The organism is Streptomyces herbicida (assembly GCF_032656585.1).
Classification (GTDB): Bacteria; Actinomycetota; Actinomycetes; order Streptomycetales; family Streptomycetaceae; genus Streptomyces; species Streptomyces herbicida.
In genome coordinates, this window is sequence record NZ_JAUYWJ010000037.1 from 1 (window position 1) to 57671 (window position 57671).

Annotated in this window: 53 protein-coding genes (1 of these 53 running past the window's edge); 31 read left to right on the top strand and 22 right to left on the bottom strand. The window is 70.8% G+C overall.

The genetic code is table 11. The features are described from left to right. Positions 1-120: 120 nt before the first annotated feature. The 6 genes from Q8A52_RS44850 to Q8A52_RS44870 form a co-directional block, all read right to left on the bottom strand. Positions 121-807, bottom strand: coding sequence for a FadR/GntR family transcriptional regulator (locus tag Q8A52_RS44850; protein ID WP_316763526.1), 687 nt, complete (start codon positions 805-807; stop codon positions 121-123). 136 nt (positions 808-943) lie between these two features. Continuing rightward, positions 944-1885 carry an SGNH/GDSL hydrolase family protein gene (locus Q8A52_RS44855; protein WP_316763528.1) on the bottom strand — a complete coding sequence of 314 codons (942 nt, stop codon included), beginning with the start codon at positions 1883-1885 and terminating at the stop codon, positions 944-946. Positions 1886-1947: 62 nt separating this feature from the next. Then, on the bottom strand, positions 1948-2199 hold the full coding sequence (locus tag Q8A52_RS44860; protein ID WP_316763530.1) for a hypothetical protein: 252 nt from the start codon (positions 2197-2199) through the stop codon (positions 1948-1950). A 294-nt stretch (positions 2200-2493) separates the two neighbouring features. Further along, a complete protein-coding gene (locus Q8A52_RS49365; RefSeq protein ID WP_408649365.1) occupies positions 2494-2799 on the bottom strand; it encodes a hypothetical protein in 306 nt (101 codons plus the stop codon). Further along, on the bottom strand, positions 2796-3026 hold the full coding sequence (locus Q8A52_RS49370; protein WP_408649366.1) for a hypothetical protein: 231 nt from the start codon (positions 3024-3026) through the stop codon (positions 2796-2798). The genes Q8A52_RS49365 and Q8A52_RS49370 overlap by 4 nt, the downstream gene beginning before the upstream one ends. Before the next feature lie 19 nt (positions 3027-3045). Continuing rightward, positions 3046-3513: a winged helix-turn-helix transcriptional regulator gene (locus Q8A52_RS44870; RefSeq protein ID WP_316763532.1), complete on the bottom strand. Its 468-nt coding sequence runs from the start codon at positions 3511-3513 to the stop codon at positions 3046-3048. Positions 3514-3606: 93 nt separating this feature from the next. Here Q8A52_RS44870 and Q8A52_RS44875 point away from each other — a divergent pair, with 93 nt between their 5' ends. Further along, positions 3607-4122 carry a PaaI family thioesterase gene (locus Q8A52_RS44875; RefSeq protein WP_316763534.1) on the top strand — a complete coding sequence of 172 codons (516 nt, stop codon included), beginning with the start codon at positions 3607-3609 and terminating at the stop codon, positions 4120-4122. A gap of 1 nt (position 4123) precedes the next feature. On the opposite strand, the gene Q8A52_RS44880 is transcribed toward Q8A52_RS44875, so the two are convergent. The 6 genes from Q8A52_RS44880 to Q8A52_RS44905 form a co-directional block, all read right to left on the bottom strand. Next, positions 4124-5041 (bottom strand): expansin EXLX1 family cellulose-binding protein, encoded by a 918-nt coding sequence (locus tag Q8A52_RS44880; protein ID WP_316763536.1) that lies wholly within the window; start codon positions 5039-5041, stop codon positions 4124-4126. A 117-nt stretch (positions 5042-5158) separates the two neighbouring features. Beyond that, positions 5159-5458 carry a hypothetical protein gene (locus Q8A52_RS44885; RefSeq protein ID WP_316763539.1) on the bottom strand — a complete coding sequence of 100 codons (300 nt, stop codon included), beginning with the start codon at positions 5456-5458 and terminating at the stop codon, positions 5159-5161. Then, positions 5455-6090: a ParA family protein gene (locus Q8A52_RS44890; RefSeq protein ID WP_316763542.1), complete on the bottom strand. Its 636-nt coding sequence runs from the start codon at positions 6088-6090 to the stop codon at positions 5455-5457. The genes Q8A52_RS44885 and Q8A52_RS44890 overlap by 4 nt, the downstream gene beginning before the upstream one ends. Positions 6091-6378: 288 nt before the next feature. Next, entirely contained in the window at positions 6379-6645 is a 267-nt protein-coding gene (locus Q8A52_RS44895) for an SHOCT domain-containing protein (RefSeq protein ID WP_316763545.1), read from the bottom strand. 122 nt (positions 6646-6767) lie between these two features. Next, entirely contained in the window at positions 6768-8048 is a 1281-nt protein-coding gene (locus tag Q8A52_RS44900; RefSeq protein WP_316763548.1) for an MFS transporter, read from the bottom strand. Beyond that, entirely contained in the window at positions 8045-9424 is a 1380-nt protein-coding gene (locus tag Q8A52_RS44905) for an MBL fold metallo-hydrolase (protein WP_316763551.1), read from the bottom strand. Before Q8A52_RS44905 ends, Q8A52_RS44900 begins: the two co-directional genes overlap by 4 nt. Before the next feature lie 88 nt (positions 9425-9512). On the opposite strand from Q8A52_RS44905, the gene Q8A52_RS44910 reads away from it, so the two are divergent. The 4 genes from Q8A52_RS44910 (at position 9513) to Q8A52_RS44925 (ending at position 12085) form a co-directional block, all read left to right on the top strand. Beyond that, positions 9513-10190 (top strand): ArsR/SmtB family transcription factor, encoded by a 678-nt coding sequence (locus Q8A52_RS44910; RefSeq protein ID WP_316763553.1) that lies wholly within the window; start codon positions 9513-9515, stop codon positions 10188-10190. After that, positions 10187-10426 (top strand): PLP-dependent transferase, encoded by a 240-nt coding sequence (locus Q8A52_RS44915; RefSeq protein ID WP_316763555.1) that lies wholly within the window; start codon positions 10187-10189, stop codon positions 10424-10426. Before Q8A52_RS44910 ends, Q8A52_RS44915 begins: the two co-directional genes overlap by 4 nt. 112 nt (positions 10427-10538) lie before the next feature. Continuing rightward, a complete protein-coding gene (locus Q8A52_RS44920; RefSeq protein ID WP_316763557.1) occupies positions 10539-11795 on the top strand; it encodes an MFS transporter in 1257 nt (418 codons plus the stop codon). After that, on the top strand, positions 11792-12085 hold the full coding sequence (locus tag Q8A52_RS44925; protein ID WP_316763559.1) for a sulfurtransferase TusA family protein: 294 nt from the start codon (positions 11792-11794) through the stop codon (positions 12083-12085). Before Q8A52_RS44920 ends, Q8A52_RS44925 begins: the two co-directional genes overlap by 4 nt. Positions 12086-12148: 63 nt before the next feature. Here Q8A52_RS44925 and Q8A52_RS44930 read toward each other — a convergent pair whose 3' ends face one another. Further along, positions 12149-13315 carry a permease gene (locus Q8A52_RS44930; protein WP_316763561.1) on the bottom strand — a complete coding sequence of 389 codons (1167 nt, stop codon included), beginning with the start codon at positions 13313-13315 and terminating at the stop codon, positions 12149-12151. A 160-nt stretch (positions 13316-13475) separates the two neighbouring features. On the opposite strand from Q8A52_RS44930, the gene Q8A52_RS44935 reads away from it, so the two are divergent. After that, on the top strand, positions 13476-14651 hold the full coding sequence (locus Q8A52_RS44935) for a PP2C family protein-serine/threonine phosphatase (protein ID WP_316763647.1): 1176 nt from the start codon (positions 13476-13478) through the stop codon (positions 14649-14651). 26 nt (positions 14652-14677) lie between these two features. Beyond that, positions 14678-16285: a D-alanyl-D-alanine carboxypeptidase/D-alanyl-D-alanine endopeptidase gene (dacB, locus tag Q8A52_RS44940; RefSeq protein ID WP_316763564.1), complete on the top strand. Its 1608-nt coding sequence runs from the start codon at positions 14678-14680 to the stop codon at positions 16283-16285. 48 nt (positions 16286-16333) lie between these two features. On the opposite strand, the gene gap is transcribed toward dacB, so the two are convergent. Together gap and Q8A52_RS44950 are read right to left on the bottom strand one after the other, a co-directional pair. Beyond that, complete coding sequence (gap, locus tag Q8A52_RS44945; protein WP_316763567.1) at positions 16334-17332, bottom strand: type I glyceraldehyde-3-phosphate dehydrogenase; 999 nt, start codon at positions 17330-17332, stop codon at positions 16334-16336. Between the two features lie 127 nt (positions 17333-17459). Beyond that, a complete protein-coding gene (locus tag Q8A52_RS44950) occupies positions 17460-18416 on the bottom strand; it encodes a GlxA family transcriptional regulator (RefSeq protein WP_316763569.1) in 957 nt (318 codons plus the stop codon). A gap of 84 nt (positions 18417-18500) precedes the next feature. On the opposite strand from Q8A52_RS44950, the gene Q8A52_RS44955 reads away from it, so the two are divergent. Next, complete coding sequence (locus Q8A52_RS44955; protein WP_316763571.1) at positions 18501-19358, top strand: DMT family transporter; 858 nt, start codon at positions 18501-18503, stop codon at positions 19356-19358. An 87-nt stretch (positions 19359-19445) separates the two neighbouring features. Here the strand turns inward: Q8A52_RS44955 and Q8A52_RS44960 are convergent, their stop codons facing one another. Next, positions 19446-20012: a hypothetical protein gene (locus tag Q8A52_RS44960; protein ID WP_316763574.1), complete on the bottom strand. Its 567-nt coding sequence runs from the start codon at positions 20010-20012 to the stop codon at positions 19446-19448. A 105-nt stretch (positions 20013-20117) separates the two neighbouring features. After that, positions 20118-21455: a lanthionine synthetase LanC family protein gene (locus tag Q8A52_RS44965; RefSeq protein ID WP_316763577.1), complete on the bottom strand. Its 1338-nt coding sequence runs from the start codon at positions 21453-21455 to the stop codon at positions 20118-20120. A gap of 234 nt (positions 21456-21689) precedes the next feature. Between Q8A52_RS44965 and Q8A52_RS44970 the strand changes: the two genes are divergently transcribed. The 8 genes from Q8A52_RS44970 (at position 21690) to Q8A52_RS45005 (ending at position 32218) form a co-directional block, all read left to right on the top strand. Continuing rightward, positions 21690-22382 carry a DJ-1/PfpI family protein gene (locus Q8A52_RS44970; RefSeq protein ID WP_316763580.1) on the top strand — a complete coding sequence of 231 codons (693 nt, stop codon included), beginning with the start codon at positions 21690-21692 and terminating at the stop codon, positions 22380-22382. Between the two features lie 41 nt (positions 22383-22423). Then, positions 22424-22747 (top strand): hypothetical protein, encoded by a 324-nt coding sequence (locus Q8A52_RS44975; RefSeq protein ID WP_316763583.1) that lies wholly within the window; start codon positions 22424-22426, stop codon positions 22745-22747. Positions 22748-22848: 101 nt separating this feature from the next. Next, a complete protein-coding gene (locus Q8A52_RS44980) occupies positions 22849-24054 on the top strand; it encodes an MFS transporter (RefSeq protein WP_332845905.1) in 1206 nt (401 codons plus the stop codon). A gap of 68 nt (positions 24055-24122) precedes the next feature. Continuing rightward, complete coding sequence (locus tag Q8A52_RS44985) at positions 24123-25091, top strand: cyclase family protein (RefSeq protein WP_316763584.1); 969 nt, start codon at positions 24123-24125, stop codon at positions 25089-25091. Between the two features lie 182 nt (positions 25092-25273). Beyond that, complete coding sequence (locus Q8A52_RS44990; protein WP_316763586.1) at positions 25274-28207, top strand: SpoIIE family protein phosphatase; 2934 nt, start codon at positions 25274-25276, stop codon at positions 28205-28207. Between the two features lie 153 nt (positions 28208-28360). Next, positions 28361-29938 carry a sugar ABC transporter ATP-binding protein gene (locus Q8A52_RS44995; protein WP_316763588.1) on the top strand — a complete coding sequence of 526 codons (1578 nt, stop codon included), beginning with the start codon at positions 28361-28363 and terminating at the stop codon, positions 29936-29938. Further along, positions 29935-31011, top strand: a complete 1077-nt coding sequence (locus Q8A52_RS45000) for an ABC transporter permease (RefSeq protein ID WP_316763590.1) — start codon at positions 29935-29937, stop codon at positions 31009-31011. The genes Q8A52_RS44995 and Q8A52_RS45000 overlap by 4 nt, the downstream gene beginning before the upstream one ends. A gap of 43 nt (positions 31012-31054) precedes the next feature. After that, complete coding sequence (locus Q8A52_RS45005; RefSeq protein ID WP_316763592.1) at positions 31055-32218, top strand: substrate-binding domain-containing protein; 1164 nt, start codon at positions 31055-31057, stop codon at positions 32216-32218. Positions 32219-32275: 57 nt separating this feature from the next. Here Q8A52_RS45005 and Q8A52_RS45010 read toward each other — a convergent pair whose 3' ends face one another. Continuing rightward, the gene (locus Q8A52_RS45010) at positions 32276-32626 is read right to left on the bottom strand and encodes a thioesterase family protein (RefSeq protein ID WP_316763597.1); all 351 of its coding nucleotides are present in this window, start codon (positions 32624-32626) and stop codon (positions 32276-32278) included. A 60-nt stretch (positions 32627-32686) separates the two neighbouring features. Between Q8A52_RS45010 and Q8A52_RS45015 the strand changes: the two genes are divergently transcribed. After that, positions 32687-33319, top strand: coding sequence for a DUF1345 domain-containing protein (locus Q8A52_RS45015; protein WP_316763598.1), 633 nt, complete (start codon positions 32687-32689; stop codon positions 33317-33319). Between the two features lie 119 nt (positions 33320-33438). Then, positions 33439-34440, top strand: a complete 1002-nt coding sequence (locus Q8A52_RS45020) for a Dyp-type peroxidase (protein WP_316763601.1) — start codon at positions 33439-33441, stop codon at positions 34438-34440. On the opposite strand, the gene Q8A52_RS45025 is transcribed toward Q8A52_RS45020, so the two are convergent. Together Q8A52_RS45025 and Q8A52_RS45030 are read right to left on the bottom strand one after the other, a co-directional pair. Then, entirely contained in the window at positions 34437-35069 is a 633-nt protein-coding gene (locus Q8A52_RS45025; RefSeq protein WP_316763603.1) for a GreA/GreB family elongation factor, read from the bottom strand. The genes Q8A52_RS45020 and Q8A52_RS45025 overlap by 4 nt on opposite strands. Positions 35070-35095: 26 nt before the next feature. After that, positions 35096-36700, bottom strand: a complete 1605-nt coding sequence (locus Q8A52_RS45030) for an adenosine deaminase family protein (protein WP_316763604.1) — start codon at positions 36698-36700, stop codon at positions 35096-35098. A gap of 880 nt (positions 36701-37580) precedes the next feature. Between Q8A52_RS45030 and aroF the strand changes: the two genes are divergently transcribed. Next, positions 37581-38627 (top strand): 3-deoxy-7-phosphoheptulonate synthase, encoded by a 1047-nt coding sequence (gene aroF / locus Q8A52_RS45035; RefSeq protein ID WP_316763607.1) that lies wholly within the window; start codon positions 37581-37583, stop codon positions 38625-38627. A gap of 565 nt (positions 38628-39192) precedes the next feature. Then, on the top strand, positions 39193-40188 hold the full coding sequence (locus Q8A52_RS45040) for a ParB/RepB/Spo0J family partition protein (protein ID WP_316763609.1): 996 nt from the start codon (positions 39193-39195) through the stop codon (positions 40186-40188). A gap of 157 nt (positions 40189-40345) precedes the next feature. Here Q8A52_RS45040 and Q8A52_RS45045 read toward each other — a convergent pair whose 3' ends face one another. Both Q8A52_RS45045 and hppD read right to left on the bottom strand, forming a co-directional pair. Beyond that, a complete protein-coding gene (locus Q8A52_RS45045; protein WP_316763612.1) occupies positions 40346-41455 on the bottom strand; it encodes an alpha-hydroxy acid oxidase in 1110 nt (369 codons plus the stop codon). Continuing rightward, the gene (gene hppD, locus Q8A52_RS45050) at positions 41439-42539 is read right to left on the bottom strand and encodes a 4-hydroxyphenylpyruvate dioxygenase (protein WP_316763615.1); all 1101 of its coding nucleotides are present in this window, start codon (positions 42537-42539) and stop codon (positions 41439-41441) included. The genes Q8A52_RS45045 and hppD overlap by 17 nt, the downstream gene beginning before the upstream one ends. Positions 42540-42681: 142 nt before the next feature. Here hppD and Q8A52_RS45055 point away from each other — a divergent pair, with 142 nt between their 5' ends. The 11 genes from Q8A52_RS45055 to Q8A52_RS45105 all read left to right on the top strand — a co-directional run. Continuing rightward, positions 42682-43803 carry a prephenate dehydrogenase gene (locus tag Q8A52_RS45055; protein WP_316763618.1) on the top strand — a complete coding sequence of 374 codons (1122 nt, stop codon included), beginning with the start codon at positions 42682-42684 and terminating at the stop codon, positions 43801-43803. A 172-nt stretch (positions 43804-43975) separates the two neighbouring features. Next, positions 43976-46669 carry a helix-turn-helix transcriptional regulator gene (locus tag Q8A52_RS45060; RefSeq protein WP_316763621.1) on the top strand — a complete coding sequence of 898 codons (2694 nt, stop codon included), beginning with the start codon at positions 43976-43978 and terminating at the stop codon, positions 46667-46669. A gap of 136 nt (positions 46670-46805) precedes the next feature. Then, positions 46806-48158: an aminotransferase-like domain-containing protein gene (locus Q8A52_RS45065; protein ID WP_408649367.1), complete on the top strand. Its 1353-nt coding sequence runs from the start codon at positions 46806-46808 to the stop codon at positions 48156-48158. A gap of 84 nt (positions 48159-48242) precedes the next feature. Next, positions 48243-49382, top strand: a complete 1140-nt coding sequence (gene dpgA / locus Q8A52_RS45070) for a 3,5-dihydroxyphenylacetyl-CoA synthase DpgA (protein ID WP_316763623.1) — start codon at positions 48243-48245, stop codon at positions 49380-49382. Between the two features lie 23 nt (positions 49383-49405). Beyond that, entirely contained in the window at positions 49406-50059 is a 654-nt protein-coding gene (dpgB, locus tag Q8A52_RS45075) for an enoyl-CoA-hydratase DpgB (RefSeq protein WP_316763626.1), read from the top strand. Beyond that, entirely contained in the window at positions 50056-51363 is a 1308-nt protein-coding gene (dpgC, locus tag Q8A52_RS45080; protein WP_408649368.1) for a (3,5-dihydroxyphenyl)acetyl-CoA 1,2-dioxygenase DpgC, read from the top strand. The genes dpgB and dpgC overlap by 4 nt, the downstream gene beginning before the upstream one ends. Next, the gene (gene dpgD, locus Q8A52_RS45085; RefSeq protein ID WP_316763627.1) at positions 51360-52169 is read left to right on the top strand and encodes an enoyl-CoA-hydratase DpgD; all 810 of its coding nucleotides are present in this window, start codon (positions 51360-51362) and stop codon (positions 52167-52169) included. The genes dpgC and dpgD overlap by 4 nt, the downstream gene beginning before the upstream one ends. Positions 52170-52350: 181 nt before the next feature. Continuing rightward, positions 52351-53844 (top strand): tryptophan 7-halogenase, encoded by a 1494-nt coding sequence (locus Q8A52_RS45090; RefSeq protein ID WP_316763628.1) that lies wholly within the window; start codon positions 52351-52353, stop codon positions 53842-53844. A gap of 318 nt (positions 53845-54162) precedes the next feature. After that, positions 54163-54372, top strand: a complete 210-nt coding sequence (locus tag Q8A52_RS45095; RefSeq protein ID WP_316763629.1) for an MbtH family protein — start codon at positions 54163-54165, stop codon at positions 54370-54372. Between the two features lie 69 nt (positions 54373-54441). Beyond that, the gene (locus Q8A52_RS45100; RefSeq protein ID WP_408649369.1) at positions 54442-56562 is read left to right on the top strand and encodes an ABC transporter ATP-binding protein; all 2121 of its coding nucleotides are present in this window, start codon (positions 54442-54444) and stop codon (positions 56560-56562) included. A gap of 222 nt (positions 56563-56784) precedes the next feature. After that, positions 56785-57671, top strand: partial view of an HAD-IIIC family phosphatase gene (locus tag Q8A52_RS45105; protein WP_316763637.1) — the beginning only. It continues 1039 nt past the right edge of the window; 887 of the gene's 1926 nt are visible here — the first part of the coding sequence; the start codon lies at positions 56785-56787; the stop codon falls past the right edge of the window.

The following is a 57671-nucleotide window of genomic DNA, read 5'->3' on the forward strand; positions in this document are numbered from 1 at the left end:
CGTGATGTGGGCCTGCTGGCGCAACGGCGCCTGTTACGACCCCGTCATCCATCAAGCCAACAGCAAGATCAACACGCCCGCCGACACGCCTCTGGCGGCATAGAGGTTGACTCAGGAAACTCATGCGAGGCCCTCCAGCATGATGCGCTCGGTCGTGGTCAGGTACTCCTCGGCCGCCCGACGTGCGCCGGCCTCGTCACCGGCATCGATCGCGTCGACCACCGGCTGTAGACGCGCGTGGGCGACTGCGGCGTCCTTGAACGGGCCTATGAGCGCGGCGCGTACCGGCAGATAGGCGTTGAAGAGGGTGTTCGTCAGCAGGACGTAGACCCGGTTGCCGGTGGCGCGGGCCAGGGCCCGGTGCACCTCGATGTCCGCGAGCTGTACGGCGTCGGCGTCCTTCGCCTCCCGTACGGCTGCCAACCGCGTTTGCAGTTCGGCGCGTTGCCGGCCGGTCGCGCGGGCGGCGGCCCGCTCGGCGATCAACGCACCGATGCTGCGCCGTACTTCGAAGATCTCACCGATCCAGTCCGGGCTGTGTCGCACGAGCATCGGCAGCAGATCCGCTCCGCCAAGACGCAGATAGTCCCGCACGCGGGTGCCGACACCGTGCCGGGTCTCCAGCAGCCCTGCCTGCACGAGGCGGCCGAAGGCGTGCTTGAGGGTGGTACGGGTGACGCCGTAGCCGTCCGCGAGTGTCCGTTCCGGCGGCAGGTAACTTCCGGCTGGATGCTGCCCGTTGAGGATCTCCTCGCGCAGACGGTTCTCCAGGACATCGACGATGGTTTCGCGGGGCAGTGCCTCCACGCCGTCCTCCCAAGTGGCTCAGTGGATGAGCCACTCAACCAATCCTGTGCGGTGAAGTCAATGGCGATACCGCGGTGTTGCCGTATCTGCGACGGCGGCTGAAGTGGCCCGCCTCGAGGATCCGGCGCGGACCCGGTCAGGGGCCGACCGCACGGAGCACGGCGGTCGCCATGCCGCGCTCCCCGCGTTCGTTGGGGTGGACGGCGGCTGCCGGGCTGCTCGGTCTGAGGGGTTCGATCCAGCGGGTGGCCGCCGCGGAGCAGGCGTCGTGGCCGATGGACGGGGTGAACGTGTCGACATAGGTCGCACCGGCGGCTTCGGCGCGATCCCGGAGCATGGTGTTGAGCTGTCGTTCCGTCTCGCGAAGGAATGTCACGTCTCCGGGCGCGAGGGGCATGTCCGAGCCGCAGCCGGCGCCCTCGGCGGGCAGGATGGCCGGGTAACCGACGATGTAGATACGGGCCTCGGGCGCCCGGTGCTTGACGTCGTTCAGGGCGCGGGCGAGATGGTCACCCGCGGTGCGGATCTTCCGGGCGACTGCGTCGGCGTCGCCGGAGGCGTAGCGCTCCTTGCAGGGTGCCTGGCCGGAGATGTTCGTGACGCCGGCGGCCGCTTTGAAGAGTGCCCCGGAGGTGACGCACTTGGCGACCATGGTGCTGAAGCCGATGTCGTTTCCGCCGATGCCGATGGTGACCAGAGCGGTGGCGGCGGTCAGTGCGGAGAGCTGCGGGGGGTTGGTGCCGTCGTCGGTGGACTGGGGTGTGGTGAGGTTGGTGATCGTGGCGGCGCTGCAGCTGGCATCGCGGAAGTCGGCGGCATTGATACCGAGTTGCTTGGCCACGAGCGCCGGGTAGTTGCGGGAGGAGCGGTCGCAGCCTGCGGGCTCTCCCGTCTGGTCGGGAATCCTGGGGCCGGAGGTGAAGGAGTCGCCGAGTGCGGCGTAGGGCCCTTGGGGCGGGTGCCCGCCGCCGTCGCTGCCGCCGGTCAGGTACCGTCCGATGCCGACGGCCGTGACCAGTACGCCGCATGCGAGGGCCCCGGCCAGGCCGGTTCGCGCCAACGGTCCCAACGGTCCCATGGTTGTGTCCTGTCTTCGTCGACCGGCCCCTCGTGCGGTTCGTATGCGGCGGCGGGGGTGCCTCATGCGGGTCGCACGAGTCCGGCGTCGTAGGCGAAGATCACGGCCTGGACGCGGTCACGGGCGTCTGTCCTGGTGAGGATCCGGGCACCCCGCCGCCGGACCCGGGGGTGGGCTCGGTCGGCCCGCCGACATGACGCCGGCCGGGTGATGACCGACATGATCACGCCCTGCTCGGGATCGCCGGTCAGGGTCTCAAGGAACCGGCGTTCATCCTGTCGGGGGGCGGAAGCGAGCGCGCTCGGTGCGGTCATGGGGGTGAACCCTCCACGGTGTCGAGGCCGTCCGCCGGCCCGGGGGGAACGGACCGGCGGACGGGCTGGGGCTACCGGCCGCGGGGTGACCCGCTGGATCGGCGGTCGTGCGGCAGCCGATGCCGCGGCTGGTCGGCGTCGGTTCTTCAGCTCTTCGGTTCTTCCGGGTGGGCTCCCTCCGCCGCCTCCTCGCGGTCGGTGCCTCGGGCTCGGTCGGGGCGGCGGGCGCGGTGGCCTCGCCGTCGCGTCCGAGACGCTGCTCGAGCTTGGACAGTGCTTGTATCTTGCCTCGGGCTAGGGGATGACGCGTCGGCTGCCGCACCGGGACGGGAGCCGTGCCCGTGTCGCCGGAGCCGGAGCCGGAGCCGGGGATGATGCCGGTGAAGTCGGACGGCACGCCGTGACCGCCCGGGGCCGTCCGGATGGCGGCTCGTCCACGCCGGCCAGGACGGTCGGCGTGGTTCGCGCCCGCTCGGTGGCCAAGGTCCGGCGCAGCGTCTCGCCCTCGACGTCCACGTGCGGCAGGGTGCGGTCCAGCCGCTTCGGCAGGGCCCGGGCGCGATGGCCGAGGAGGGGCATGACCGGCCGGACGATGGTCATCCGCACCACGAAGGCGTCGAGGACACCGCGGAGGCGAGACCGAGGCCGATGGACTTGATCAGCGCCGCGTCGTCCAGCAGGCGCCCGGAGAACACGGCGATCATGATGATCGCGGCGGCGCTGACCGCCCGGGCGCTTTGCCGCCTCCCTCGACGATCGCCTCCCTCGACGATCGCCTCCTTCAGGCGTCCGTCTGCCGTGAATGCGGCGCCGGGGACCCAGCGCACCTCCGGTGGTTGTACGTCGTCAGACCAAGCGCCGGGCGCCGGGCCCCGGTCGTGCGCTCACGTCCTTCGGGGTCAGGGCGGCGTGGTCGTCGGCGCACTCGACGACGACCCGCACCGGTGCCCCGCACTCGGTGTGCCGTAGGTCCAGCACGGGGCCTTGAGGATCGGGGGCGTATGTCTCGCCCCACTGGCGCAGGGCGACGAGGACCGGCCAGAGGTCCCACCCCTTGCGGGTCAGCCGGTACTCGTTGCGGGAGCGGCTGCCCGGCTCCTGGTAGGGAACGGTGCTGAGGATGCCGGCCGCAGTCAGCTTCCTGAGCCGGTCGCTGAGGACCGCTTCCGACAGGCCGATGTGGCGCCGGAAGTCGTCGAAGCGTCGTACGCCGTTGGCGGCGTCACGCACGATCAGCAGGGTCCACTTCTCCCCGACCACGTCGAGCGTCCGCTGGACGGTGCAGTTCTCGGTACTGACCTCAAGCCACTCCATTCAGCCATGGTAGAGGTCTGACTTCGCCATTGACAGTCAGGTGACCGGGCAGCTAACTTCGATCGACGAAGTCAGCTGGGAGGCACCGAAGACATGGGACGGACACGGACGTACGAGTGGGAAGACCCCGCGGTCACGGCGGCTGCCGTCGGGCGCAGCTCCGGCCTGGACTTCCTGTGTGAGATGCAGACGGGCCGTCTTCCCGGGCCGCCCATCCTGGCCACCATGGACTTCACGCTGGACGAGGTGGCCGAGGGCCGGGTGGTCTTCTCCCTGCTGCCGGGCGAGGAGCACTACAACCCGATCGGCAGCGTGCACGGCGGTGTCTATGCCACCCTCCTCGACTCGGCGGCGGGCTGCGCCGTCCACTCCACGCTGCCACCGGGCATGGGCTACACCTCGCTCGACCTGACGGTGAAGTTCCTGAGGCGGATCACGGTGGACACGGGCCGGGTGCGGGCCATCGGCACAGTGGTGAACCGGGGCCGTCAGACCGCGCTGGCCGAGGCCAGGCTGGTCGACGCGAAGGACCGGCTGCTGGCCCACGCCACCAGCAGCTGCATGCTGCTCCCGGTGCCTGCCGCGGACGCCGGCGACGACAGGACCTAGGTCAGCGCTCGGCGAATTGGACTCGGGTCGGCTGCACTACGTTCGGCCGCACCGCGATTGCCTGAACGGTCAGTCGCTCACCGTAGATGTCGGTGACTCTGATCGTGCCGCCGCAGCCAGCGCCGTCGTCGGAGATGAAGTAGTTGTAGTCGGTGCGGGACAGCGGGCGCCAGCCGCCGCTCGCGCGCACCTCCAGCCGCGCCACCGGGTTCCGGTGCCCTATCACCTGGATACCGCACCACCACTGGGAGGACCCGGTCTTGTACCGGATCGAGATCGTGCCGATGGTGCTCGGGCTCAACAGATTCCAGGTGATCGGGATCCGCCCGGCCGAGGGGTTGGCGAGTTCGGCGAAGGCCTGTGCGCTGAGGTCGATCTGGCCGGGTGCGCAGTCCCCCGGGCATTCATTGGTGATGCGGACCGTGACGGAGGCTCCATTGGCCGCATGGACGAGGACGTACGCCCCGCATGCCTTGCCCGACTCGTAGTCGGTGTGGTTCATCGCCCCGGTCATGACATCACCGCTCGGGTCGTACAGACAGGCACCCCCACCGTCCGCGTCGTAGAAGGTGGCGAGCCCCCGGTAGGTGACGCCGGGTCGTATGCGTCCCGCCAACGGCGCCGCGGCGGAGGCTGTTCGCCGGGCGCCCGCCACCGACGGCTTCACCGATGCGCCGGGCGTCGCACGACCCGACGTGTTCCGAGGGGTGCCCTCGACCGAGGGCCGTGCTGAGGGGGTGGTCGCGGGGGCGGACCCGGTGCGTGACGACGTCGCAGGCGGGTCGATCGCGTGGGTGCCGGTGACGGGTGGTGCCGCGGTGTGGCCGCCATCGGCCTTGTGGTCGGGAAGGAGTACCACGATCAAGGAGGCGACGATGAGTGCCGCGGCCGCCGATATGTACAGCCACCGACTGTGCACCGGACCTCCCTCACCGCCGCCACCCGTCGGTGTGAGTGACGGGCGCGGCGATCGTCCCAGACCCGAGAGGACGGCGGCAAGCCCGAGTTCGGGGGCGGGCGGTGCCGGATCGTCGTCTCAGCGGGATCGCCAGAGCCGCGCGATGCCGGCCACCAGCGACGAGGCTTCCACGGTCGCGGTCGCACCGGCTGCCACGCACCAAGTCGTCAGGGGCCGCAGTACGGATTCGCCGGCGTGTGCGAGCGCCGACACCGGTGTCCCCACCCAACGGGTCAAGTCGTCCGGCAAAGTGGGGTCGAGTTCGATGGTCACCCTGACGTAACGGGTGTGCAGCTGGGTGACTTTGGCGGGACGGGATGCGGCTGCGTACGGTCCGCGCTGCAGCGCGGCTCGGTAGGTGTCCTTGCGCTGATTCACGCTTTGTCCTGACGCTTGATGAGCTCGTCCGCGAGGTCCATGTAGGCCGAGCCCTTGACGCCGATCGGGCTGCCGAACGACTGGGCGTACAAGTCGAGCCGCGGAATGTGGGTGGACAACACGTCGAAGCCACGCTCGGTGAGTGCCTCGCGGGCGTCGGCATCGGGACCGGTGCGGGTGGCGTCCGGACGGTTCGTGCGGTTCAGCAGGACGGCGGCGCGGGCCGGTTGGGCGCGCAAGGACTGCATGTCGCCCATCTCGCCGCCGATGGGCGCCATGCGGTCCAGTTCGATGGGGGCGGGGGTGACCGGCACGACCCACTCGCTCGCGTACCTCATGATGCTGCGGGTGATGTGGGCGTGGTCCTCCATCTGCGGGGCGTCGAACACGACCGCCTGCCGGTTGCCGAGGAAGTCGTTCACGCGCCGGTGCACGTCACCCACCGGAAGGGCGATCACCGGAAACGGAAATCCGCCCGCCAATTCGCTCCAGCGCAGCGCGGAGGAGGCGGGGTCACTGTCCACCAGCAGTGGTGGGATGCCCGACTCGTGAAGCGCGTGGGCCAGCCAGACCGCGCTGGTCGTCTTTCCCACACCCGGTTTCAGGTTCACAAAGGCATAGCTGAACAACACAAGAGTGGACGTTAACGGTCATGAACGGCGGGCCGCCGTCGGCGCGGGGCACCGAGTCGCCTCGTTCACTCTGGGGCGCTGGTGACTGAGTCGAATGGGCTACTGATCACGGTACGGGAATTGACCGAGCGAACCCTGAAGGCGTCATCGCCGTGCAGAGCAGGGCGGTGTCCGGGCAGCCATCTCCCCGGCGCGCAGGACCTACCAGCCGCCGAAGCGGTCGATGGGACCTGGACGCCGGGGAGGCCGGCACGGTCAGCGGGAGCCGACGGTCACGCAGCCACCCGGTCACCTGGACCTCGGCCGGTGAGCGGACAGTTGCTTGCGCATCTCCGCGTAGGTTTCGGGGCCGATCTCGCCGGAGGCAAAGCGGTGGTCGAGGACCTCCTCCGGTGTTTCCGTCGGTGCCGGCCCTCCGTCCGTGTCGTCCCGGCGAGACGCCGGGTGCTGGGCGAGGCGGACAACCGCCCACACCACCAGACCGATCAGCGCGATCCACAGCAGCGGCATGAAGGCCATCCAGGCCCAGCCACTACCGCCGTCCCAGTACATCACCGCAGGTCACCTCCTTCGGGAGGTCTCTTCAGTTCCTACTCTCCGTCCACCCCGGGGACACTGCCATGGGTCCTTCGGCCCCGCCGCCGGACCACTCGGCACCTCCGCCGCCGGGGGCCGGATCAGCGCGTTCCGGGCCGGTGTCCGCTGATCCAGCGGGCGGCGAGCAGCCCGGAGCCTGCCGTGAGGACAGCGGCCGCGATGACGGTCGCGTCGAGTCCGAAGGCGTCCGCGAGGAGTCCGGCCACCAGGGCGCCGACGGCATAGCCGATGTCGCGCCAGAAGCGGTAGGTCCCGAGTGCGTTGGCGCGCCAGGCGGGGTGGGCATGGTCGGAGACCGAGGCGATCAGGGCCGGGTAGACCATGGCGGTGCCCAGCCCCAGGGCGGCGGCGGACAGGACACCGGCCAGCAGCGGACGGCCGAGCAGCGCGAGGGCGAGGACGAATCCGCCGGCCTGGACGAGCATGCCCGTGACGATGAGGGGCTTGCGGCCGATGCGGTCGGCGAGGTGCCCGGTGGGGATCTGGCCGATGCCCCACAGGATGGGGTAGAGGCCCTTGATCAGGCCGATGGCGGCGAAGCCGAGGCCGTGTTCGGTGAAGAGCAGGGGGAAGACGCCCCAGGTCAGACCGTCGTTCAGGTTGTTGACCAGTCCGGCCTGGCTGGCGCCGCGCAGGGAGCGGTTGCGCCAGGACGTGCGGGCGAAGACGGCAGCCAGTGTGGTGTCCTCACCGGTCGGCAGGGGCTTGGCGTGCTGGGCGAGCTCGAGGGCCACGTGGCCGGCGGTGTCACGGACGATCACGGACAGGCCGAGCCCGGCGGCGACGAAGACGACGCCGATGAGTTCGGGGGCGGGGCGCAGGCCATAGGCGGTGGCGAGGTAGCCGGTGAGCAGGGCGGTGACCCCGACCGCGGTGTAGCCGGCGGCCTCGTTGACGCCGGTGGCCAGTCCGCGACGTGCGGGGCCGACGAGGTCGATCTTCATGTTGACGGTCATCGACCAGGTCAGACCCTGGTTGATGCCGAGCAGGACATTCGCGGCGACGATCCAGCCCCAGGACGGCGCCCAGGCAAGGGCGAAGGGCACGGGGACACCGATCAGCCAGCCGGTCACCAGGAGCTGTCTGCGGCGGAAGCGGGCAGTCAGCGCCCCGGCGGCGAGGTTGGTCAGCGCCTTGGTGACACCGAAGGCGATGATGAAGGAGAAGACCGCCAGGTCGCTGGTCAGATGGAAGACGTCGGCGCCGATCAGCGGGACCGTGGTGCGTTCCAGGCCGACCAGGCCACCGACGCAGACATTGACGACGACGAGCAGGGTGAACTGCGGCCAGTTCTCCCGCAGGCCCAGCCGTATCGGCGGGTCGGCAGCGGTCGTGCCGGCCGGGTGGTGGGAGGTGCTCACGGCCGCACGCCCGCCGTGCCCTCGACGAGCCGCTGACCATGGACGGCGGCGTAGTCGGCGGGCCCGCCGTCGAGGACCGCCACATCGGTGTGGCCCGCGCGTTCCAGCAGACTGGCGGCGGTCATGGCCCGCTCGCCGTGGCCGCAGGCCACGACCGCGCCCTCGGGGGCGTCGACGGCGCGGGCGCCGAGGCTCGCGAGCTCGATGTGCACGGCTCCCGGGACATGCCCGGTCACGAACTCGGAGCTCTGCCGGACGTCGACATAAGGCCGGTCCGCGGCGCGGTCGGCCGTGATGAACGCGGTGGTGGCCTGTGCGTTGCCCGCCGCGACCCAGGCTCGCATGCCTCCGGCCAGGCGTCCGGACAGCCGCTCGTAGCCGATCTTGTACGCCGGCCAGACGATCTCGGCCGGCTCCTGGTCCTCGGCGGTGACGAACGCGATCGGCGCGGTCTCGGGCAACAGCCAGCCGAGCCAGGTGGCGAACTGGTCGCGCAGCGGGATCGAGACCGCACCGGGAATGTGTCCGGCGGCGAAGTCCGCGGCCGGGCGGACGTCGACCACATGACCGCCCCGCGCGAGCAGAGCGGCCACCTGTCCGGCGGTGAGGTCGGGCAGCGCCGGGGTGCCGGTCAGGATGCCCGGGCCCCGGCGGTTGGCCTCGGCGAGCCGGTCGAAGTACGCCGGGTAGCTGCCCAGGCCGCTCAGCAACTGTCGTACGAAGGTGTCCTCGTCCGGGGCGGCCAGAAGCGGGTTGCTCTGTTTCTGCGCGCCGATGGTGGAGGTGCGCTCGCTGCCCGGCGGCGCCGAGCAGAAGGAGCCGGCTCCGTGGGTGGGCCACACCGAGGTCGCGTCGGGCAGTGCGGCCAGCCGCCGCAGCGAGCGGTACTGGGCCCGGGCGAGCTCCTCGGTGCGGTCGGCTCCGAGGAGGTCGGTGCGGGCGGCGGAGTTCACGATCATCGAGCCGCCGGTGAACACCCCCAACTCGTGGTCGCCGTCCAGCAGCAGGAACGACAGGTGCTCGTCGGTGTGGCCGGGCGTGGCCAGTGCTCGCAGGGTCAGTCCGCCGAGGTCCGTCTCGTCGCCGTCGGCCAGTGGCGTGTGGAGGAAGACCCGCCGGCCGGCGGCGGAGGCCAGCACACGCGCGCCGTCGTCGTGCGCCAGCTGGACGGAGCCGGAGAGGAAGTCCGCATGCAGATGCGTGTCGGCCGCGAACGCGACGGTCAGCCCGCGCCGGTCCGCGGCCTCCCGCAGGGCGCGCAGGTCACGGGCGGCGTCCACGGCCAGGGCGCGCCCGTCGCCGAGGTCGACGAGGTAGGCGCTGTTGCCGAGTCCGGCGTCGACCAGGGGTATCAGGTGGTCGTCGGCAAACCCCATCAGGTCCTCCAAGGTTCGGATGCGAGGCGGCGTGTGGTCACAGCACCCTCCTTCATTTACACTATTCCATGGATTTATGGAGGATGGCATGGCGGGAAGCAACTCGACCGGTACGAAGGCTCAGCTGTACGACGCGTTCGCAACCAGCGGCAAGGCGCTGGCCAGCGGAAAGCGCCTGGAACTGCTCGACCTGCTCGCCCAGGGCGAGCGGACGGTCGACGCCCTCGCCAAGGCGGCGGGACTGAACCTGACGACGGCCTCGGCACATCTGCAGACGCTCAAACAGGCCGGCTTCGTCGCCACCCGCCGCGAGGGCGTACGCATCCACTACCGGCTCGCGGGCGACGACGTCGCCCAGCTGTTCGCGCTGCTGCGCAAGGTCGCCGAACGCCACCAGGCCATCGTGCCCGGCGCCCGGGACGCCTACCTCGGCGAGGACGGCGCGGCGGAGGTCACCCACGAAGAGCTGCGCGCCCGCGCGGCGTCCGGGGACGTACTCGTGCTGGACGTGCGGCCGATGGACGAGTACCGGGCGGGGCACATCCCCGGCGCACGCTCCATCCCGGTCGACGAACTCGCCGACCGGATCAACGAGTTGCCCGAGGACACCGACATCGTCGTGTACTGCCGGGGCGAGTACTGCGTACTCGCCTACGACGCGGTACGACTGCTGACCGACCACGGACGGCGGGCGATCCGCCTGAACGACGGCATGCTGGAGTGGCGCCTGGCCGAACTGCCCGTCGAGGCCGGGGACCTGGCATGACGGGGCGCCCAGTGCCCGTACCTCCGGGGCTTGTCGGCGGGCCGCGCGCCACCGCGGGCGCCGCGGGCTACCTGGACCGCCCGGTGACCCAGCCGATCACCACGACTCACCATGGCCTCGAGCCGGCCGAGCGCGCGCAGCGCCGCATCGCCGACAGCCTGATCCGCCCGTCCGTCGGTCCGGAGGACGCCGACGGCCTCATCGACGACCTGCCCCAAGCCGTTGCCGTCACCTGACGGCCCGCCGCAGCACGCCGGCCGGTGCCCCACTTCCCCACCGGGCCCGGGACCGACGACGTCACCGCCCCCACGCCTTCGCCCGCAGCCGTCACCGCCACCCGGAAGAGACATGACGAGTACGCAATCAGGCACCTCCTCCTCCATATCGGACGTCGTTCCGGCCCAACGCCGCATCCTGCGCGTGCTGGTCGCCTCTCAGGTCCTCAGCGGGGCCGGGCTCGCCGCCGGAGTCACCGTCGGGGCCCTGCTCGCGCAGGACATGCTCGGGACCACCAGCCTCGCCGGGCTGCCGAGCGCTCTGTTCACCGCCGGGTCCGCGCTCGCCGCCGTCGCCGTCGGCCGCATTTCCCAGGCCCGCGGCCGCCGCCCCGGCCTGACCACGGGATACCTCGCCGGAGCCATCGGCAGCGCCGGCGTCATCACCGCCGCTGTCCTCGACAATTCCGTTCTGCTGTTCCTCGCGCTGTTCATCTACGGCGCCGGCACCGCCACCAACCTCCAGGCCCGCTACGCCGGAGCCGACCTCGCCGACCCCGCCCACCGAGCCCGCGCAGTCTCCACCGTCCTGGTCGCGACCACGCTCGGCGGCGTCGTCGGCCCCAACCTCGCCTCACCCACCGGCGACCTCGCGCACGTCCTCGGCGTTCCCCGCCTGGCCGGACCCTTCCTGCTGGCCGGAGCCGCCTATGCGCTGGCAGCCCTCGTGCTGGCCGTGTGGCTGCGCCCCGACCCCCTCCTGCTCGCCCGCACCCTCGACCAGCGGCGGACGACGGCCACCGACGCGACACAGCGATCCGTGTCAACCGCCGAACGGCGCCGACCCGGAGTCGTCCTCGGCGCACTGATCATGATCCTCACCCAGTTGGTCATGGTTGCGATCATGACGATGACGCCCGTCCACATGCACGACCACGGTCACGGCACGGCCGCCTCCGGACTCGTCATCGCCATCCACGTCGGCGCGATGTACCTGCCCTCACCGCTGACCGGCTGGCTCGTCGACCGCTACGGCCGTATCCCGGTCGCCGCCGCATCCGGTGTCACGCTCCTCGCCGCGGGCGTCCTCGCCGCCGCCGCGCCCGGCGACTCCGTCGCGCTGCTGGCCCTCGCGCTGGCCCTGCTCGGACTCGGCTGGAACCTCGGCCTGGTCTCCGGCACCGCGGTCATCACCGACGCCGTGCCCCTCGCCGCCCGCGCCAGGACGCAGGGCCTGGTCGATGTCTCGATCGCCATCGCCGGCACCACCGGCGGCCTCGCCTCCGGCATCATCGTCACCGCCGCGAGCTACCCCGTCCTCGCCCTCACCGGCGGCATCCTCGCCCTGGCCATCCTGCCTGCCATCGCCGCCACCGCGAGCAGCCGATGACCCTCCGTCCAGTCCCGGCACCCGATCTCACCGTCGACGGCACCGGCCTGCTCTGCGTCACCCTTCTGCTCAAGCTCCGGGCCGCCATCGACGGCGCACGGTCCGGCACCGTCGTGCACGTGGTCGCCACCGACCCGGCCGCGCCCCTCGACCTGCCCGCCTGGTGCCATATGACCGGCCACTGCTACCTCGGCCCCGTCCCCGGCGACCGCACGGTGTACGCCCTCCGGCTGGCGGCCGACGCGCGCCTCACCCGCCCCGACGCCCCCTGGCACACAGCCGGCCCCTGACCGCTGCCACTGACCCGCGCCCCTGACCTGCGCCGAGCCGCGCCCGCGGTCAGGCCTGCCCGTTCATCCCGACGCATGTGCGTGCGCGTCTTCACCGTGATCCGGTGAGCCGCCCATCATCCGCAGCATCGCGGGACCCCCGGTGCGCAGGAACCGTACGAGCAGGGCCGCGGCCAGGAGCAGGAAGGCGATGTTGAGCCAGGTGGTGTAGTTCCAGGTGATGCCTTCCTCGGGGAGCCTCGCATCGGCCTGGTCGGGGATGAGGCCCAGGCCGCCGAAGAGGAACTCCACCGCGTACCCGGCCACCACCATCGCGACGTAGAAGGTGGCCAGCAGAAACCCGGCCATGCGCGCCCCGTAGTACTTCCGGTAGATGTTCAGGATCGGCAGGATCAGCAGGTCCGCGTAGATGAAGGCGATCACGCCGCCGAAGCTGATGCCTCCCTTCCACAGCACCACCGCGAGCGGCACATTGCCGATGGAGCAGACGAAGGTGGCGATGGCCACGAGCGGGCCGACGAGCGGGCCGATCAGCTTGGCCGCGAGCGGATGGCCTTCGAGGAAGAACGAGCGCCAGAACTCGGCCGGCACCCACGCGGCGATCGCGCCCGCGATGAGCAGGCCGGCCACCAGGTCGCGCAGGATGGCCGCCCACTCCATCACGAAGATGTGCGACACGGAGGTGAAACCGCGACCGGAGAACAGCCGCCGTGCGAAGCCGCCCTCGCCCTGCACGGACATGTCCATCGCCGCATGTCCCTCCATCGAGCCCGCCACCCCGCGCTCGGCCTGTTCACGGGCCCGGCGCAACAGCCGCTCGCGCAGGAAGACCCGGAAGAGCACGGCCAGCACGACGATCATGATCGGCCCGCCGACGAACTCGGCGGCGGTGAACTCCCAGCCCATCAACAGCGCGAGGATCACGCCCAGCTCCACCACGAGGTTGGTCGAGGCGATCTCGAACCCCATGGCAGCCGTGAAGTTCGCGCCCTTGCGGAACAGCGACCTGGCCAGGGCGACGGCCGCGTACGAACACGAGGACGAGGCAGCGCCCAGCCCCGTCGCCAGGGCGAGGCTGCGCGGCCGGTCGTCCCCGAGGTGCCGTACGACCGCTTCCCTGCGGACGACCGCCTGCACGACCGCGGAGAGCGTGAAGCCCAGGATCAGCGCCCAGGTGATCTCCCAGGTCATCGATCCGGCAATGGAGAGGGCATGTCCGATCGCGTGCACGGTGCCTGCCTGCCTCTGGGCCGTCGCGTCTCTTGCGTACCGTAACGACTGTCCCCCAGGGGCGTATGCGACACACGGGCAACGATGCCGCCCGACAACACCCCGCGGGCGACCGTGCCCGGGACGGTGCAATCTGGAAGATGTGGACGTCCGGCAAGGCATGGCCGGCCTGCGGCAGCCGTGGCAGCAGAGCCATGCACTGCTGGTGATCCCGATCGCGCTCATCGTGGTGATCACGGTCGTGGACCAGCTGGTCCCGGCAGACGTCCATCTCGGTCCGCTCCTGGTCATCGCCCCCGCGATCACCGTTTCGTTCGCAGGACCCCGGCTGACCGGGTTGATCGGGTTCCTGGCTGTGGCGGCGCAGGCATACATCGGCTGGCACTTCGGCGTGCTGTTCTCGCGCAACGTGCTGGTGCAGATCCTTGCCCTGGCAGTGCTGTCGGCGCTGACGGTGTTCTACTGCGTCGTACGTGAGCGACGACTGCGCCAGCTGGCACAGGTGCGCGCGGTCGCCGAAGCCGCACAACACGTCCTGCTGTGGCCGCTGCCCGAGCGGATCGGTCCGCTGACGATCGCCTGCCTGTACCTGGCCGCCGAGGACGAGGCCCAGATCGGCGGTGATCTGTACGCCGCGACCTCGACCGACACCGGCGTGCGGGTCGTGATCGGCGACGTACGGGGCAAAGGCCTGTCCGCCATCGGCGAGGCCGCCCTCATCATCGGGGCCTTCCGCGAGGCCGCCCACCAGCACACCGCTCTGCCCGAGCTGGCCGCCGCCCTCGAACGCAGCGTGGTCCGGAATCTGCCCGACCTCGTGCCGGAGGAGGAAACGGGGGAGCGGTTCGCCACCGTGCTGCTGGTGGAGATGTCGGACGAGGGCCATCTCACGCGGATCCTCAGCTGCGGTCACCCTCCGCCATTGCTGCTGAGCCCCGCCGGGACCGTCACGGTTCCGGTGCACCCGGCGCCCCCGCTGGGAATCGGAGCGCAGACACCCACCGAGTACACCCTCGACGTGTTCTCCTTCGAGCCCGAGGACACCCTCCTGCTCTACACCGACGGCGTCATCGAGGCCCGCGATCCCGGCGGCGTCTTCTACCCGCTCGCGGAACGGGCCGCCCAGTGGGCCGGCAGCGCTCCCGAAGAGCTCCTGCACCACGTCCGCCGCGACCTCCTCGCCCACGTCGGCGGACGCCTCGAGGACGACGCCGCGATCATCGCGCTCTGCCGCACGCCCGAAACACACCGGCACCGAAAGGGCATCCACATGGGCAGGTCCGCTCCCGGCGCCGGAAATGCCGTGCACCTTCAGACGCATACCCTGCCGGACTGAGGCAGCCGCGACGGACGGAGCGCGCTGTGAGAACGACCCACCCCAGATCCCCGCGGCGTCGCCTGGCCTCCGTCTGCGCCATGCTGCTGCTCGCGGCACTGCCCTCGTGCACACCGGCCGGAGCTGCCCCGTCGCCGTCCGGCGACAGCGACTCGAGCCGACTCGACCCCCGGATCACGAAGATCATGGGGAAGCCCGAGTACCGCAACGCCCAGTGGGGCCTGCTGGAGACGGAACCCGGCAGCGGGCGCGTGGTGCACAGCCTGTTCCCGGGACAGTTCTTCATCCCCGGATCGACGGCCAAACTGTTCAGCGTCTCCGGCACCTGGCAGACCCTCGGCGCCGACCACCGCTTCGTCACCCCGGTCCATGCCGTCGGCGAGCGGCACGGTGCCACGCTGACCGGCAACCTCGACCTCGTCGCCCAGGGCGACCTCACCATGGGCGGCAGGACCCGTCCCGACGGCACGGTCGCGTACACCGATCTCGACCACACGTACGCGAACGACTTCCCCGGCGCCACCCTCACCCCGGAGAACCCCCTCGCCGGGATCGACCGGATCGCCCGTCAGGTGCGCGCCTCAGGCATCACCCGGGTCGACGGCGACGTGATCGTCGACAACCGGCTCTTCCTGCCCGATCCGGAACTCGACCCCGTCCCGACGCCTCTGATCATCAACGACAACCTCATCGACCTGCTGACCACCCCCGGAGACCGCCCCGGCACGACCGCCCGGCTGGACTGGCGGCCCAGGGTCGCCCCGTACGACGTCACCTCGACGGTGAGGACGGTGGAGGCCGGCAAGCCGACTGCCATCACCGTGACGGCCACCGACGGCGGCACCCGGATCCGGCTGTCCGGCACGATCGCGGTGGACGCCGAACCACTGCTTCGCACCTCCCCGATCACCGACCCGGCCGCTTTCGGTCGCACGGCGCTCATCGAGGCACTCGAGCGGGCCGGGGTGCACGTCACCGCCGACCCGACCGGCCCCAACCCGGCTGCACGGATGCTGCCGCGTGACTACCAGGGCCGGCCACGCGTGGCCGAGTACGTCTCACCTCCCTACGCCCAGTACGCCAAGCTGATCCTCAAAGTCAGCCACAACCTGGGCGCGAACCTCGGGATCTGCCTGATGGCCGTCGAAGCGGGCAGCCGCCAGTGCATGGACGGCTTCCCCGTACTCGCCGACTTCCTGGACCGGGCACGCGTCGACCGCAAGCAGGTTCAGCTCGCGGACGGCCGGGGCGGCAACCCGGCCGACCGTGCCACACCTCGGGCGGTGGTGCAGATGCTGACGTACTGGCAGCGCACCCGTGACGCGCAGCGCTTCCGGGAAGCCCTTCCCATCCTCGGTGTCGACGGCCTGCTGGCCGAGAACTGCCGCACCTGCCCGGCGCGCGGCAAGGTGTACGCCAAGACGGGAGCAGCCGTCGGACCGGACGCCGTCAACGCCCGCCTCGCCGTCGGCGCCATCACCATCGCCGGCTATCTGGACAAGGGCAACGGCCGCTTCGACACCTACTACGCAGGCGTCAACGGTGCCTCCACCCCGACGACCGACCCGGCCGGCGTCGTGAGCATCGCCAACGACCTCGCCCTGATCTCCGCGTACCTGCAGGAGTCACACTGACTCGGCGGCGGCCGCTTCCACGGAGACGTCGTATGCGCGCCTCAGGGGTCAGCGAGCGGCGAGCAATTCCAGCGTGTCGATCACGCGGTTCGAGAAACCCCACTCGTTGTCGTACCAGGCGACCACCTTGACATGGCGGCCGTCCACGCGGGTGAGGGCCGAGTCGAAGATCGACGAGGCCGGGTTGCCGGTGATGTCGGACGAGACGAGGGCGTCGTCGGAGTACTCGAGGACGCCGGCGAGCGGCCCCTCCGCCGCGGCGAGGTACGCCGCCAGCACATCGTCGCGCGTCACGTCGCGGGAGACGGTCGTGTTGAGCTCGACGATCGAGCCCACCGGAACCGGCACGCGGATCGAGTCGCCCGACAGCTTGCCGTCGAGGTTCGGCAGGACGAGGCCGATCGCCTTGGCGGCGCCCGTCGTGGTCGGCACGATGTTCACGGCGGCGGCGCGGGCGCGACGGGCGTCGCGATGCGGACCGTCCTGCAGGTTCTGCTCCTGCGTGTAGGCGTGCACCGTCGTCATGAAGCCGTGCTCGATGCCCGCGAGTTCGTCGAGCACGGCGGCCAGCGGCGCGAGCGCGTTCGTCGTGCACGAGGCGTTCGAGACGATCGTGTGCAGGTCCGGGTCGTACGCATCGGTGTTGACCCCGAACGCGAGGGTGACATCGGCACCGTCCGACGGCGCACTGACGAGCACCTTCTTCGCGCCGGCGTCGAGGTGGGCGCGGGCGGCCTTGGCCGACGTGAAGCGGCCGGTCGCCTCCAGGACGATGTCCACTCCGAGTTCGGCCCACGGCAGTTGCGCCGGTTCGCGCTCGGCGAGCACCGTGATGCGACGGCCGTCCACGACAAGGTCGTTGCCGTCGACGGTCACCGGGCGACCGAGTCGGCCGGCCGTCGTGTCGTAGGCGAGCAGCCGCGCGAGGGTGGCGGGCTCCGTGAGGTCGTTGACGGCGACGACCTCGAGGCCGCTGTCGCGCTCGAGCAGCGCGCGCAGCACATTGCGTCCGATGCGGCCGAATCCATTGATGGCGATGCGAGTCATAAGTGGCGTCCCTTCGGTTCGACACCAGCGTCGTGTGCGCCAGTTGCCGGTGACAGCGGCGCGATCGCCACGGTTCAAAAGGATCGCGCCACGTGGTGGCGCGCTACTCACCGGCCCACTCGCCGCCCTACTCGCCGCGGGCGAAGGTGCGCCGGTACTCGCTCGGGGTGGTGCCGAGGATGCGCTGGAAGTGCAGCCGCAGATTCGCACCGGTGCCCAGTCCGACATCGGTGGCGATCTGCTCGACGCTGCGCTCGGAGCGCTCGAGCAGCTCACGGGCCATGTCGATGCGGGCACGCATGACCCACTGCATCGGTGTGTAACCCGTGTCGTCGGCGAAACGGCGCGAGAAGGTACGAGGCGAGACCGCCGCGTGCCGCGCGAGCACCGCGAGGGTGAGGGGTTCGTCCAGCCGGTGCAGCGCCCACTCGCGGGTGGCGGCGAACCGCTCGCCGAGCGGCTCGGGCACGCTGCGCGGCACATATTGCGCCTGACCGCCGCTGCGGTAGGGGGCCGCGACCAGACGCCGGGCCGCGTGGTTCGACGCGGCCACCCCGCGGTCGCCGCGCAGAATGTGCAGGCACAGGTCGATGCCCGAGGCGGCGCCGGCCGACGTCAGCACGCTGCCCTCGTCGACGAACAGCACGTTCTCGTCGACCCGGACCAGCGGATGCTTCGCCGCGAGCGCCCGTGCGTAGTGCCAGTGCGTCGTGGCCCGCTTGCCGTCGAGCAGGCCCGTGGCGGCGAGCGCGAAGGCACCGGTCGAGATGGCGGCGAGCCGCGAGCCCCGGTCGTGGGCGGCGATCAGCGCGGCGACCACGGCCTGCGGGGGATCGTCCCGGTCCGGAAACCGGTAGCCGGGAATGAAGACGATGTCCGCCCAGGTGAGCGCGTCGAGGCCGTGGGCGACGTGGTACGACAGGCCGTCACCGCCGGTCACCAGGCCGGGTCCGGCGCCGCACACCCGCACCTCGTACGGCATGCTCGCACGGGTCGTGAACACCTGCGCGGGAATGCCGACATCGAGCGGCTTCGCCCCTTCGAGCACGAGGACGGCGACGCGACGAAGCCGGGAGACTGGCACGGGGACAGGGTATGCGGGGCGACACACGCGACGCGTGCCGGTCTGCGGCAGGAGGATGCGCGGCGGACGGGGCATGGTGGGTGTGTGATCGTGCTTGCTGTCGTCAGCGCTGTGATGGGGGCCGCCAGCAACGCGGTGGGAACGGCGTTCCAGCGGAAGGCCGCCTCATCGGTGTCCCGGGGTGGCGGTTTTCGTCTGCTGGCTGCTCTCGTACGGCGCCCTGCCTGGATGATCGGCATCGCCGGCGTCATGGGCGCGGCCCTGTTCCAGGCCCTGGCCCTGGTGAACGGGCCCATGGCCCTGGTCCAGCCGCTCTTCATCCTGGAGCTGCCGTTCGCCCTGTTGGTGGCCGCTCCGCTGATGCACCGCAGACTGCCCGCTAGGGGCTGGTGGGCGGTCGGGGCGGTGGTCGCCGGTCTGGCCGTGGTCCTGGCCGCGGCAGCGCCGGCGGGCACCCGGAACCAGGCGGCCATGGTGCGCTGGGTGCCGGTCCTGGCGCTGCTGCTGGGAGCAATGGTGGCGGCCGTCGTCCTGGCCCGACCGGGACGCTCACCGCTCTTTCGCGCGGCCACGCTCGCCACGGCCGCCGCGATCGGCAACGCCCTGACCGCGGCGCTGATGAAGTCGGCCACCGGGCGGCTTGCCGACGCCGGTCTTCCCGCGTTCCTCACCACCTGGCAGACGTACGGGTTCGCCCTCGTCGGTATCTGTGCCGTCCTGCTGCTGGAGAACTCCCTGCAGGCCGGTGCACTGGCCGCTTCACAGCCCGCGCTGACCATCGGTGACGCGACGATGAGCCTCGTCCTGGGCGTGGCCCTGTTCAGTGAGCACATCCGTACGGGCTGGTGGATCCTGCCGGAGGTGGCGGGCGCCCTGCTGATCGTGTGGGGTGTCGTCCGGCTCACCCGCGTGGTACCTCACCTCATCGAGCTCGCTCACTAGAGCGGCATACGGCCGACGCGGCCGCAGGGCGCCGAACCTCCAGGACAGCCGCTGTCTGGGCCAAGGATCGGTCCTCGTGCATGGTGATCACATGTCCGGCTGTCGGCCCGGCAGTCGGCGGCGCGCCCATCTCTCCGCCTGATCGGCGTGCGCCACCAGACGGGCCTCTCTCCGTGGACGCCATGTCAGGTCGGCGATGAACAGCGCGACCACCACCCAGGAGGACACCGCCTCCCCGGTCGACCCATGGAAGGTGTCGATCAGCGCTACGAACACCGACACAACGGCGGCGAACAGCACCACCCACCGCACCCACCCACCGCGTTCGCGGGTCTTGCGCAGGCCGTCCGCATAGGCGACGACGGCGGGAGCCAGGGAGGCGTCGCCGATGTCCTCCCCGCGCCGAGTGGCGCGTACGACCGCCGCTCGCTCGGCGTGGCTCAGTTCCTCGGCCCCGGGCCAGGCCCTGCTCATCCGACGGGCCATCATGGGGCCGTAGAAGGCGGCCAGTACCAGGAACACCACGGCGGCGATCGGCCAGGCGCCCGACTCGACGAGTGCGAATGCACCGGCGACGAGACCGGTGGGAACTCCGACACCGAGTGCCCTGCCGACCGGCTTCCTTTCCCACACCCAGCCCGGAATCACCGCCATGGGCTCATGGTGGCAGGAGCGGGCGCGCAAGCGATCGGATCACCGCACCGGCGCGTCGGCGTGGAGTCCGGCACGGGTCGGCTCGGGGCGAGCCCGCCGCTCCTCTCACGAGGCCGTACTGCGCAGCTGCGGCGGCACTGCCCACCACTGGTCCGGGCGGTCCACCACCACAGCGTCCGGGCCGGTCTCGAGGAACCGGGCGAGGCGGAGAAGGTACGCCGCGATGCCCGCCGCACCCTGCATCCACGTCGTGCTCGGCGGCAGGAGCGGTGGGTCGTTGCGGTGTTCCAGGAAGCGCCAGCGGGCGCCCGCCTCGTCCCTGATCGCCCGCTCCACCAGCGCGTCGCCCATCGTGCGCGCCGCCTGAAGCAGCGTTTCGGCTCTTGCCGTGCCCGCGCCGTCCTGTGCCGCGTCCAGAAGTACGTCCCCCACGCCTGCCGTTCCGCAGCAGCGGCCGTCGTTGTCCCAGAAGCCCGGCCGCAGGCGTTCCGGTACTCCCGAGGTGAGGATCGAGGTCAGACAGCGCTGCCGCAGTTCGCCGACGTCGAGGCCCGACACCTCGGTCACGCCCGCGTGCGAGAGCGCCGAGAACAGGTGGGAGGTGCCCGCCGGACCGTGGCACCAGGTGTACGTCACCGGCTCCACCTCCCGTTTCGACGGCGGGATCGTATGCGGCACGATGAAGCCGCCGTCCTCCAACGAGCCCACGGACAGTACGTGTTGGGCTCCCTTCACCGCGGCCTCGACGAAGTCCGCCCGGTCCAGCGCCACACCGGCCACGGCCAGCGCGGCCGCCACCCCGGAGGTGCCGTGCGAGTAGTTCGGTGCCCTCGACTCCGTGCCCGGCGCCATCCCCCAGTCCAGGCCCGCTTCCGTTCGGTCCGCCGTGCGCAGCAGGGCTTCGCCGCCGGTTGTCGCAACGGCCTCCGCGAACTCACCGCCCGCCCAGACGGCGGTCATCACCACACCGGCGGACCCCATGATGATGTCGTTGAGGGGCGCGTCGGAACCCGGTTGGAATTCGAGGGTGCTCTTCCAGCCTTCCGGGGTGGCCAGGTCGGCCAACCGCCGCAGCGCGATCGACTCCCTGCCCGGGGCGAGCAGCTTCAGCGCCGTGGTGTCGCCTGCCAGGCCGTCGTACAGCGAGGGTTCCGTTCTGCCCTCGGCTTCTTCCGACAGCCTGGTCACGATCCCCGCTGCCAGGGTCCGCTCGCTGTCGGTCCAGGCCCGGTACTGCTCGATCTCCGCCAACACCGGGGCGAGGCCCGCGATCCCTGCGTACAGCGAGTCGCGATCTTTCGGCGGTGCCGTGTCCCGGCCTTCCTCCGACGCCGAATCGGGCACCGTTTCCGGCAGCCACGGGCCCTTGTCCTCGAGGACCTGCTTCAGCACCCATGACCAGGCGGCCTCTCCCAGCTCCTGGTACGCGTCACTTGTCACCACCCGGACACGCTACAGCGGTCCAGGCCCCCGCGGATCGTCGAGGCAGGGCTGGCGAGATCCCGTTGAAGGGTGTCATGAACGCCCCTGGGGGCGAGCAGTCCCCGGGCCTAGCGTGGCGAACGCAGCCGGCCGCCGTCGGCTCGACTCCGACTCGGAGACATCTCGACCGCGACCTCGGAGACATCACGACCTCGACCTCAGAGATGTCTCGTCCCCGACCTGAGAGACATGCAGATGCACGTTCAAATCGTTCTGTTCGACGGGTTCGACCCGCTCGACGTGATCGCCCCCTATGAAGTCCTCCACGCCGGCGGGAGCGCCTCCGGCGGCGCGGTGACGGTGGAGCTGGTCTCCGCCGAGGGCCCCCGGGAGGTGGTCAGCGGTACCGGAGGTCTGGCGTTGCGCGCCACCGCCGTGCTGGACCCGGACCGCCCCGGTGTGGTCCTGGTCCCCGGCGCCTCGGGCCGGGTCGGCGAGCCGGGCGAGACGCCCGACCAGGACGCAGGCGCCAAGGCGCAGTGGCAGCAGGACGAGTTCATCCCCGTGCTGCTGGGCCGCACGCTGACCACCGAGCTGCCCGGACTGCTCAAGGCGGCCATCGACAATCCGCAGATCAGCCTGGCAGCGGTCTGCGGCGGCTCGCTGGTGCCGGCGATGGCCGGTCTGATCGAGGGGCGCACTGCCACGACCCACCACATGGGCCTGGACATGCTGGATGCCACCGGCGTCCACGCCGTGCGCGCCCGGGTGGTCGACGACGGTGACCTGGTCACCGGAGCCGGCGTCACCTCGGGCCTGGACCTGGGCCTGTATCTGCTGGAGCGCGAGGTCGGTCCGCTGATCGCCCACGCGGTCGAGGAACTGTTCGCCCATGAGCGCCGCGGCACCGTCTGGCGTGCCCACGGCCCCGTCCCCACCGCCTTCTGATGTCCGCCACCCGCACCGAGACCGTAGGGAGCCACCACAGCATGAACGTCGAAGGCACCTGGGACCTGACCATCGCCACCCCCATCGGGCGCATCAAGCCCGTCATCGAACTCCGCCGCGCAGCCGGGCAGCTGACCGGGATCGCGCACGGCGCCGGCGAGCACGTCCCCCTCGTGGACGTCGCCGTCGACGGCCGGACGCTCACCTGGAAGCAGGCCGTCACCCGGCCGATGCGCCTGAACCTGGCGTTCACCGTGACCGTCGTCGGTGACACCCTCACGGGGACCTCGAAGGCCGGCCGCCTCCCCGCCTCGAAGGTCACCGGCCACCGCCGGACCGCAGCCGAGGCACCGGATCCTCGGTGACAGGGCCGGTCAGGTCGTGCGGCGGGGGCCTCTGGCCGTAACACCGATCTGGCCGCCGCCAAGATGGCCGCCGTGTCCTATATGGATGCCTATGGTGGGGTGTGATCACCAGTGACACCGACCGCCGCCGGCAGGGCCACCGGCCCGGGTACAAGGCCGCGGCGGGCGTCTTCGCCATCGGCATGATGGGCACCACTCTGCCGACGCCGCTGTACGGGCTGTACCGACAACAGATCGGGTTTTCCGAGCTCACCGTCACTGTGGTGTTCGCCGTCTATGCGGTGGGCGTCATCACCGCTCTGCTGATCGCCGGTGGCTTCTCCGACGTACTGGGGCGGCGTCCGGTGCTGCTGTGCGCGCTCGCCCTGGCCGCGCTCAGCGCGCTGTGCTTCCTGTTCGAGGGCGGACTGCCGATGCTGTACGTGGGCCGGGTGCTGTCGGGTTTCTCGGCGGGGCTGCTCAGCGGAACGGGCACCGCGACCGTCCTCGACCTGGCGCCGTCCGGACGACGTGCACGCGCCGCACTGGCGGCGACCGCGGCCAATATGGGGGGCCTCGGACTCGGCCCTCTCATCTCCGGCTTCCTGGCCCAGTACGCGCCCTGGCCGCTCAAGCTGCCCTTCGTGGTGCATCTGGTGCTCGTGGCGATCGCCGTCGCGGTCACCTGCCTCCTGCCCGAGACCGTGCACCACACCGGGTTCCGGCCCCCGCTGCGGCCGCAGGGCATGACCGTCCCGGCCGAGGTGCGCGGTGTGTTCGCGCCCTGCGCCCTGGCGGCCTTCGCCGGCTTTTCCCTGCTCGGCCTGTTCACGGCGGTGGCCCCGGCCTTCCTCGCCCAGACGCTCGGCGAACACAACCTGGCGGTCGTCGGTGCCGTCGTCTTCTGCGTGTTCGGCGCCTCGACCTGCGGACAGGTGCTCATGGGACGTGTCGGGGCGCGCAGGGCTCTGCCGTGGGGGTGTCTGGTGCTCGTCACCGGGCTCCTCGTCATCGGAGTCTCGTTGCTCGTGACGTCCTTTCCGGTGTTGCTGGTGGGTGCGGTGACGGGCGGCGTGGGACAGGGCATGGCGTTCCGGGCGGGCCTGACGGCGGTGAGCTCTGCGGCACCCGAGGCGCAACGGGGCGCCACCATCTCGGCGTTCTTCGTCGTCGCGTACGTCGGGATCTCCCTGCCGGTCGTCGGAGTCGGCGCCCTGACGGAGGCGCTGGGGGTGCGCGATGCCGGTCTGGTGTTCGCGGGGTGCGCGGTCCTGCTGGTCACGGCAGTGGGCCTCCGGGTGACGCGCCATCCGCCCCGAGACCTGTGAGGCGGGCGTGTGCGACGCTGGAGTTCTGATCACCGCAGCGACTCCATGACCGGGAGTGGTGGGTGCGGATGAGTTCCAGCTTCCCCGACGGTCCGCAGCCCGCCCCGGCTGCTTCCGGCAACGGGCCCGCCGTCTCCCGGCAGGAGTTCGACGCACTGTTCGAGTCGGTCCGTACGTGGGGGCGCTGGGCCCCGGCCGACCGTGGTGCCTGGAATCGGGTGACCGCGGACCATGTGCGCCGGGCCGCGGCGCGGGTGCGGTCCGGGACGGTCGTGCCCCTGGGGCTGCCCTGGAACACCCGGGCCGGCCCCGACAACCGTCGTCCCGCCGAGCACCGTATGACCGATCTCGGTGATGTGGAGGCGCCCGAACCCTGCGCCCACAAGGACTTCATCGGCGCGGACTACCACGGCAAGGCGGTCACCCATCTGGACGCCCTGTGCCACATCGCCTATCGGGGGCAGCTCTACGACGGCCGGACGGCGAGCGAGGTCGTCGACGCCGGCGGTGCCCGCTTCGGCGCCGTGTCGGAGCTGGGCCCCCTCGTCACGAGGGGTGTGCTGCTCGACCTGCCCGCGGTTGCCGGGCTCCACTGGCTGGAACCGGGGCAGGCGGTCCATGCGCTGGACATCGTCGCGGCGGAGAAGGCGCTGGGCGTGACGCTCGGCGAGGGCGACGCGCTGCTGTTGCGCTCGGGTCACGTCCGCCGCCGGAAGGAACTCGGTGCCTGGGATTCCGACGCGGCGAGCGCGGGCCTTCATGTGGACGCCGTGCCGCTGCTGGCCGAGCGCGGTGTCGCGCTGCTCGGTGCCGACGGCGACAGCGATGTGCGGCCCTCGCCCGTGGACGGCGTTCACTCCCCGGTCCATGCCCTGGCCGTGGCGGCGATGGGGGTGCCCCTGCTGGACAACCTCGACCTGGAGGCGCTGTCCGTTGCGACGGCCGAGGCGCGGCGGTACGAGTTCCTGTTCGTCCTGTCACCGCTGAACGTGCCGGGCGGAACGGGCTCGCCCGTCAACCCGGTCGCGGTTCTGTGACCGGTCGCGGTTCGGTGATCAGTGGTCTCGTCGGTCACGGCGTGCGTCGACGGGCAGTCCCGTTCGGTCACGGGGTGTGAGGGGTCTTGCGATGCCATGACTGGCGCCCTTTATGACCGTATTCTCTTCAATGTCGAGCTTTTCGGGGCTATCCGACAGCGCGTGTGTGAGCGAGGCAGAGCGTGGTGCGGTTCGGCGGGGAACCGACGCCCACGGGACGTGCGACAGACGGCACAGGGCCCGTACGTACCCGTGAACGGTTCCTGCAGGGTGAGACGATCGCGGGAGGCGTACGGACGCCGATCCTGGGTTCCTGGCAGCGCTGCCGCACCCTGGGCCTCTCGCCGGACCAGTCCGGCCTCCCCTTCCGGGAAGATCTCGACACGGACGGCAGACTCGTCCACGCGGCCGTCCCGGTGCTCGACCGGCTGCAGTCCAGATTCGCCGGCAGCGCGATGAACATCTCCATCGCCGACGCGAACGGGGCCGTCCTCCTGCGCCGCTTCGGCGATGCCTCCGTGGCCCGAACCTTCCCCGCGATTCAGCGCGTCCCGGGATTCGTGTTCGCCGAGCGGTACGCCGGGACCAATGGCATCGGTCTCGCGCTGGCGGAACGTCAACTCGTCCGGGTCTTCGGCGCCGAGCACTTCGCCGAGCGTTCTCAGGGCAGCGCCTGCCGTGCGCTGCCCGTCCGCGACCCCCTCAGCGGGCGCATCGAAGGCGTCCTGTGCTTCGGCTATCCGCGTGACGCCGAGGATCCGGCCCTCGCCACCGTGATCCGCGAGGCGGCCGAGGCCATCGAACGGCGGCTGCTGGGCCAGAGCTCCGTGCGAGAGCGTGCGCTGCTACGGGCATACCTGGAAGCCAGGGCCGATGCCACCGCGGGTCCTCACCACCGCATTGGCGTGGACGAACCGGCCCCCGAGTTCCACCCCTGCGACAGTGCAGCCCTCCTGGAGAAGGCCGCCGAGCTGATCTCCTGCGCGCAGCGGGCCGCGGCGGACGTACACCTGTCCGACGGCCGGCAGGTCACGCTCGTGAGCCGGCCGACGACCAGTGCCTCCGGGGTGGAGGGCGTCGCCATCGAGGCCGTTCTCACCGGCCCCTCACTCCGAGCGCCCGTCACCATCCCGCATCAGTCGGACGAGGTCGTCGAGGGTGCGGAGCACGCACCCCTCCCCGCTGTCCCGCCGCCCGGACGGGCTCCTGTCCTCCTCGTACGGGACCGCCTCTTCGCCTCCTCGGTGCGCGTCCGACTCGCAGAAGTCGCGCCGGGCCGGGGCGGCACCGGTGGGGACCGTGCGGCGGTCGCCGGTGCCGAGCCCGGGCAAGGCGGCTCGAGCGGTGAGCGTCCCACGGTCGTCGGTACCGGCGGTGTGACGGACCTCCAGTCCGGCTCCCGGCCGCCGACGAGAGGGCTCGTGCTGGTGGGGGAGCCGTACGTGGGGGAGTACGCCCTGGCCGCGCGGCGCCGATTGGAACTGCTGTCCGAGGCCAGCGCCCGCATCGGCACGACCCTGGACGTGCGCCGGACGGCCGAGGAACTCGCCGAGACGGCGATCCCGCGACTGGCCGACTTCGTCACGATCGACCTGCCCGAGGCCGTACTGCGCGGCGAGGCGTCCGCCGACCCGGAGAGCGATCTGCGGCGTACGGTGGTCCGCGGCATCCGCGACGACCTCCCCTTCAGCCCGGTCGGCACGCGGATCGACTTCGCCCCGACCACGCCGCAGCTGCGGTGCCTGACCAGCCGGCAGGCGGTACTGGAACCGGACCTGGAAATCGCCGCGGGCTGGTTCGCCCAGGACCCCGAGCTCACCGAGCGGCTGCCGGCCTCAGTGCACTCCCTCATCACCGTTCCTCTGGTCGCCCGTGGCGTCGTCCTGGGGGTCGCCAGCTTCTACCGCTCGCAGGACCCGGCCCCCTTCGGGGACGACGACCGGTCACTGGCCCAGGAGCTCGCCGCGCGCGCCGCCCTGTCCATGGACAACGCCCGGCGCTACACGCACGAGCGCGCCATGGTCCTGGCGCTGCAGCGCAGCCTGCTTCCGCACGGTCTGCCCGATCAGGACGCCGTCGATGTAGCCCACCGCTACATGCCCGCCGAATCCGATGTGGGCGGGGACTGGTACGACGTCATCCCGCTCTCCGGCAACCGTGTCGGCCTCTTCGTCGGGGACGTCATCGGCCATGGCATGCTCTCCGCCGCCACCATGGGCCGCCTGCGCACCGCCGCGCGGAGCTTCGCCGAACTCGACTTCCCCCCGGACGAAGTCCTCGCCCATCTCGACAATGTCGTCGGCCGCCTCGACCGGGAGGACCCGGAGACCGAAGACTTCGGCATGATCGGAGCGACCTGTCTGTACGCGGTCTACGACCCGACGTCGCAGCAGTGCGCCATGGCCCGCGCCGGTCACCCCCCGCCCGCGCTCGTCCACCCCGACGGCACCGTGTCGTTCCCCGACCTGCCCGCCGGACCGCCTCTCGGCCTCGGCGGCCTGCCCTTCGAGACCACCGAGATCCACCTGCCGGAGGGCAGCCGACTGGTCCTGTACACCGACGGACTGATCGAGGACCGCGACCGCGACGTCGACGAAGTGCTCCGCAGTCTGTGCGGCGCCCTCGCGCACCCCGAGCACTCGCCCGAGGAGACCTGTCAGGCCGTTCTGGACCTTGTGGCGCCCGACCACCCCTACGACGACATCGCCCTGCTCGTCGCCCGCACCCACGCCCTGGCTCTCGACCGCATCGCCACCTGGGACCTGGCCTCCGACCCGGCCCTCGTCGGCGGAGTCCGAGCGGGCGCCGTCCGGCAGTTGGCCGACTGGGGACTCGACGAGACCGCCTTCGCCGCCGAACTGATACTCAGTGAGCTGGTGACGAACGCCGTCCGCCACGGCGCGGGGCCCATCCGGGTACGGCTGCTGCACGGCCGCAACCTGATCTGCGAGGTCTCCGACACCAGCAGCACCGCCCCGCATCTTCGCCGGGCCGCCACCACCGACGAGGGTGGGCGCGGCCTGTTCCTCGTCGCGCAGCTGTCCCAGAGCTGGGGCACGCGCTACACCGCACAGGGCAAGGTCATCTGGGCCGAGTGCGCACTGGCCGCGGCCTGACGGTCCGCCCATCCGCCGGATCGAGAAGCGATGCGGAATGCTCGGAATTCCCGGATTTGCTCCGCTAACATCCATTATGTCTATGAGGCGTACGTATCCGAGCCGAATGTGTCATCCGAGACGAACCCATCAGGCCGATCTCCGGAGAAGTCCGTGCACGACGGTCCCGACACCTCTGCGAAAGCGCTCCCGCCGTTCGGAGCCGAACCCCTGGTCCGCATCCGCGGGCTCGGCAAGCGCTTCGGCGGAACCCTCGCGCTGGCCGGGATCGACCTCGACGTCCACGCCGGCAGTGTGCTCGCGCTCCTGGGCCCCAACGGCGCCGGAAAATCCACCCTCATCAAGGTGCTCGCGGGTGTCCATCACGCCGACACCGGACAGATCACCGTCGCCGGGCACCCGCTCGGCACCCGGGAAGCGTCCCGCAGCATGTCCTTCATCCACCAGGATCTCGGCCTGGTGGAGTGGATGACGGTCGCCGAGAACATCGCACTGACAGCCGGTTACCCCCGCCGCGCCGGACTGATCTCCTGGCGGCGCACCAAAGAGCGCTGCACCGACGCCCTGCAGGTCGTCGCAGGACATCTCGACCCCGCGGCCCCCATCGCCCAACTGGTCCCCGCCGAACGCTCGTTGGTCGCCATCGCGCGAGCGCTCGCGGCCCGGGCCGAGCTCATCGTCCTCGACGAGCCGACCACCCGTCTCCCCGCGGTGGACTGCGCCCGGCTCTTCGGCGTCCTGCACGCCCTGCGCGACCGGGGACACGGCATCCTCTACGTCACCCACCGGCTCGACGAGGTGTTCGAGGTGGCCGACACCTTCGCCGTCCTGCGCGACGGGCGCCTGGTCAGTCACGGCCCGCTGGCGGACCACAGCGCCGCCCGTCTGGTGCACGACATCGTCGGCGAGGAACCGACCGGCTTCCGCCCGGCCAGGCTCCGTGCCGACGCTCCTCGGGCCGGGGCGGGGAAGCCCGCCGTACCCGCCGTCCTGGCCCTGGACCGCGTAAGTACCCCCGGCGTGGGACCCGTCAGCCTGGAACTCGCGGCCGGGGAAGCCCTGGGCCTCGTCGGCCTGACGGGCGCCGGACACATGGACCTGGGCCGAGCCATCGCCGGTGCCCGGCCCTTCCTCGACGGCCGAGTGCTCCTCGTCGGCCGCCCCTACCGCCCGCGCAACGTCGCGGACGCCGTCGCCCTCGGCGTCGGACTGGTCTCCGCCGACCGGCAACGGGAGGGCTGCGCCGCCGAACTGACGGTGCGGGAGAACCTCCTGGCCAACCCTCGCGCAGGCGGCCTGTCCGCGCTGCGCTGGATCAGCCCCCGCCGGGAACGCGCCATCGCCACCGCCCTGATCGACCGCTACTCGGTGCACCCGCAGGACAGCGAAACCCCCATCGCCACCTTGTCCGGCGGCAATCAGCAGAAGGTCATGATCGGCCGATGGCTGCGCTCGGCACTGCGCCTGCTCATCCTCGAGGAGCCCACCGCAAGCGTGGACGTCGGCGCCAAGGCCGCGGTGTACCGCCTGCTCCACCAGGCGCTGGAGGCCGGCCTCGGAGCCCTGCTCATCTCCACCGACTTCGAGGAAGTCACCCATGTGTGCAGCCGCGCCCTGGTCTTCGTCCGCGGGTCCGTGACGGCCGAGCTGAGCGGCGCGGGCCTGACGGTCTCCGGGCTCACCCGGGCGGCCTCCGCCCTGCCCGCCTCCGGAACCGCGACCACCTCGTGACCGCCGCCCCCGCCCCGCCTCGACCACGACGGCACCGCCCGGGCGGCCATCTCGTCGCCGCCTACGGCCTGCTCGCGCTCACAGGCCTGCTCTTCCTGGCCTTCTCCCTCGCCCTGCCCCGCACCTTTCCCACATGGGACACCGTCGACTCGATCCTGTCCACCCAGTCGATCCCCGCCATCCTGGCGCTCGCCGCCATGGTTCCCATCGTGACCCGGGCGTTCGACCTCTCCATCGGGTACGTCCTAGGTCTCGCGCACGTCATGGTGCTGCAGCTCATCGTCAATGGACACTGGCCATGGCCGCTCGCCTGCCTCGCCGTGCTCGTCGGAGCGGGCGTCGTGGGCGTCCTCAACGGCGTCATCGTCGAGTTCGGGCGGATCGACTCCTTCATCGCCACGCTCGGAACCGGCAGCATGCTGTACGCCGTGACCGGATGGGTCACCGGCGGCGGACGCATCGTCCCCGGCGTCGAAGGACTTCCGGCCGCCTTCACCGACCTCTACGACTCCATGTTCCTCGGCCTGCCCGTCCCCGCCTTCTACGTGCTGGCCCTCACAGCCGTCCTCTGGCTGGTACTGGAGCGGCTGCCGCTCGGCCGCAGCCTGTACGTCATCGGATCGAATCCGCGTGCCGCCGACCTTGTCGGCATCCCGACCCGCACGTACACCGTCTACGCCTTCACCGCCTCGGGGCTGATCACCGGCTTCGCCGGAATCCTGCTCGCGGCCCAGCTGCGGGTCGGCAACCCCAGTGTCGGCCTCGACTATCTGCTGCCCGCCTTCGCCGGCGCCCTCCTCGGCTCCACCGCGGTCAGACCCGGCCGCCCGAACGCCCTGGGCACGCTCGTTGCCGTCGCCGTCCTGGCCGTCGGCCTCACCGGCATCGGCCAACTGGGTGGCGCCTTCTGGACGATCCCCCTGTTCTACGGCGGCACCCTGCTGCTCGCCGTCGGCCTGGCCGGCTACTCCGCCCGCCGCCGCCTGCGCAAGGGCACCGCCGCCCGCGACATGCCCGCCGCACCGCCCCTGTCCCCGGACCAGGACGGAGGCGCACCGGGCGCCACCCCGTGACCCGTCGCATCCTCCCGCTTCCTCCCCCATCCGAGGAGTTCCCGTGTACGGCAACCGCAAGGCCTCCCTCGGCCTCGTCGAAGTCCGCTACACCGCCGCAGCCGTACTGGCAGCCACACTCACCCTTTCTGGCTGCGAACGCGGCTCCTCAGGGGTCCCGGCGCCCGCCACCACCGGCGCGTCGGGCTGCCCCGCGGTCCATGCCAAGGCCCAGGCCGACGTCAAGCAAGCTGAGAAGACGGACATCCCGTGGAACGGACCGACGAACGGACCCGGAGCCGTGTCCGGCAGAAGGGTCGTCTTCGTGGCCCAGACCATGACCAATCCCGGAGTCGCAGGCGCCGCGAGCGGCGTACGGGAAGCCGCGCGCGTGATCGGGTGGGACGTCCGGGTGATCGACGGCGGCGGCACCCCCGCCGGTATCCAGGCAGCCATGAGCGAAGCCGTGGCCCTCAAGCCCTCGGGCATCGTCATCGGTGGCTTCGACCCCGGCTCGACCTCTCAGCAGGTCGCCCGCGCCAACGAGGAAGGCGTCCCGCTCATCGGCTGGCACGCACTCCCGTCCCCCGGTCCCAGCCGGCACCCCCGGCTCTTCACCAACGTCACCACCCGGGTGGAGGACGTGGCCGCCATCAGCGCCCAGTGGGTCATCGCCCACTCCAACGGCCACGCCGGAGTCGTGCTCTTCACCGATGCCTCGATCCCCTTCGCCCGGGACAAGTCCGAATCGATCCGCAAGGACCTCGCCACCTGCCCGGGGGTGAAGCTCCTCGCGTACGAGAACATCCCCATCGCGGACGCGAGCAGCCGTACACCCCGGGAGGTCTCTTCCCTCCTGTCCCGCTTCCAGAGCAGGTGGACCCACTCCGCCGCCATCAACGACCTGTACTTCGCCGACGCCGCCCCGGCCTTCCGCGCCGCCGGCAAGAGGGGCTCCGGTCCGCCCTTCAACATCGGCGCGGGCGACGGCGACCCTTCCGCCTTCCAGCGCATCGAGAGCGGGCAGTACCAGGCCGCGACGGTTCCCGAGCCGCTGTCCCTGCAGGGCTGGCAGATCATCGACGAGTTCAATCGCGCCTACTCCGGCCGGCCCGCCAGCGGTTATGTCGCCCCCGTTCACCTCGCCACGGCCGCCAACAGCGACAGCGCCACGACCTGGAACCCGTCGGGCTACCAGGAGGGCTACCGACGGATCTGGGGCCTGTGACCGCGTCCTTCGGTGTGCGGGAACGCCGGTCGCCCGGCTCCCGAGGGGAGGCGGAGCTCAGCGGCCGTTCGAGAGAAACCGTTCCCGGTCGACGACCGCCCGGTCGATCTCGCCCTCCGCGACCAACCTCCCCGAGCCGTCGACGGCCCGTACCCGGAACGTGAGGCGCCGGCCCGGGGCGGCCGGAGGTTCGGCGAAGACATCCACGCACCCCCCGATCCGAGTGGCCCGCACATGCTCGACACGCAGCGCCGTACCCACGGTTGTCTGACCTGTTCCCACGAACGGCGCGGCGGCCCGCACGGTCGCCGCCTCCATCCACGCGATCAGCCGCGGAGTGGCCAGCACGGGCACGTCCCCACTGCCCACCGCCACCGCGGTATCGGCCTCGGTCACCTCATGGCGCATCGCATCACGCTAGCTCGCCGTGGCGGCGGCATCCAGCCGCCGGGACTACCGTGGTGGTCCGTGAGGACCTGGTTGCCCCTGGACGCCGTACCCCGCCTCGTCGGCGCGGTGGTCCTCGGAGCCGCCGTCGGCGCGGCCGTCGGACTGCCGGTCGATCCGGTTCTGGGTGTCCTCGTAGGCATCGCCGCAACGGGACTGTTCTTCGTTCTGGCAGGCTGGCTGGTGCTGTGGCCGATGGACGCGGCCGCGACCCATCGCAATGCCCGGCGCGAGGACTTCCGGCCCCTCGCCGAGGAACTCGTGGTCGTCGCGGTGGCCTCGTGCGGACTGATCGCCATTGTGCTGATGCTCCTGCGCGGCCGGTCCGAGACCGGCCACGTCGCTGCCGCGACCGCGCTCTGCGGGGTCTTCATGGCATGGGCCGCGCTGCACCTGATGTACGCCACCCGTTATGCCGCCGTGTACTACGAGACGGAAGACGGGATCGACTTCAACTCGGACCGCCCACCGGCGTACCGGGACTTCTTCTACTTCAGCTACAACCTCGGCATGACGTACCAGGTGTCCGACACCAACGTCTCGAGTTCGGCCATCCGTGCGATCGTGCTGCGGCACACGCTGCTGTCGTACATCTTCGGCACCATCATCCTCGCCACCGCCATCAACCTCGTGGTGGGCATCGTCAGCGGCTGACGCCGTACTCCCGCGGATCCACCCGAGTCGCAGCAGGATGGAAAACGAGCAGCATGAAGAGAGGAACTCACCGTTCCGCCGACGACAGGTTCCTTCGTATCCCGTGAGGAGGCGGGCTCGTGCTCGAGTTGCAGCCCGTGATCGTTCCGCCTGCCCAAGCCGCCCTGTTCCTCGTGGTCACCATCACGCCAGGCCGCGAGGAGACCGTCCGGGACCTGCTGGAGGACGTTTCGGGCCTGTGCCGTTCGGTCGCCTTCCGGGCGCCCGACGACGAACTCAGCTGTGTCGTCGGCATCGGTTCGGAGGCCTGGGACCGGCTGTTCAGCGGGCCGCGCCCACGGGAGCTGCACCCGTTCGTGGAATTGGCCGGTGAGCGCCACCGGGCTCCGGCAACGCCGGGAGACCTGCTGTTCCACGTGCGCGGCCGCCGTATGGACCTCTGTTTCGAACTGGCCCGGCTGATCGCGGAGCGGCTGAGCGGTGCGGTCACGGTGGTCGACGAAGTACATGGCTTCAAGTACTTCGACGAGCGTGACCTGCTCGGCTTCGTCGACGGCAGCGAGAACGCCGGCGGCCGAGTCGCGGCCGATGCCGTGCTCATCGGCGACGAGGACCCCGACTTCAGGGGCGGCAGCTATGTGATCGTGCAGAAGTACCTGCACGACATGACGGCGTGGAACGCCCTGCCGACGGAGGAGCAGGACAAGGTCATCGGGCGGACCAAGCTGACCAACGTCGAACTCCCCGATGACATCAAGCCCGCGGACTCCCACGTGGCACTCAACACCATCACCGACGAGGACGGCAACGAGCGCAAGATCATTCGCGAGAACATGCCGTTCGGCAGTATCGGAGAGGGCGAGTTCGGCACGTACTTCATCGGCTATGCCCGGACTCCCGACGTGACCGAAGAAATGCTCAGGCACATGTTCCTCGGCGACGGCGGAGCCAAGCACGACCGCATCCTCGACTACTCGACCGCAGTCACCGGATGCCTGTTCCACGTGCCCACGGTCACCTTCCTCGACGACCTTCCCGCGGCTGCGGACCAGCCGCGGCGGTCGGCTGACTCGCCCAGGGACACCACCACCGCGGTCGACTCTCCTTCGGGCGCGTCCTAGCGCACCGTGTCGCCGGCCCGGTGGCCGAGGAGGGCGCGCCCGAGGGGGCTGTCGGCCGTGACCAGCGCCTGGTCCGACGCCTCGGCCGGCTCGCCGATCCGGATGCTCTCCACCGTGTCGTCGCCGAATCGCAGGGTGACCGTACTGCCCACACCGACCTCATCGGTGGGTGCCCGTCCGGCCTCCTCCGCCGCACGGAGCCGCGTGGGGTCCTGCAGCCGGGGCGGGTTCGCCGGGCATGCTTGCTCCCGCGGAGACATCGTGCCGAATCGCGCCATCGTGGGCTCTGTGGAATCGTGGGTGGTCGGAACGCAGGTTGCTTTCTGATGCCCCGGATCCGCGGGAGGTGGCCATGTCCTCGAAGCGACGCCGGAAGAAGAAGTCCCGCCGCAAGCACGCCGCGAACCACGGGCGCCGTCCGCAGTGCTAGGCCCTGTCGTCAAATCCCCGCCTGCCCGGTGACGCCATGCACGCTCCCCCATGCTCTTCGAGCAGGGGGATCCCCACTCGCCGCACCGGGCAAATGACGCCGCCCGGCCCGCCCTCCGGGCGGACAACGGGGATTTGACGACAGGACCTACTGGAGCAGTGCCACTGAAAGGGTAGGGGTGGGCCGGGTGCACGCCCATTGGCGTGCACCCATGTGGGGTGGGCGTCAGGCGCTGTTGCGGCGGAAGGCACGTTCGAAGGACGCGAAGGCGGCCTCCTGGCGCCACTCGACTGCCGCTTTGGGGCTGGATGCGAGCAGGTCACGGCAGCGCCGGCTGGGCACAGGCGCGCCGAGCGTGTCCCCCTGGCAGGCGGCTACGGGGTGGTAGCCGATCGCCGTCGGGTTGCCCCGCCACAGGCCGGCGCCGGAAAGGAAGGAGTACTGGATGGAGGCGCGCGCCAGGTCCTTGAGCTGGGGGTAGGACAGCGCGTAGGTGTCGTGGGCGTACTGGTATTCGTGGCTGATGTCGATGCGGGAGACGCCGGGGTCGTCGGTGGCCAGGACGATCGGCACGCCGTAGGCGCGATACGTCTGGAAGGGGTGCTCGGCGCCCTTGATGCCGAGGATCTGGGCGTTGCTGGAGAAGGGCACCTCGACGGCCACCTGGCGAGCGGCCATGGTGCGCGCGAGCGCCTGCCAGTCGTTCTCGTGGACGAAGTCGACTCCATGGCCGATGCGCTCGGCGTGGGCGATGTCGACTGCCTCGTCGATGTGGAAGGTGAGGTCTTCCGGTTTGACCAGACCGGGCCGCAACTCACCGGCGTGCAGGGTGACATGGGCGTGCGGGTACTGGCCGCGGAGATACGCGATCATGCGCATCTGGAGGCTGTAGTCGCGCAGCGCGATCTCCCCGTCCTCGGGCTGGACCAGGTTGATGGCGACGAACCGACCATCGCGCTCGGCCAGGCGCATGCCCAGGGCGATCTGGGTGAACACCCGCTCTGGCGCGCTGCCTCGCGAGACCTGTGAGATCCAGCGCACCGTCAGACGACAGCCGGGCTGCGGGCGGTTGGTGCCGCAGTGTTCCTCCGCGCGGAACTCGGCGTCGGCGTCGTCGGCCTCCTTGCGTGCGTCGGCGACCACCTTGTCGAGCTTGCCGCCCGCGACGAGCTTGCCGTGCAGGCGGGCGAAGTCGTCGTCCCAGCCGACCTCGGCGGCGAGCCGGCGGGCGCCGTCGGAGGCGGGGGTGACCATGGTCTCGAGGTAGAACTGGTTCTGACCCACGATGTCCTCGGCGACCTGGGCCAGCAGCTTGCCCCGATGGTTCCCGGTGACCTCGCCGAACTTGCCGAATGTGGCGAAGAAATGGTCGTGGCCGCTTTCGTCGGGCGGGAAGTCCTGCATGGACCACGCCCTGATCACTGCCTGCCGGAAGGCGGGGTCGGTGCGGGCGTCCGCGGCAGGGCGGGTGCCCGGTCCACAGGGCGGCTGGACGGCGGTCAGCGTGGCCGTGTTGATGCACAGGCCGTCCTCGGCGGCGAGCTGGAGGAGGTACTCGGTCGCCACCGCGCCGGAGAGGTGGTTGTGCAGGTCCCCGCCCTTGGGCAGGTGCCGGAAGAAGCCCCGCAGCAGGCTGGGGTTGCCGTCGACGGAGCGCAGGTAGGCGTTGGTGCGGGATTCGGCAGCCGTCATCGGCCGCGGCGGAGGCGGAAGGTCGACGCGTGCGGTGGTGGACCGGGCGGCAGCGGGGGCGGCCGACAGCGGGGCAACGAGCGCGGCCAGGGCGAGCGCGCCCAGCCCGACCGGGAGAAGGACCCGGTGCCGGTTCATGGTGGGGGACGTTGGAGGGATCACCCCGGCATGATGACCAGGCAGGTGTCCGGATTCCGGTAGGACCAGGGGGTGTTGGGGGCACAGTCACCCGGTAGGGGCGGCGCACGGAGGCGCATTGCCGGCCCGGCGCGGCGGGGAGACACAGGTCATATTTGTTCGTGTCACATGTGGCGGGAGCTGTTCGGTCCAAGGGGCCACCAACGACGACACAGGAGTGGACATGGAAGCTCGCCTGAACGTCATGGCCGGCCCCGCCGCGGCCGAGGCCATCAAGCACATCATCGCCGCGAGCCAGGCACTCGCGGAGTCGACACCGCCGAGCTCGCCGTGCGAAGCCGAGGGCACCCACGGCGAGGACGGCGGGCATCCGCGGTCGCGACGCTCGAGGCGGCGATGGCAATGCGTCGGTCGGTCGAAACTCCCAGACTCTCCCCAAGGGTGATCGGGAGGTTTCGCCGGCTTGCACCGCGCCGGAACTAGCCGTGGAATGAAGGCAAACGAGCCGTGGGGTCTTGGAAGCTGTTGAGGGAGGTCACTGCAACCCGCTGCATCGCGCCCCACGCCCCGGCGGCTGCGTGAGTGAAGTCCGTGGCGGCCGTCGTGACGGCGGGCGAGAGGGCCTTCCCGGGAAACGGCTGGTGCACCGTCACCGGGGTTCACGCGGCGACCGTCATGGGCACATACCCTGCCCGGCGCGAGGCCCGTAATTTCGTTTTCCGCCCGGCTGCCCGGCTGCCCGGCCAGTCCAACAGTCCAACCCGCCGACTGTTGTCGAGCGGTATTCCTCGAACCTACGCTGCCGACGCCGCCGGAAATCCGAATGAATTCCGCTGTTTTCCGCCCGGCGGCCGGAAAACCTCAAAAAGGAGGCGGGCGCATGGTGGTGGTGATGGCCCCCGGGGCCACCCAGAAAAACGTGGACGCCGTTGTCGGCCTGGTGCGCTCGGTCGGCGGGGAGGCGTTCGTCAGCCGTGGCGTGTCGCGGACGATCATCGGACTCGTGGGCGACGTGGACGACTTCGAGGCGCTCAACCTCGGCAGCCTTCCGGGAGTCGTTCAGGTCATGCGGGTCTCCGCCCCGTACAAGCTGGTCAGCCGGGAGCACCACCCCGCGCGGTCGGTGATCCGGGTCGGAGGCGTGCCCATTGGCCCCGACACGCTCAGCGTGATCGCCGGCCCGTGTGCGGTGGAGACCCCGGAACAGACCCTCGCGGCCGCGCTGATGGCCAAGGAGGCGGGGGCGTCGCTGCTGCGCGGCGGGGCGTTCAAGCCGCGTACGTCGCCGTACTCGTACCAGGGGCTCGGTGAGGCTGGACTGCGCATCCTCGCCGACGTGCGGGCCGAGACCGGTCTGCCCGTCGTCACCGAGGTCATCGACCCGGGCAGCGTCGAGATGGTGGCCTCCTACGCCGACATGCTGCAGATCGGCGCACGCAACATGCAGAACTTCGCCCTGCTGCAGGCCGTCGGCCGGGCCGGTAAACCGGTCCTCCTCAAGCGGGGTTTCAGCGCCACGATCGAGGAGTGGCTGAGCGCCGCCGAGTACATCGCCCAGCGTGGCAACCTCGACATCGTGTTGTGCGAGCGCGGCATCCGTACGTTCGAGACGGCAACCCGCAACACCCTCGACATCAGCGCGGTACCGGTGGCGCAGCGGCTCTCGCACCTGCCGGTCGTCGTGGACCCGTCGCACTCGGGCGGGCGCCGCGACCTCGTGCTGCCGTTGACCCGTGCCGCGATCGCGGCCGGCGCGGACGGTGTGATCATTGATGTCCATCCGGAGCCCAAGGCGGCGCTGTGCGACGGCGCGCAGGCGCTCGTGGCCTCCGACATCCGCGAGCTGGCCGACGCCACGACGCTCCTTTCGCCGTTGATGGGCCGCATCCTGACGGTGCCCGCGGGTGCGGGCGCGGGGGTGGCGTAGGGGCGCTGCGTGGAGCAGAGCCGTCCGAGCGCGAAAAGCGGACGGTTGGACGTCCCGGCGGACAGCCCGCTTCCGCCGCGATTTCCCCCTCGGGCTTCTCCGGTATTTCAGGGGACGGTTGTGATTCCGGCAGTCGCGGGCGCTGGTCGTACGGTGGCCCCCCATTCACGTTCAGGGGAATTTCGTATTCCTGTTCCTGGGAGTCGGGGCGCCGCGCCGATCGGCACGCCCGCCGCACCCCGGGCGGGCAGGGCGCCGACAGTGGCGTGGGGTCCGCGTCATCGGCATATGGCCTGGTAGTGGGATCGCAGTACCTGTGGCCCACCCCTAAGGGGGTGGGCCATAGGGGCTCGCAGGGGGTTACGGCTCGCAAAAGACCGCTGCTAATTTGACCAGCGTCTGTCCGACGCGCAATTCGGTCGACGAGACGTTCTGCTCCGCAACCCTGTAGAGGAGTCGAGGGCATTGATGACGCGCTGGTTCCCGCGCACGAGCAAATTAGCGCGCTTATCCGGTACGGAACATATGGCCGCGAGTTCTTGAGGAGCTGGTGGTGCCGGAAGAAATGGAAATCAATCAGCAGCCCGTGGTGGAAGTCGAGCTGAGCTCGCTCAGACTGTCCGACTCGCCGCGCCTCGCCGGCGAGAGCCCCGAGCACGTGCAGGCCCTGATGGCCGCGCAGAACCCGCTTCCCCCGATCACGGTGCACCGGCCGACGATGCGGGTGATCGACGGATTCCACCGGCTGAGGGTGGCCAGGCTCCAGGGTGCGCAGCGGATCGCGGTCAGGTTCTTCGACGGCGACGAGGCCGAGGCGTTCGTGCTCGCGGTCAGACTCAACGTCACCCACGGCCTGCCGCTGGCGCTGGCGGACCGCAAGCGCGCGGCCGAGCGGATCATCGCCTCGCATCCGCTGTGGTCCGACCGGAAGGTGGCCTCGGTAACGGGCATCTCCCCGGGGACGGTCGGCGACATCCGTAGGAGGACCGAGCGGGAGCCGAGTCCGCAGGACCGTCGAATCGGCCAGGACGGCAGGTTCCGCCCGCTCGACGGGAGCGCGGGACGCACGCTCGCCGGTGAGTTGCTGTCCGAGAACCCGGACATGTCGCTGCGTCAGGTCGCCCGTGCGGCGGGGATCTCTCCCGAAACGGTGCGGGACGTACGCAACCGGCTGCGCAACGGCGAGTCTCCGGTGGTGTCGCAGGAGCGCCGGAGGCAGCGGGAGGACGGCGACGGGGCGGGCGTGCCCGCGCGGCACGGGGAGTCCGGTGCCCTGAGGCTGGCCCGACCGGGCCCCCGGCTCCGGCAGGCGCCCGCGGCAGACCGCGTCGTGCTCGTGAAGCAGTTGACGGCCGACCCGGCGCTGCGCTTCACGGAGACCGGGCGCAATCTGCTTCGCCTGCTCACCCTGCACACCCTCCGCAAGGAGGAGTGGGATGCGATCATCAACAGCGTTCCGCTGCACTGCGGCGACATCGTCGTCGACCTGGCCCGGCAATTCGCCGATCTCTGGGCGGACTTCGCGATGCGGGTCGAGGAGGACGTGGCGCAGATCGGCTGAGGTCCACTGCCCCGCGGTGCCCCTGGGGTGTCCGAGCATGGAAGTCGAACGGTTGGTCGTCCCGGTCCGTCGTCCTGTGCGAAAGGCCCTGGTCTCCTCCTTCGGGCGGGGGACCAGGGCCTTTCCGTGGGGGGTTATGTGAGGGACGGGGGTGGGGTCAGGCCCCGGACGCGCCCGTGGTGGTGTGCAGACGTCCGGCAGCCTCGACGCCGGCGCAGCCCGACAGGCCCAGGGCGTCCCGGAGTTCGTCGGAGAGCAGTTCGAGGACCCGCCCGACGCCGGCTTCGCCGGCCATGGCCAGGCCCCAGACTGCCGGACGGCCCACCAGGACGCCGCGGGCGCCCAGGGCCAGGGCCCTGAGCACGTCCGTTCCGCTGCGGATGCCGCTGTCCAGGAGGACCTCGCAGTCCCCGCCGACGGCCGCGGCCACCTCCGGCAGGGCGTCGATGCTGGGGACCGCGCCGTCGAGCTGGCGGCCGCCGTGGTTGGAGACCACGACGGCGTCGACTCCCGACGCTGCCGCGCGCGCGGCGTCCTCGGGCGCCAGGACGCCCTTGAGGACCAGTGGAAGCCGGGTCCGCGCGCGAAGGGTCTCGACGACCGACCAGGTCAGCGTCGAGGAGAAGGTCTCACGGGTGTGCACGGCCACCGCGGAGGCGCCGGCGGCCGCCCGGTGCGCCGTCGTGCCGGTGGTGATGTTCGCCGCCCGTACCTGGTCGGGCAGCGCGAACCCATTGCGTACGTCCCGCAGCCTGCGGCCCATCCACGGCACGTCTACGGTCAGCACGATCGCCTCGCAGCCGGCGTCCTCGGCCCGCCGCACCAGCTCCAAGGAGCACTCGTCGTCCCGCAACCAGTACAGCTGGAACCAGACGGAGCCGCCGATCGCCGTGATCTCCTCGACCGGGACGCTGCTCAGGGTGCCCGCGGTGAACGGCACGCCCGCCGCCTTGGCCGCGCGGGCGGTGGCCAACTCCCCCTCGGGGTGTACGAGTCGGTGGTAGGCGACGGGCGCGACCGCCACCGGCATGTCGACAGGTCGGCCGAGCAGGGTGGAGTCGGTCGTGCAACGCGAGACGTCGGTGAGCACCCGGGGGACGAGGAAAACCCGGTCCAGGGCGGCGCGGTTGGCGTCGAGCGTCGTCTCGGCGCCGCTGCCGCCCGCGACGAAGTCCCGGACGCCGGTCGGCAGGACCGACGCTGCGGCGCGTTCGACGTCGGCCAGACAGTGCACCGTCTCGGGCGCGAGGTCAGCGACGGGGGCCACGCTGGCCCGTCCTCTCCAGCTCCACCGCCTCGTACAGCGCCTTGATGTTGGCGCTGCCGAACGTGCGGGCCCCCTGGCGCTCGATGACCTCGAAGAACAGGGTGTGCCGCGGGTGGGTCGAGGCGGTGAAGATCTGGAAGAGCTGTCCGCCGTGGTCCTCGTCGGCGAGCACGTTCGTCGAGCGCAGGTCCGCCAGCCGCTCGGCGGTCAGGTCGATGCGCGCGCCGAGCAGGTCGTAGTACGCCGAGGGAGTGGTCAGGAAGGCGACACCGCGGTCGGACAGGGCCCGCACCGAGCCAACCGCGTCCTGCGAGGAGAACGCCAGGTGCTGGACGCCGGAGCCCTGGTGGCCCTTCAGGAACTCGTCGATCTGGCCCGGGTCGGCCGACACGTCGGGCTGGATGAGTGTCAGGGTGACGCCGCCCGACCGGCTCTGCACGACCTTCGACTCCATCGCCTGGGTGCCGACGACGATGTGTTCCTCGAAGATGTCCCGGAAGCCGAGGGCCTGTGTGTAGAACTCCACCGTGGGGGCGAGTTCGCCGCTGTTCAGGCACACCGCGATGTGGTCGATCCCGAGCAGACCCACCTCCTCGGCCCGGACGTCGGGCGCGTGCGGGGCCGGGACGAAACCGGCCGGCAGGCCCGGGCCCTCCTCGGGGCCGCGCTGGACCAGGGTGTGCACGACGTCTCCGAAGCCGTGGATCGCGGCCGTGACGGCGGGTCCGCCGCCCGTGTGCCGGGACGGTTCGCGGTGGACCCGCGCGCCGACGGCGACCGCGGCCCGGAAGGCGGTGTCCACGTCCGTGGTGCGCAGGGCGATGTCGGCGACGCCGTCGCCGTGGGAGGGTACGTAGGCCGACGCCGGATGCCGTTCCGAGGTGGCCTGGGTGAGCACCAGGGTGATCTGTCCGTGGCGCAGGGCGGTGCTTCGGTGGTCGGCGGACTCGCTGGTGCCGACCACGGCGAAGGCGTACCTTCCGGTCCACTCCGGCACTGCCGTGTCCAGGTCCTCGACATACATCTCGATGTAGTCGACGGTGAGCTCTCCGAGCGCAACCGCGGATTTTGATAATTCCCTCACGAGTGACCCCCAGCGGTGTTTGGGAAATGAGCTTCCCGAACTCTAGGACGGCGATTGCGAATTTGGCTACGGGCGTCGGGGCCCATGAAATGGACGGCCATTCCGGGTTATCGTCGAGGGCCTTTCGAATGGGGGATGCTGAATGATTCGCGCCATGGCCGTCATCGGCACGGGGTTAATCGGCACGTCTGTCGCGCTCGCGGCGAGCCGGCAGGGGGTGACGGTGTTCCTGTCCGACCGGGACCCGGCGGCCGCCCGGACGGCCGCGGCGCTCGGCGCGGGCCGGGTGGAGCTCCCGCCCGACCCGGTCGACCTGGCCGTGCTCGCCGTACCGCCCAGCAAGGTCGGTCATCTGCTCATCGAGCTGCAGAGGCGAGGGCTGGCCCGCACCTACACGGACGTGGGGAGCGTGAAGGCTGAGCCGGAACGGCTGGTGCTCGACCACGCGCCCGATCCGTCCGGGTACGTCGGGGGGCATCCGATGGCCGGCCGGGAGCGGTCCGGTCCGCTGGCGGCCCGCGCCGACCTGTTCCGGGGGCGCCCCTGGGCGCTCACTCCGTCCCCGCTGACTTCGGGCACGGCCATGGACCGCGCGCTGGAACTGGTGGACCTGTGCGGCGGGGTTCCCGTGGTCACGCAGAGCCGGGCCCACGACGAGGCGGTGGCCCTCACCTCCCACGTGCCGCACCTGGTGGCCAGTCTGATGGCGGCCCGGCTGCGGGGGACCCCGGACGGGATGCGCCGGTTCGCCGGCCAGGGGCTGCGTGACGTCACCCGGATCGCCCGCGGCGACTCCCGGCTCTGGAGCGACATCCTGCAGTCCAACGCCGACTCCGTCATCGGCTTCGTGAAGGAGCTGCACACCGACCTGTCCCGGCTGGTGTCCGCGCTGGACCAGCTCGCCGACCGCGACGGCATGGAACGGGCCCACGGCATGCGGACGTTGGCGGACCTGCTCGAGCGGGGCATCGAGGGGGTCGCGGGCATACCGCCGCTCGCCGGGGGTACACCGGCCGACCTGACCGCGGTCCTGGTCTCGGTCCCGGACCGCCCCGGGGAACTCGCCCGGCTGCTGGCCTCTGTCGCCGGACACGGTCTCGGCGCGGACGATGCCACCGTCGCCTCCGCCGAGGAAGGCGCGCTCGCCGTGCGGCTCACCGTCCCCTCCGACGTGGCCGACCTGGTGGCGGCCGAGCTCGAGGCCGAGGGCTGGCGCGCCATGTCCGAGGAGGACATCCGCTCCGGGGTGTCGGCCGCGGGCTAGTACTTCAGCGCGGGTCGGTGCCCGTGGAGTTGGCGGCGTTTGCCCAGTTCTTCCCCTTCGACATCGTTCGAGTATCCAAGGTGTGAGACCACTGTCGGAGCTCGCCTCCGTGCCCGGCCCCGCAAGGTTAGATTCAGGCCGGAGAGTGCACACATGGGTACGGGGGGTATCTGTGAAGCTCGGCGAGCGCGACGACGCACTTCAGTTGCTCGAGCGGTTGTACGACGGGTGTGCGGGCGGCAGGGGGGCCGTCGTCCTGACCAACGGCCCCGTGGGGAGCGGGAAGACGGCGCTGGTCAGTACGTTCGCCGAGCGGGCCGTCGAACGGGGCGCGCTGTACGTCTCGGTGACGGCCTCGGCCAGCGAGCAGCTCCATCTGTTCGGCCTGGCCCACCAGTTGGTGACGGCCATGCGCGCGGTGGGGATGGCCATCGATCCCTTCGCCGCCGAGGACGTCGGCGTCACCGTATCCGGCGACCGCGCCCAGGAGACCGGGCGGGCCCCGATCGGCCTCCTGCAGCGGATCTTCCGGACGGTCCGCGAGTACTCCGAGCGGCAGCCGCTCGTCATCGGCATCGACGACGTGCACTTCGCGGACGAACCCTCGCTGCAGTGCCTGCGCTACCTCATCCGCCGTATCGACTCCTCGGCGGTCATGATCGTGATGAGCGAGAGTTCGTGCCACGATCGGCAGCTGGCACGGTTCCACGCGGAGATTCTGCACCTTCCCTACTGCCACCAGATCAGGCTGGCCCCGCTGACATGCGCCGGCATCGCCGAACAACTCACCGAGCGCCTCGGCGTGGAGCCGGCCCCCGGTGACGTCGATGCCTGGGCCGAGGCCGGCGGAGGCAGCCCTCTGCTGCTGAACGCGCTGCTCGAGGACCTCTCGCCGACGAAGCGGGAAAGGGCAGTGCCGGAGCCCGGCGAGTCCTTCCGGGGCGCCGTCCTGCGGTGCCTGCACCGGGGCGATGCGTCGATGCTGGCGGTCGCCCGCGTCCTGGCGGTGCTCGGCGAGTCGGCCACGCCCTCGCTGCTCGGCGACTTCCTCGGGGGCGACGCCAGGACGGCGCACTGGAGCATCGCGGACCTGACCGCGGCGGGCCTGGTCTCCGGCGTGCGGTTCCGCCACGAGTACGCCCAGCTTGCCGTCCTGGCCGACATTCCGGCAGAGGAACTCCCGGTGATGCACGGCCGGGCCGCCGAACTGCTGCACAAGTCGGGGGCCTCGGCGGTGGCGGTGGCCGAACAGCTCATGGCCGCCCACGACTCCGAGGGCTCCGTCTGGCGCGTCGACATTCTTCGGGAGGCCGCCCGCGAGGCCATGTCCGCGGGCGACGTCCAGACCTCGGTCGACTACCTGCGCCATGCGCTGGCCATCTGCACGGACCCGGAGGGGGAGGCGCAGATCACCGCGGCACTTGCCGACGCCCAGTGGCACATCGACCCGGATATTGCGGGCCGGCACCTGCAGCATCTGCACCACCTGGTGCGGGTCGGGATGCTCAGCGGCGAGGAGGCCACGATACCGGTCAAACTGCTGCTGTGGCGGGGCGAGTTCGCCCGCGCCGAAGAGCTGCTGAGGAGGATCGAGACCAACGAGCGGACGACCGGCGGCCGTTCACCCGAGGGCGCCACAGCGCCGGACGTCCTGATGGCCCGCTTATGGTTGTCCCTCTGCCGGCCCGCGTCGGCACGCGACACCACGGAGGACGGCGCAGACGTTCCGTCGATGTGGTCCGGTCCGGTGTCCGCACCGGCCTGCAGCACCCTGCTGGCGAGACTGACCTGGGACGGCGAGGAGATCCAGGGCGCCGACCAGGTGCTGCACCGCGCCCGCGCCGACAGCCCGCTGGCCTCCACCCTGTTCGCACTGGTCGTGCTGATCCAGTCGGACCGGGTGGACGACGCGGTGCTCTGGACCGGGCGGCTGCTGCAGGAGCCGTGGATCGCGCGCGTGCCCGTGCGGCGCGCCCTGTTCGAGACCGTACGGTCGGTGACGGCCCTGCGCCGGGGCGAGCTCGCGGAGGCGGAGGCCTGCGCCCGGACCGCTTTGGAGGTCGTCGCCCCGTCGGCGTGGGGTGTGGTGGTCGGCCTCCCGCTGGCGCTGGCGGTGCGGGCGGCGACCGAGCTCGGCGAGCTGGACACCGTGATGTCGTACGTCAGCCTGCCCGTTCCGCCGGTCATGTTCGACACTCCCTTCGCGCTGCCCTATCTCCAGGCGCTCGGGCGGTATCACCTGGCCATGGGCCGTCCGCACACTGCCCTGACGAACTTCCAGAACTGCGGCGACCTGATGTCGCGGTGGGGGCTGGACGCGCCCGACCTCCCGGACTGGCGCAACGACGCCGCCGCCGCCCTGGTCGCCATGGGCAGGACCGGCGAGGCGCGCGAGCTGATCGAGGAGCAGCTGTCCCGGCCCCTCGGCGAACGCTCCAGGGTCCGGGGGATCGCCCTGCGCCGCTTGGCGGCGGCGAGCGAGCCTCCCGAGCGCCCGGCGCTGCTCCGGGAGGCGGTGCGGATCTTCGAGGCGTGCGGCGACCGTCTGGAACTGGCGTACGCACGGGCCGAGTTGGAGGAGGCGCTGGCGGCCCCGGACGAGCGGCTCCGGCACGAGCCCTCCCGGCCCAGGACTCCCGGGGAGCCCGCCGCGGGCGGCGGGAAGGAGCCCGCGCCCGTACGGGCCGAACTGACCGACGCCGAGCGCAGGGTCGCGGCCCTCGCTGCCGAGGGACGGACCAACCGTGAGATCGCCGGCCGGCTCTTCATCACCGTGAGCACCGTCGAGCAGCATCTCACCAAGATATATCGAAAACTGAATGTACGAAGGCGCGCCGACCTCCCGACGTTCCCGAATAGGCAGTGAGAATAAATCGTAGCCCCCCGGGCCATGTCCAAGTGCGCCTTTCGCGCGGTTGGACGGCGTTGGCGGAACACCTGAACGCGTGTGATTCTTGCGCGGAAATAGGCTTTCCGTCGACCGATGCCTCATGGGGGAATACATGGCCGGACCCGTCATGCCGGAATTCCTTGCCGGGACCAGCCCGGCCGCACCCACCTCCCTCCTGCGGAAGGCGGATCTGCACGCGAGTGTGTCCGATCCGGTCCTGGACACGATGAACTTCCTCAACGAGGTCACCCATCGTTATCCGGACGCCATCTCCTTCGCGCCGGGCCGCCCCTACGACGGGTTCTTCGACAGCGAGCAGATCTTCACCCATATCCGCCGCTACCTCGACCACCTCGTCGAACAGGGCGCCTCGGTGGAGGACGTCCGTACCGCGATGTACCAGTACGGACCCACCGCGGGGCAGATCCGCGAGATCATCGGCGACTCGCTCCGGGCCGACGAGAACACCGACGTCCCCGCAGAGTCGGTGGTGGTGACCGTCGGCGCGCAGGAGGCCATGCTGCTGGTGCTGCGCGCGCTGATCTCCGGGCCCGACGACGTGCTCCTGGTGGCCAGCCCCTGTTACGTGGGGATCACGGGTGCGGCCCGGCTGCTGGACGTCCGGCTGCGGGCGGTCGAGGAACGCGAGGACGGGCTCTCCTGCACGGACCTGGAGAAGGCGATCGTGGAGGAGCAGGCGCTCGGCCGCCGGCCGAAGGCCTGCTACGTCGTCCCCGACCACTCCAACCCATCCGGGACCACCATGTCCGCCCGGACCCGCGCCGAGCTGCTCGAACTCGCCACGCGACACGACATCCTGATCATCGAGGACAGTCCCTACCGCAGGGTCAGCCCCGGCTCCCCGCTGCCGACCCTGAAGTCCCTCGACCGTGACCGCAGGGTCGTCCATCTCGGCTCCTTCTCCAAGACGATCTTTCCCGGGGCCCGGGTCGGTTTCGCCGTCGCCGACCAGCTGGTGGTGGACGAGGCCGGGCGGACCACGCTGCTCGCGGACGAGCTCGCCAAGATCAAGAGCATGGTGACGGTGAACACCTCCTCGCTCAGTCAGGCCGCCGTCGCCGGCGCGCTGCTGGCTGCGGAGGGCAGGATCTCGCAGCTCAACGCGCGGGCCGCCGCCTACTACGGGGACGCGCTCAAGGCCACGCTGCGGAGCCTGGACGCCCATCTGCCGGCCCGTCGCCGGGAGGCGCTGGGCGTGCGCTGGAACGAGCCCACCGGGGGCTTCTTCCTCACCGTGCACGTCCCCTTCCGCGCGGACAACCCGGCACTCACCAGGTCCGCACAGGAATTCGGTGTCATCTGGACGCCGATGAGCTATTTCTACCCGGAAGAAGGAGGCCACCACGCCATCCGGCTTTCCACCAGTTATCTGACGCCCATGGAAATCGACGAGGGCACGGCGCGGTTCGCACACTTCGTCGAGTCCGAAAGCAAGTCGTCGTGAAGGAAGAAAGGTGACAGCAGTGACCAGCAACACGACCAGGAAACGACTGCGGAGCAAACCGCGCATGTGGGGGTGGACTTTCCGATGACCATCGACATCGAATCTCCGGTGACGACCGCGCAGCTCCTGGAGAGCGGCGCTTTACCGGGCACGCAGTCGCCGCCGCGCCCGAGGATCGTCGGCGTGGGAACGGCCACCTCCCCCACGTCGTACACCCAGGAGGAAGTGCTCGAGGCGTTCGACATCACCGATCCCAGGATCCGCTCGCTCTTCGCCAACAGCGCCATCGAACGCCGCTACCTCACCCTGCCCGACGAGGACGACGACGGCATCCGCCACCCCGAGCCGCAGGGCGACCTCCTCGACAAGCACAAGGCACTGGCCGTCGACATGGGAGCCGAAGCCCTGCAGGCCTGTCTGAAGCGGGCCGGCGCACAGCTCTCCGATCTGCGCCACCTGTGCTGCGTGACCTCCACCGGCTTCCTCACCCCCGGCCTCAGCGCGCTGATGATCCGCGAGCTGGGCATCGACCGCCACTGCAGCCGGTCCGACATCGTCGGCATGGGCTGCAACGCCGGACTGAACGCCCTCGGCGTCGTGGCCGGATGGGCCACCGCACACCCCGGCGAACTCGCCGTCGTGCTCTGCGCCGAAGCCTGCTCCGCCGCCTACGCGATGGACTCGACCATGCGCACCGCGGTCGTCAACAGCCTGTTCGGTGACGGCTCGGCGGCCATCGCCCTCGTCGCGGGCGGCCAGGACGACACACCCGCGGAGCCCGAGGGCCCGCGGATCATCAAATTCGCCAGCTGCATCATCCCCGAGGCCTTCGACGCCATGCGCTACGACTGGGACCGGGCCCAGAACCGGTTCAGCTTCTTCCTCGACCCGCAGATCCCCTATGTGGTCGGCGCGCACGCCGAGATCGTCGTCGACCGGCTGCTGCAGGGCACGGGACTGCGCAGGAGCGACATCGCGCACTGGCTGGTGCACTCCGGCGGCAAGAAGGTGATCGACGCCGTGACCGTCAACCTCGGGCTGATCCGTCACGACCTGAGGCACACCGTCGGGGTGCTGCGCGACTACGGAAACGTCTCCAGCGGCTCCTTCCTCTTCTCCTACGAGAGGCTCCTCGAGGAGCGGGTCACCCGGCCCGGCGAGTACGGGGTGCTGATGACCATGGGGCCGGGTTCCACCATCGAAACGGCGCTGGTCCAGTGGTGACCGCGGGGGGAGTGAGGGACGACATGACCGCACTGACGATCGACGGGAGAGAGCCGCTGTCGGCGGCCGCCGTCAACGCGCTCGACGAGATCTGCGACCACGCCGAGGACCTGCCCGGCTCCGGGACGGTGGCCCTGCACGTCACGGGCGCCCCGAACCCCGACTGGACCGGCGCCCTGACCGTCGGCCTGGTCACCAAGTGGGAACGGATGGTGCGCCGGCTGGAACGGCTGCCCGCGGTGACGGTCGCGGTGGCGTCCGGCGACTGCGGCGGACCGGCCCTCGACGTGCTCCTGGCCACCGACCTGCGGATCGCCACCCCCGACACCCGGCTGCTCGTTCCGCTCGACGGCGACGCCACCTGGCCCGGCATGGCAGCGCACCGCCTCGTGCAGCAGGCGGGCGCCGCCCGGGTCCGCCGTGCCGTGCTGTTCGGCACCCCGATCCCCGCCCCCGAGGCGCTGGCGCTGGGGCTCCTCGACGAGCTGGCCGACGACCCGGCCGGCGCTGCCGAGGCCACGGCGGAGCTCGCCGCCGCACTGTCCGGCAAGGAACTGGCCATCCGCCGCCGCCTGCTGTTCGACGCCGTCTTCACCAGCTTCGAGGACGCGCTCGGCCAGCACTTGGCGGCCTGCGACCGCGCGCTGCGCAGGGCCACCGCAGAGGAGGCGTCGTGACACCGGCCCTCGCGGAGCGGCAGCAGGCCCCCGCCCTCTGGCCGGCCCTGACCGACGCCGCCGAGCACGTCGAAAAGCTCACGCAGTCCCTGCCGAGTCCGAGCGCGCGCACCCCGGAACAGCGGGCCGAGGCCGCCGCCGCGAAGGACAAGGCCCGCGCGCAGCGCACCCGTTTCCTCGACACGCATGTGGACGCCGTGTACGACCGGCTCACCGAAGGCCGCTCCCGCAGCCTGCGCCTCGACGAGCTCGTCGAGGCCGCCGCGGACGCCTTCCCCGCGTTGGTCCCATCGAAGCGGCAGCTCGCCGACGAACGGGGCCGGCCGCAGGCCGACAAGGAAGGGCACGAAATCGACCAGGGCATCTTCCTGCGGGCGGTCCTCAGGTCCGAAGCGGCCGGCCCGCACCTGCTCGACGCGATGCTCCGGCCCGTCCCCCGGGCGCTGCGGCTGCTCCCCGAATTCAGGCGCACCGGGGTCGTCGAGATGCAGGCCGTGCGGCTGGAACGCCGGGACGGCGCCGCACGGCTGACGATGTGCCGGGACGACCGCCTGAACGCCGAGGACAACCAGCAGGTCGACGACATGGAGACCGCTGTCGACCTCGCCCTGCTCGACCCGGATGTCCGAGTGGGGCTGCTGCGCGGTGGGGAGATGACCCACCCCCGCTACCGGGGCAGACGGGTGTTCAGCGCGGGCATCAACCTCAAGTTCCTGAGCTCCGGGGACATCTCGCTGGTCGACTTCCTGCTGCGCCGCGAACTCGGCTACATCCACAAGATCGTCCGGGGGGTGCTCGCCGACGGCCTGGGCAGCTGGCACTCGCCCCGCACCGAGAAGCCCTGGGTGGCCGCGGTGGACGGCTTCGCCATCGGCGGCGGCACCCAGCTGCTGCTGGTGTTCGACCACGTCCTCGCAGCGTCCGACGCCTACTTCAGCCTGCCCGCAGCGAAGGAGGGCATCATCCCGGGCGTCGCGAACTTCCGGTTCAGCAGGTACGCCGGACCGCGGCTTTCCCGCCAGGTCATCCTCGGCGGCCGCCGCATCCGGGCCGCGGAGCCCGACGCACGGCTGCTGGTCGACGAGGTCGTGGAGCCGGACGAACTGGACGCGGCCGTCGAGCGCAGCCTGGCGCGGCTCGACGGCGACGCGGTGCTCGCCAACCGGCGGATGCTGAACCTCGCCGAGGAGCCGGAGGGCGCGTTCCGCGCGTACCTGGCCGAGTTCGCGCTCCAGCAGGCGCTGCGCCTGTACGGCGAGGACGTCGTCGACAAGGCCGGCCGGTTCGCCGCGGGGTCGGCATGAGCCCGGCCGACGACCGTTCGCGGGTGCGCTACGAGAAGAAGAACCACGTCGCCCGCATCACCCTCGACCGTCCCCATGTGCTGAACGCGATGGACCTGCGCATGCACGAGGAACTCGGCGGGATCTGGGACGACGTCGAGGCGGACGACGAGGTGAGAGTCGCGGTGCTGACCGGGGCGGGTGACCGGGCCTTCTCCGTCGGGCAGGATCTCAAGGAGCGGGCCCGCCTCACCAGGGAGGGAACGCCTGCGACGACCTTCGGCAGCCGGGGACAGCCAGGCTGGCCGCGGCTCACCGACCGGTTCACCCTGTCCAAGCCCGTGGTCGCACGTGTCCACGGCTACGCGCTGGGCGGCGGTTTCGAACTGGCCTTGGCCTGCGACGTCGTCATCGCCTCCGACCAGGCGGTGTTCGGCCTGCCGGAGGCCAGGCTCGGACTGGTCCCGGGGGCGGGCGGCGCCTTCCGGCTGATCAGACAGCTGCCCCAGAAGATCGCCATGGGGTATCTGCTCACCGGCCGCCGACTCGACGCGCGGACGGCCCTGCGGCACGGGCTGGTCAACGAGGTGGTTCCGGCGGGCGGGCTGGACGACTGCGTCGAGGAGTGGACGGCGGACCTGGTCCGCGCCGCGCCGCTGTCGGTACGGTCCATCAAGGAGGCCGCCCTCAAGTCCGTCGACATGCCGCTGGAGCAGGCGTTCACCGCCGAGTACGTCTGGGAGGAACGCCGCCGGCGCAGCAGCGACGCCGCGGAAGGAGCCAGGGCGTTCGCGGAGCGACGCGACCCCGTCTGGTCCGGCCGCTGACCGCCCCACCGGGCCGCCGGCGAACGACCGAACCGCCGGGGGCCTTTCGCCATGCACCGAATCGCCGACGGGTCCTCCCGGCGCTGTCCAACCGTGCAAGGACATCGGTTGGCTGCGTTCCGGGTGAAGGCACAGCATGGGCCGGGCGCCGAATTGAGCAACGACAACAGGAGGCAGTCACATGGGTGTTGAGGGCCCTGAGGAATTCGATGTCGTGGTCGTAGGAGGCGGCCCCGGTGGGTCCACGCTCGCCGCGCTCGTCGCGATGCAGGGACATCGGGTCCTGGTCCTGGAGAAGGAGACCTTCCCGCGGTACCAGATCGGTGAGTCGCTGCTTCCTTCCACCATTCACGGCGTCTGCAAGATGACCGGGGTCACGGACGAGCTGGCGAAGGCGGGATTCACGCCGAAGAAGGGCGGAACATTCCGCTGGGGCGCCAATCCGGAGCCCTGGACCTTCTCGTTCTCGGTCTCTCCGAAGATCGCCAGCGCGACCTCGCAGGCGTACCAGGTGGAGCGGTCGAAATTCGACGAGATCCTGCTGAACAACGCCGTGAAGAAGGGGGCAGAGGTCCGCTTCCAGGTGTCGGTGACCGATGTCGTCGAGGAGGGCGACCGGGTCACCGGTGTCACGTACACCGACGCCGACGGCGGCGAGCACCAGGTGCACGCATCGTTCGTGGTGGACGCCTCCGGAAACGGCAGCCGAATCCACAAGCGGGTGGGCGGCACCCGCGAGTACTCGGACTTCTTCAAGAGCCTGGCGCTGTTCGGCTACTACGAGGGCGGCAAGCGCCTGCCCGCGCCGAATTCGGGGAACATCCTGTGCGCGGCATTCGAGAGCGGCTGGTTCTGGTACATCCCGCTCAGCCCGACCCTCACCAGCGTCGGGGCGGTCGTCAGGCGGGAGAATGCCGACAGGATCCAGGGCGACCCGGAGAAGGCCATCCAGGCCCTCATCGACGAGTGCCCGCTGATCAGCGAGTACTTGGCCGACGCCACCCGGGTGACGGAGGGCCAGTACGGCCAGCTGAGGGTCCGCAAGGACTACTCGTACCACCAGACGAAGTTCTGGCGGCCGGGTCTGGTGCTGATCGGCGACGCCGCGTGCTTCGTCGACCCGGTGTTCTCCTCGGGTGTCCACCTGGCCACCTACAGCGCCCTGCTGGCGGCCCGTTCGATCAACAGCACGCTGGCCGGCCTGGTCCCGGAGGACGCGGCGTTCACCGAGTTCGAGGCCCGCTACCGGCGTGAGTACGGCGTGTTCTACGAGTTCCTGATGTCCTTCTACGACATGCACGTGGACGAGAACTCGTACTTCTGGTCGGCGAAGAAGGTCACCAGCAACCAGCACACCGAGCTGGAGTCCTTCGTCGAGCTCGTGGCCGGCGTCTCCTCCTCGGAGTTCGCCCTCCAGGACGCCGAGTCCGCCGCGGAGCGGATGAAGTCCCGGTCGGCGGAGTTCGCCACCGCGATCGACCAGCTGGCCGCGAGCCACGAGGAGAGCATGGCCCCGCTGTTCAGCTCCTCGGTCGTCCGCCAGGCGATGCAGGAGGGCGCCCAGGTGCAGAGCCGGGCCTTCCTCGGCGAGGACCTCGGCCCGGATGCCCCCATGTTCCCGGGCGGCTTGGTCACCTCGAACGACGGCATGCTCTGGCTGCCGGCCAAGTCCTGACCAGCGGCCCCCGGCGGGCGGGAGTCCTTCCGCCCGCCGGGGATGTCCAAGTGCGCGGGGCGGGCATGGACGGAATCCTCCGGCCCCGTACATGATCTGTGTCCAACCGGCCGGATCGTCCGGTCGGACACCGCGCCCGGTCGCCCGGAAAGAATGTGCAGGCGGCCCGGAGAAATAGCTGGGCGAGGTCCCCTTCCAAGGATTCTCAGCCTCCTTTTTTGTGTGCGCAAAAGGGCTTCATGAGCCGGTTGCCGCGTCAGGATCGCCGTGGTTATCGTGAGGCGATCCGATGGCAGGTTCCATTGAATAGGAGTGGTCATGGCCAACCCCTTCGACGACGAGAACGGCACTTTCCTCGTCCTTGTCAATCACGAGGGTCAGCATTCTCTCTGGCCGGCGTTCGCGAATGTCCCGGCGGGCTGGGACACCGTGCACGGCGAGGACAGCCGGGAGGCCTGCCTGAAGTACATCGAGGAGAACTGGACGGACATGCGTCCCAAGAGCCTCGTCGCCGAACTCGGTGAGTAGAAAAGCACCGTACGGAACCGAGTACGCGACCCGCAGGGCGAGAAACAGAACCAAGGAGGTTCTTGCGCGATGCTAGGAGGCCCGGGTCCCGGAATCATGATTCGGGGGCTCAATGCGGACGCTTCGCTGACCAAGCAGAAAATCAAACCCGGCACGGTCAAGCGAATTCTGCCCTATGCCCGGCCCTATCGCGGGCGCGTGGTATTCCTCGTGGCGCTCACCGCGCTCAGCGCGGTCATCACCGTGATGACGCCACTGCTCTTCAAGTTCCTCATCGACGACGGAATCATGAAGAACGACCGCGGCACGGTCGTCGCCATCGCGTCGGCCGCCGGCGGGCTCGCGCTGCTGGAGTTCCTCTTCGGATTCGTCGAGGGCCGGGTCTCCGGCCGCGTCAGCGAGGGCTTGATCTACGACCTGCGCACCCAGGTGTTCAGCCATGTGCAGCGCCAGCCCATCGCCTTCTTCACCCGGGCCCAGACCGGATCGCTGGTCAGCCGGCTCAACACCGATGTGGTCGCCGCCCAGCAGGCGGTCACCTCACTGCTGTCCACCGTCGTCTCCAGCGCCCTGTCCCTGGTCCTGGTGCTGGGCACGATGTTCTACCTGGCCTGGGCCATCGGCATAGTGGCCGTACTGGTGCTGCCGCTCTTCGTCCTCCCGGGCAGGATCGTGGGACGCCGGCTCCAGCGGCTCACCCGCGAGAACATGCAGCTGAACGCCGAGATGGGCTCGATGATGAACGAGCGCTTCAACGTCTCCGGGGCGCTGCTGTCCAAGCTCTACGGACGCCCCGACGACGAGAGCGGCCGCTTCGCCGAACGCGCGGCCCGGGTCCGTGACATCGGCGTGGTGACCAGCGTGTACGGGCGGATGCTGTTCCTGACGGTGACACTGCTCGGCTCGCTCGCCACCGCCGTGGTGTACGGACTGGGCGGCTCCCTCGTCGTCGACGGAACCTTCCAGCTCGGCACGCTCGTGGCCCTGGCCACGCTGCTCACCCGGCTGTTCGGCCCCATCAACCAGCTGTCCAGCGTGCAGGCGAACGTGATGACCGCGCTCGTCAGCTTCGACCGGCTCTTCGAGGTCCTCGATCTGAAGCCGCTCATCGCCGAGCGCCCCGACGCGCGGACCCTGCCCGCCGCGGGCCCCGAAGGCAGGGCCCTGGAGATCGAGTTCGACAAGGTGTCGTTCCGATACCCCGCGGCCGCCGACGTCTCCCTCGCCTCGCTGGAGTCCATCGCCCTGCCCCTGCCCGAGCGCGCGGCGAACGCCTGGACCCTGCGCGAACTCAGCTTCACCGCCCCGGCCGGCAAGCTCACCGCGCTGGTCGGCCCCTCCGGCGCGGGCAAGACCACGCTCACCCAGCTCGTACCGCGTCTGTACGACCCCGACTCGGGGACCGTACGGATCGGCGGGCAGGACGTGCGGGACCTGACGCTGGCGACCCTGCGCGACACGATCGGCGTGGTCACCCAGGACGCGCACATGTTCCACGAGACCATCCGGGGCAACCTCCTCTACGCCCGGCCGGATGCTGCCGAGGACGAGCTGATCGAGGCCTGCAAGGCGGCCCAGATCTGGGATCTGATCGCCTCGCTGCCCGACGGCTTCGACACGGTGGTCGGAGACCGCGGCTACCGCTTCTCGGGCGGCGAGAAGCAGCGCCTCGCCATGGCCAGGCTGCTCCTCAAGGCCCCGTCCGTCGTCGTGCTCGACGAGGCCACCGCACACCTCGACTCCGAGTCCGAGGCGGCCGTCCAACGGGCCCTCAAGACCGCGCTCGCCGGCCGTACCTCGCTGGTGATCGCCCACCGCCTGTCCACCGTCCGAGAGGCCGACCAGATCCTGGTCGTCGACGAGGGCCAGATACGTGAACGCGGCACCCACGACGAGCTGATGGAGCTCGGCGGGCTCTACGCGGAGCTGTACCGCACCCAGTTCGCCCGGCAGACCTCCCCGAACGGGGAGGCCCCGGTACCGGCCGAAGCTCGCGACGGACACGGATCGATGACGCCGGGACTCGGCGCCCCACCACCCGGCGCACACGGGCCCGTCCCGGGCCACGGCCCGGGCCCCGGAGGCCACATGGGCCCAGGTCGCGGTCCCGGCTTCCCGGCGATGCCCGGCCCGGGCGGCCCCGGCAGACAGATCATCGGCGGCCCGCCACCCGGCCCGCACCCGGGCTGAGCGCTCCGCCGGAAACGCCGCGATGTGCCGTCGGGTCGTCTGCGGGTCAGCCGGGGCTGGTCGCGCCCCGCGGCGGAGCCGCACATCGATGGAGCCCCGCGCCCCTTCGGGGCACTGCCGCACCGTACTTCGCCGGATCCGCTTGGCCCACAGGCCCACAGGCCCACAGGCCCACAGGCCCGCATCGCACGACAGCCCGTACGAGAGAGAGGGGGGAACTCGATGGACACGGCCGGCACGAACCAGACGAACCACACCACCGGCACGGCCCGCCCGGCCGCGCGGCCCTCGGCCGATCCGCTGCTGGAGCTGGCCGGGGACGGCCGACTGATCGCGGAGTACCCGCGGGTCCAGGAACTGCTGGCCGGGCTGGACGCCCAGGAGGTGCTGCGGGCCGGCCGGGCCCTGGCCCGGCTCGACCCGGAGGAGATCGCCCGGCGCCACCCGGCCGTGCCCACCGTCACGGTCGGCATCACCGGCCACGGCACGCTGTCGGCGCTCGTCCCGGCCCTGACCGGCCAGCTGGCTCGGCACGGTCTGTTGCTGCGGCCCGTGCTGGGCGACTTCGACGGCTACGTGTTCGATCTGACCGATCCCTCGAGTGCCCTCTACGCGGCCCGCCCGGACCTCGTCCTGTGCGTGCTGGACCCGGCGGTCGTCTTCGACCAACTGCCCGTCCCCTGGCGTCCGGAGGACGTCGAGCGGGCCGCCGCCGACCGGCTGCGGATCATCGAGGGGCTCGCTGCCCGGTTCCGGGCCGCCGGCCACGGCACCCTGGTGCTGAACACCATGCCCCTGCTGCGCAACCACACCGCGCAGTTGGTGGACGCCAGGTCACGGGCTCGGCTCGGCGCGCTCTGGCGCGAGGCCAACGCGCGGCTGCTGCGGCTCGCGGCGGACGATCCGGCCGTCGTCGTCATCGACCTGGACCCGCTGCTCGCCGACGGTGTCCCCGCCTCCGACGCCCGGCTCAGCACCTACGCCAAGGCGCACCTGACCCCCGAACTCCTCTCCGAGTACGCCCGGGAGACCGGTCACCTGGCCCGGCAGCTGACCGGGCGTACCAAGAAGTGCCTGGTCCTCGATCTCGACGACACACTGTGGGGCGG

Coding starts and splice junctions, on each gene's coding strand:
- Q8A52_RS44915 (WP_316763555.1), top strand. CDS start 10,187: ATGACGGGGCGCCCAGTGCCCGTACCTCCGGGGCTTGTCGGCGGGCCG.
- Q8A52_RS45100 (WP_408649369.1), top strand. CDS start 54,442: ATGCTAGGAGGCCCGGGTCCCGGAATCATGATTCGGGGGCTCAATGCG.
- Q8A52_RS44875 (WP_316763534.1), top strand. CDS start 3,607: ATGGGACGGACACGGACGTACGAGTGGGAAGACCCCGCGGTCACGGCG.
- Q8A52_RS45030 (WP_316763604.1), bottom strand. CDS start 36,700: ATGAACCGGCACCGGGTCCTTCTCCCGGTCGGGCTGGGCGCGCTCGCC.
- Q8A52_RS44960 (WP_316763574.1), bottom strand. CDS start 20,012: ATGGCGGTGATTCCGGGCTGGGTGTGGGAAAGGAAGCCGGTCGGCAGG.
- Q8A52_RS45040 (WP_316763609.1), top strand. CDS start 39,193: ATGGAAATCAATCAGCAGCCCGTGGTGGAAGTCGAGCTGAGCTCGCTC.
- Q8A52_RS44985 (WP_316763584.1), top strand. CDS start 24,123: ATGAGTTCCAGCTTCCCCGACGGTCCGCAGCCCGCCCCGGCTGCTTCC.
- Q8A52_RS49365 (WP_408649365.1), bottom strand. CDS start 2,799: ATGACCATCGTCCGGCCGGTCATGCCCCTCCTCGGCCATCGCGCCCGG.
- Q8A52_RS44870 (WP_316763532.1), bottom strand. CDS start 3,513: ATGGAGTGGCTTGAGGTCAGTACCGAGAACTGCACCGTCCAGCGGACG.
- Q8A52_RS45025 (WP_316763603.1), bottom strand. CDS start 35,069: ATGGGCGTGCACCCGGCCCACCCCTACCCTTTCAGTGGCACTGCTCCA.
- dpgA (WP_316763623.1), top strand. CDS start 48,243: ATGACCATCGACATCGAATCTCCGGTGACGACCGCGCAGCTCCTGGAG.
- Q8A52_RS44970 (WP_316763580.1), top strand. CDS start 21,690: ATGCACGTTCAAATCGTTCTGTTCGACGGGTTCGACCCGCTCGACGTG.
- Q8A52_RS44925 (WP_316763559.1), top strand. CDS start 11,792: ATGACCCTCCGTCCAGTCCCGGCACCCGATCTCACCGTCGACGGCACC.
- Q8A52_RS45055 (WP_316763618.1), top strand. CDS start 42,682: ATGATTCGCGCCATGGCCGTCATCGGCACGGGGTTAATCGGCACGTCT.
- Q8A52_RS45065 (WP_408649367.1), top strand. CDS start 46,806: ATGGCCGGACCCGTCATGCCGGAATTCCTTGCCGGGACCAGCCCGGCC.
- Q8A52_RS44920 (WP_316763557.1), top strand. CDS start 10,539: ATGACGAGTACGCAATCAGGCACCTCCTCCTCCATATCGGACGTCGTT.
- dpgB (WP_316763626.1), top strand. CDS start 49,406: ATGACCGCACTGACGATCGACGGGAGAGAGCCGCTGTCGGCGGCCGCC.
- Q8A52_RS45095 (WP_316763629.1), top strand. CDS start 54,163: ATGGCCAACCCCTTCGACGACGAGAACGGCACTTTCCTCGTCCTTGTC.
- dpgD (WP_316763627.1), top strand. CDS start 51,360: ATGAGCCCGGCCGACGACCGTTCGCGGGTGCGCTACGAGAAGAAGAAC.
- aroF (WP_316763607.1), top strand. CDS start 37,581: ATGGTGGTGGTGATGGCCCCCGGGGCCACCCAGAAAAACGTGGACGCC.
- Q8A52_RS44910 (WP_316763553.1), top strand. CDS start 9,513: ATGGCGGGAAGCAACTCGACCGGTACGAAGGCTCAGCTGTACGACGCG.
- Q8A52_RS44905 (WP_316763551.1), bottom strand. CDS start 9,424: ATGGGGTTTGCCGACGACCACCTGATACCCCTGGTCGACGCCGGACTC.
- Q8A52_RS44860 (WP_316763530.1), bottom strand. CDS start 2,199: ATGACCGCACCGAGCGCGCTCGCTTCCGCCCCCCGACAGGATGAACGC.
- Q8A52_RS44855 (WP_316763528.1), bottom strand. CDS start 1,885: ATGGGACCGTTGGGACCGTTGGCGCGAACCGGCCTGGCCGGGGCCCTC.
- Q8A52_RS45090 (WP_316763628.1), top strand. CDS start 52,351: ATGGGTGTTGAGGGCCCTGAGGAATTCGATGTCGTGGTCGTAGGAGGC.
- Q8A52_RS44935 (WP_316763647.1), top strand. CDS start 13,476: ATGGCCGGCCTGCGGCAGCCGTGGCAGCAGAGCCATGCACTGCTGGTG.
- Q8A52_RS45010 (WP_316763597.1), bottom strand. CDS start 32,626: ATGCGCCATGAGGTGACCGAGGCCGATACCGCGGTGGCGGTGGGCAGT.
- gap (WP_316763567.1), bottom strand. CDS start 17,332: ATGACTCGCATCGCCATCAATGGATTCGGCCGCATCGGACGCAATGTG.
- Q8A52_RS44975 (WP_316763583.1), top strand. CDS start 22,424: ATGAACGTCGAAGGCACCTGGGACCTGACCATCGCCACCCCCATCGGG.